Consider the following 57193-nt stretch of genomic DNA (forward strand, 5'->3'; position numbering starts at 1 on the left):
CGCTTTAAGCGTCCTAAAGGGTTGTTCAAGACTAGAACGTTGATAGGCAGGGTGTGTAAGCGCTGTGAGGCGTTGAGCTAACCTGTACTAATTGCCCGTGAGGCTTAACCATACAACACCCAAGGGGTTTTGATGGACTCAAAGATACAAACACTTGAATGAGTTTGAAGAGAATAGAAACAGCTTTCCAGATTTTAAGAATTTGCTTGGCGACCATAGCGTTGTGGACCCACCTGATTCCATGCCGAACTCAGAAGTGAAACGCAATAGCGCCGATGGTAGTGTGGGGCTTCCCCATGTGAGAGTAGGACATCGCCAGGCTTTAATTTTGGAACCACGTCTAAAGACGTGTTTACCACTGCGGAGTGGTAGTTCAGTTGGTTAGAATACCGGCCTGTCACGCCGGGGGTCGCGGGTTCGAGTCCCGTCCACTCCGCCACTTATACTAAGCCCAAGCATAACTGCTTGGGCTTTTTTTACGTTTGAATGATTGTATTCGGCTTTCAGACGAAAGATTCCCGCAAAAGGTTTGCCCGTTGTCCGCAACCAAGGCTATTCCAACATTTGTTAGAAAGCCTAGTCTTGCGACTAGGTTTTTGTCGTTTCTAGGGAGAAGTATTTGGGGATTCGAGTAACAAATCCCAGCCACTTAAGAACCATGTTATGTATTAAGGAGCATCTTTAGATTTAGATATAGCTGTGATTGTTGGCGTCTATACAATCTATACATATGGTAGCTCGCCATTTCTAAGCCTCATATTCCACCTAGCTCTCAGCTAGACTCTCTTTCTACTTAGCGCTTTAACTAATAGTAAAGTTTTCGTCATTCCCTAGACTGACGAAGGAAGGAGTAGGGAATCTAAACCCTGCAGATATACAAAGTAAATTTCAAAGACAGATTAGTCGCGTAAGAAGTAAAACACCCAGCAATGGTTAGGTATTACACCAAGGGTTATTTGCTATTTATCTTTTCGATATAGGCAAAGATATCTTTTATATCCTTCTCATTTAAGACGGAGTTCCAAGCGGGCATACCTTCATTACCATTTAACACGGTGTCGATGAGTTCTGCTTCGCTTTCAAACCAAGAATTTAAACCATCATAAATGTTCGAGGGCTGCTCTGGGAGCGCTTTTCCCGCAATACCATCACCATGACCAAGATCTCCATGGCAGGACACGCAGAGAGTCTTATAGGAGTTCTCACCAGCTTCTATATCTAAGTTAGCTGCGTATGTATTGAAGCCAATAAAGCTAGTAAGTAATAGGGTGGCGAACTTTGACATGATGACTCTCACTCATGGTGTAATTTGGGAATGAAGTAAGAGTACGATAGGTGGTATGAATATTATCTGAATGAAATGTACAAAAAGCCGATGCATCTCTGGCATCGGCTTTGTGGTGTTGTCATTACGTTTGTTATGCCGACTTCACTAAGCCTAAAGCCTTACGTGAAACTTCATGGGCAGCTTTGGTTAGGTTCTGTTTCTCAAGAGCATCAGACAGGTAACCATAATCTGAAACGTTAGAACGAAGCTCTAGCGCCTTTTCAAAGTGCGCTTGCGCTTCTGTCCACTTTTGCTCTCTTAGGTAGAACTGCGCCAGAGCACTGTGGGCTTCTGCGTTGCTATCATCTTTCTTTACTGCTTTTTCTAGCATAACAACCACAGGGTGATGGTCGGTTAGGTTAAGTTCTGGAAGCAATGTATACAGCTCGTTTGATTCGCTCTTAGCAATGTTCTCTTTGATGACTGTAAATGCTTCTGAGTCTGCCTTGCGAGCAATTAACTGTTTAACAAAACAAGAGACAAGGTGTGTACTTTGTTTTTGCTTGCGAGATAGCTTATTCCAGTGACTGATAAGTCCCTCGCTACCCTGTTGCTTAGCGACATCGTGCAGTAGACCACATTGTGCTTTCTGTTCTAATGCGATTTGTTCTTCTGCTGTGATTAGCTTGCTTTTAACCAATTTTGGCGTCAGTTCAATCAGAGGCTGCCATAACTTCAGTTCAACGTAAGTTGTCTTTAATAGACCTAGAACAGCAGTGTTGCTTGGGTAAGTGCCTTTTAGAGTCGACAGAGTATCAAAAGCGGCTTCAAAGTTTCTCTCACTGATCTGTTGCTTAGCTTTAGTTAGTTCAACAGCAAGCTGAGAGTTATCTTGTTGGCTAGCAAGTTCGATGTACTTATCACGCTCATCTTTATTGCCTTGCTCATGTGCAGCTTGTGACGCTACTAGGTAGCAAAGCAATGGCATGTCGTGATGATTAGCCCAGCGCGTCACTTTTTTCTCTGCGCCTTTCCAATCACCTTCAAGCAGTTTAACGATACCTTCATTGGTGTAACGACGTGAACGTTTTTGCTTACGCACACTGAACCAGTTCCACGTAGTAGAACTTGCGTATACCACCTTCTTAAACAGGTACTCAAGGCCAAAGAGTGCGGCCAATAGCGCGATCACAAAGATAACCAAGGTAGTCACACTCATCTCAATTGTTTTATTGGCAATAGAGATTAGAACGTAGCCTTGTTGTCCCGAGAACTGTGTACCGACAAATAGACCGGCGCCAAGGACTAAGAAAAGAAAAATCCAACGAATCATTATTTCTCCTCCTTGCTCGTCATTGTAGTGACTTCACGACGTAGACGGTCACGAATGACATCTGAAAGAGAGCTTTGAGACTCAAGCTTCACTGGATATTTTACCGTGATGTTTTGTTCGCTCAATTGCTTGATGGCTTTCTCAAACTCGATTACTGAGTTGTTGTCTTGGTTCAGGTATGCTGTTGACCACTCGTTTGCTGTTTCCAGTGCAGCGGTATAAATATCGCCTTGCTCTTTATAAACCGCGCGGATTGCTGTCTCAAGCTTACCCTTAATATTTTCTCTTAAATAAAAGTGCTGCTCTGGAGAAAGGAGAGGTACTACATCGCCATCACGGCTACGGAAAGTGATGAAGTTGCCTGAGAAATCTTTTAGTGAAGTCATCAGGTTGGTTTGCCAGTCGTTGATGTCTCCAGAAACCACTTCTTTTTTCTGTTCTTGTGCTTCAGGCAAGATTGCATTTGCCAATGGTAGAGTATCGACTTGTTGTTGCAGGCTGGTTAGGCGTAGCACTAAGCCGTCACGATCGATCAGTGGGATAGTGCGAAGCTTAGTAATATCGTTCGCCATGGATTGGCGCAGTGACACTAGGCTTGGATCGTTCAGTGCAGCAATGCGTTGGTCAGCACTTTCCATTAGCTTAGTTGCACTGACAGCGTCGTGTTCCAAAAATAACTTACGCCCTGCTAGTTTTACTAGGTAGTCTGCCTCTGCAAGTAACCAATCATTTGGTCTGCGACCTTTCACGTCAGCGACAGCAAGCTGTAGGCTTTGAATGCTTTTCTCTTGTTGAGCTTGAACAACCTGTGTTTTTTGAACAGCTTGAGACGCCTCTTGAATGGTCTCTTGCTTCACAGCTTGAAGGTCTTTGTTAACTGCCGATTTGGTATTTTCCAACTGAGATTGAAGGGCTGCAATTTGCGCCGAGTATTCAGCATTTTTTTGCTGCATTTGGAAAGCGATACCGCCGCTGAAGATAATAGAGATCGCGATGGCAATCGCACCAAACTTAACGCCGCGTTTGCCTTGCTTTTCAGCTTTAGCGATTAGCTCATTTTCTTCCGACGTTGTTTGAGGCTTGGTTTGTGGCTCTTCTGGTTTTGGAGCCTCTGCTTTTGTCTCTTCAGAACTTTCAGAGACAACATCATCTTGAACTACCGGCTGAGTTTCTGGACTTTTTTCAGGTTCAATATGCTCGTTATTTTTTTTGCTTGTCATGCTTATTTCCTGTTTCTAGCTAAGGCTGGAGAGCAGCCAGTAATATTGGGTTTGTCGCACTTGTCGTATTCGTAACTGTTGAATACCCAAGCTGTTGGGCTCGTTCTGCAATGCGTTGGCTTGGGACAAATAGATGTCTTGTGAAAAGCCAATTCGAATACTCATCAGGTGTATTAGAGGTAAAGTACTCCAATTGCTCCTGACTGGTGATGACAATTTTTGAAATCTTTTGTTCAACCCATAGAGGGTAAGTATTGTGGTGGTTTATCGGAATATATTCTCTACGGTAGGTCTCACAATAGGAGACTCGTGCTCCCTGATTGACAAGAGATTCGCGTATTAGCTCGCGCCCACCGTTTCCACGCAGTATTAAGATCGCCTTATCTTGCACATTTCTTAGCTCTGGCAGCCTAAGAAGGTGTTCACTATCACTCACTTGTGGGTAGTTTACTTTTTGTTTACAAGCTTTGCTTAAAATGTGCGCGGTTTTTTGACCAACGCCAAGGTATAGAGCGGAACTGGGCCAACTTTGGTTACTTTGTGCAAGAATTCGTTGAGCTGAGGTCACGGCGTGTTGACTGACAGCAATGATAATATCGCTGCTTTGTAACAGGTCAGAAAGCGGTTCGGAGGGAGAGTTGTCAACGATGCGAATCAGTGGATGATGGATCGCAGTGATTCCATCATCCACGAGCTGTTGGCAAAGCGCTTGCCCTTCAAGACCAGGGCGAGTTACCAACACCGTCATGATTAGTCTTGGTCAGCGTAAAGCTTAGTTAGGATTTCACGGGCGCCATCATCAAGAAGTTGATTCGCAAGCTTAACACCTAATGCTTCTGCGTCTTTACGTGGGCCTTTGATCTCACCGCGTACCATTTTTGAGCCGTCGGGTTCGCCAACAAGTGCACGTAACCAGATGTCATCACCGTCGAGTAGTGAGTAACTACCGATTGGCACCTGACAACCGCCTTCTAGAGTTAGGTTCATTGCACGCTCACACAGTACGCGATCAGCCGTATCTTGGTGATTTAACGGCTCTAGCAGTTTGATTAATCGTTCATCATCCAAACGACACTCAATACCAACAGCGCCTTGACCAACAGCCGGAAGAGACTGCTCTGGCTCAATGAAGCTGCGGATACGTTCTTCTAGCTCTAGACGTTTTAGGCCTGCGGCAGCAAGGATGATTGCGTCGTATTGGCCATCATCGAGTTTGCCTAAGCGGGTACCAACGTTGCCGCGTAGTTCTTTGATTACAAGGTCTGGGCGATATTCCATAAGTTGGCACTGACGGCGCAGACTACATGTACCAACAACGGCACCTTGAGGCAGCTCATCAATGTTGTTGTAGGTGTTAGATACGAAAGCGTCGCGTGGGTCTTCACGCTCACAGATCGTCACCAGACCCAAACCTTCAGGGAAGTCGACAGGCACATCTTTCATTGAGTGAACCGCTAGGTCAGCACGGCCTTCTAGCATCGCGACTTCAAGCTCTTTCACGAACAGGCCTTTACCGCCAACTTTTGCCAACGGCGTATCGAGAATGATGTCGCCTTTAGTAACCATGGTCACTAACTCAACTTCTAAACCAGGGTGCGCAGCTTGAAGGGCATCCCTTACAAAGTAGGCTTGCCAAAGAGCAAGTGGGCTTTTTCGAGTGGCGATACGGATTGGAGTTGATTGTGTCATGGTGATTCCGATATGAGTCTGTAATAGCCTAATCCTAACACTCTGGGCTGAAAATTCTTACTGTTAGATCATTGCGAGCTTTGATAGATAAAGGAATTTCATTACTTCACCAAAATAGTGTGATTGGTATCTCATTTGAAACATGGGCTATTATTAGAAATAGTCAATAAAGAGGACACTACCATGCCGTGGATTTAGCGTTTTTCCTAGACGAACAAAGGTGGCAGCATCGCCAGCTTTGCTTTACCATTAAAGGTAAAAGTGTTAAATTGATCACGTTTTGTTGTTGCTTTCGTTCAGTAACTAAACAGAAGTGCATTTAATCTCAACCAAGGACTTACCTTGCAGGCATACACTCAGACTTTGATTCAGCGATTGGATAATCTAAATCAACAGCGCATTGATCGTGCGTTGGCGTTGATGGATTTGCAAAGTCAGCGCGTATTCCATCTTATCCCCGCACTGCTTCACTACAACCACCCAATGATGCCTGGTTTTTATGACCAACAAGTTCCTTTTGGAATTCGTAGCTTCACGCCTAATGAATTCCAAAAGCAATTTGTCGAAGATACTGAGCTGACGTTAGGCGGTAAGCTCGCCGAGACGGATAGCCCTGAGATCCTTGGTCTCTACACCATGGGCAGTACATCTTCTATTGGTCAAAGTACTTCGAGTGACCTTGATATATGGGTCTGCGTATCACCGGATATGGATGGTGGTGCTCGCGATAGTTTGACCAACAAGTGTCTATTGATTACCGATTGGGCTCAGACGCTTGGCGTTGAAGCTAACTTCTTCCTGATGGATGAGCAGCGCTTCCGCTCGAACTATTCAGAAGAGATGACCGGTGATAACTGCGGCTCTTCTCAGCATCTACTACTACTGGATGAGTTCTATCGTTCCGCTGTGCGATTAGCGGGTCAACGCCTACTTTGGCAGATCATCCCTCCAGAAATGGAAGAGTGTTACGACGAATATGTGCAGGATCTTTGTAGCAAGGGTTACATCGATTGCTCTCAGTGGATTGATTTCGGCAAATTAAACCGAATTCCAGCGGAAGAGTACTTCGGCTCTAACCTGTGGCAGCTGTACAAGAGTATCGACTCTCCGTACAAATCGGTTTTAAAAGCGATCTTGTTAGAGGCTTACTCGTGGGAGTACCCACACACTCAACTTTTGAGTATCGATACTAAGCGTCGTTTCTTTGCTGATGAACCAGACCTATATGGGATGGACAGCTACTATTTGATGCTTGAGAAGGTAACTCGTTACCTTGAACGCATTAACGATGACACGCGTCTTGATCTTGTTCGCCGCTGTTTCTATCTCAAAACTCATGAGAAGTTATCGCGTGAGGCAGGAGTAGGGTCAGTCGCTTGGCGCCGTGAAGCGTTAACTGAGATGACTCAATCTTGGAATTGGGATCATGAGACCATCGTTGAGCTGGATAACCGTCGTAACTGGAAGGTTGAGCAAGTTAAAGTTGTACATCACGCCCTGTTAGATGCGTTGATGCTCAGCTACCGTAATCTGATTCAGTTTGCACGTCGCAACGACATCACCTCGGCAATCAGCCCACAAGACATCAGCATTCTTGCTCGTAAGCTGTATGCAGCTTTTGAGGTGCTACCGGGTAAGGTAACACTTCTAAACCCTCAGATTTCTCCGGATCTGCATGAACCCGATCTGAGCTTTATTGAGGTAAGACAGGGCCAAACTAATAAAGCGGGTTGGTATCTGTATAAGCAGCCATTGATTGCACACCGAATTCTTGGCCAACCATCGCTTGAGCACCATGAGTACTTGAGTAAGTTGGTTGCTTGGTCGTTCTTTAATGGATTGATCACCGAGTCAACACGCCTACACTCTGTGGTTCGTGACGCTCACATTGATATCGATAAGTTCTATCAGATGGTGAGCGACCTGCGTAATACCTTCTCACTGCGTAAGCGCCGTCCGAGTATGCAAGCGCTGGCGAGCCCGTGTGAGATCAGCCAGTTGGCGATGTTCATTAACTTTGAGAACGACCCAACCTCAGAATTGAGTGCTCGCTCTTTAAAAGTTGATTTGAAGAGTGCGGATATCTTCAGTTTTGGTGAAGAAGGCCAGAGCCTAGTGGGCAGTGTCGATTTGGTTTATCGTAACTCTTGGCATGAAGTGAGAACGCTTCATTTCCAAGGTGAGACGGCGATGCTTGACGCACTAAAAACGGTACTGGGTAAGATGCACCAAGATGCGTTGCCACCAGAGTCGGTGGATGTGTTCTGTTACAGCAAAAACTTACGCGGCGTGATCCGAAATATGGTTTACCAACTGCTGGCAGAGTGTATTGACCTGCGCTTGAAACCGATCGAGCAAGAGAAGCGTCGTCGATTTAAAGCAATCCGTTTGGCGAACAAGATGTTTGGTCTGTTCTTCGAGCGTCGTGGCGTATCTGTGCAGATGCTGGAAAACTCGGTCGACTTCTATCGCAGCATCTCAACCAATAAGCTGAAAGGCTCTCCGCTGCTCATGCTAGATAAAGAGCAAGAGTACCAACTACCAGAAGTAGTGGATGGCTTTGCCAGTGAGGGTTTGATTCAGTTCTTCTTTGAAGATACCGATCAGGGTTTCAATATCTACGTGTTGGATGAGTCGAATCAGGTTGAGGTTTACCACCAATACAGTGGTCAGAAAGACGAGATGATTGCGAGTGTGAACTCTTTCTACACCTCGGTGAAAGATGATTCTAAGGTGGCTTCGAAGCTGATTAACTTCAATCTTCCTCAGTATTATCAGATTGTTCACCCTGATGATGGGCAATCTTACGTGGTACCTTATCGTAATGATGCCACGCTCTCTTCGCGTAATTCAAAGATCGCTAACGTTTAGCAACAAAAAAGGAGTGACTGAGCCACTCCTTTTTACATTGGTCGCTTTGGGGTATCCATTGGTAGATTAAACCCAGTCGATCTCTTCACCAGCGTGCTTCTCACACTCAGTTTTCACCATTTCAAATAGCTCCATGCCTGTCTTTGAGCATGTCCACTTGTCTTCAATTAATTTGAAGTGAAAGCCGCCTGACTTAGAGGCTAGCCAGATCTCTTTCATCGGCTCTTGGCGGTTGATGATGATTTGACTGCGGTCTTCAAACTCTAGCGTCATCACGTTGCCAGTCACTTCATAATCGATGTCTGCCTCTGATTCATCGATCGCTTCTTCGATGTTTTGCATCTGTATATCGACTAGCTGATGAAATTCAGTATCGTTCATCCTTTCTATCCTATTGCTTTTCTTGAGTGTGGTGCGATTATAGGGGGCATTGAGTTAATAATCACGATATGCAAAATGAAAAAGTTAATTACCGCTCTGTTTATGTTGTCTGTTATTGGTCTTTCGGGCTGTGGTCAAACTGGTCCGCTCTACTTACCTGATGATGCGCAGCAAAATGAACAATCGCAATAAGTGAATCAACAATGTAGTAGCAATCGTAACGGATAAGGGATAAGAATTTTGGATTACTTCAACTATCAGGATGATGGCCAGCTTTGGGCTGAGAACGTCGCACTTTCACAACTGGCAGAGCAATACGGCACGCCACTGTACGTATATTCTCGTGCCACTCTAGAACGTCACTGGAATGCATTCGACTCTTCTGTGGGTGAGCACCCTCACTTGGTTTGCTATGCCGTAAAAGCAAACTCTAACCTAGGTGTACTAAATACACTGGCAAGATTGGGTTCTGGCTTCGATATCGTATCTGGTGGTGAACTGGAACGTGTTATTGCGGCAGGTGGTGATCCATCTAAGGTTGTGTTCTCTGGTGTAGGTAAAACGGCTGCAGAGATGAAGCGAGCGCTTGAGTTGAAGATTAAATGTTTTAACGTTGAGTCAGAGCCTGAGCTAGAGCGCCTGAATAAAGTTGCCGGCGAGCTTGGTGTGAAGGCGCCAATTTCTCTGCGTATAAACCCAGACGTTGATGCAAACACTCACCCTTATATCTCTACTGGTCTACGCGACAACAAATTTGGTATCGCTTTTGACCGTGCACCAGCAGTTTACGCGTTTGCTCAGAAGCTAGAAAACCTAGAGATTCACGGCATTGATTGCCATATTGGTTCACAGCTAACAGACATTGAACCTTTTATCGATGCGACGGACCGTCTGTTGGCTCTGATCGACCAACTGCGTGCTGATGGTATTAATATTAAGCATCTTGATGTTGGTGGCGGCTTAGGTGTTGTCTACCGTGACGAATTACCACCTCAACCATCAGACTACGCGAAGGCGTTGCTGGCTCGACTGGATAATCATGCTGATCTAGAGCTGATTTTCGAACCTGGACGAGCGATTGCGGCTAACGCTGGTGTATTATTAACAAAAGTCGAATTCCTAAAACCGACTGAACATAAGAACTTTGCCATCATCGATGCTGCGATGAACGACTTGATGCGTCCTGCGCTATACCAAGCATGGCAAGACATTGTCCCTGTTGTTCCTCGTGAAGGTGAAGCAGTGACTTATGATTTAGTGGGTCCTATCTGTGAAACTGGTGATTTCCTAGGTAAAGATCGTGCGCTTGTTCTTGAAGAGGGCGATCTCCTAGCGGTGCGTTCTGCAGGTGCTTATGGCTTCGTGATGTCATCGAACTACAACACTCGCTCACGTGCAGCAGAAGTGATGGTTGATGGCGATAAAACTCACCTTGTTCGTCAGCGTGAAGAGCTAACGAGCTTGTGGGAACTTGAAAACATTCTTCCGGAGTAAGTTTAAGCGTTATGCACTTCCACTTTTCAAAAATGCATGGTTTGGGCAATGATTTCATGGTCGTGGACTGCATTACTCAAAACATCTTCTTCTCTCCAGACCTGATCCGCCGTTTGGCGGATCGTCATACCGGTGTTGGTTTCGATCAACTGCTGGTGGTTGAGGCTCCGTACGACCCAGAGACGGACTTCCACTATCGTATTTTTAATGCCGATGGCAGTGAAGTCGAACAGTGTGGTAACGGTGCTCGTTGTTTTGCTCGCTTCGTGCGAATGAAAGGGCTGACCAACAAGTACAGCATTAATGTGAGTACCAAGAAAGGTAAGATGGTTCTCAAGATTGAAGAGAACGATCAGATCACGGTTAACATGGGCGTGCCTGAGTTCGAACCAAGTAAGATCCCTTTCAAAGCCAAACAGCCAGAGAAAACTTATATCCTGCGTACCGATGAGCACACACTTTTCTGTGGAGCGGTCAGCATGGGCAATCCTCACGTGGTGACCGTCGTCGATGATGTCGATACCGCGGATGTCGATACCATTGGCCCACTATTGGAGTCTCATGAGCGCTTCCCTGAGCGTGTAAATGCGGGCTTTATGCAGGTAGTGACGCGTGATGAAGTTCGCCTACGTGTTTACGAGCGTGGTGCGGGTGAGACACAAGCGTGTGGGAGCGGTGCTTGTGGTGCGGTTGCTGTCGGTATCACTCAAGGCCTGCTGTCTAACGACGTTAAAGTGAGTCTGCCTGGTGGCGATCTCCAGATCAGTTGGCAAGGGCCAGGTAAACCACTGTTTATGACTGGACCTGCAACACACGTCTTTGATGGTCAGCTCTCTTGCTGATCACCATGAATAATAAATAAGGATAGGTTTTGTCTTACGTAGAAGCCGATGCGCTAACGGCAGAAGTGGTTGCTGAATATTTGCGTGATAACCCAGACTTCTTCCAAGATAGGAAAGAGCTGGTCGATCGCTTGGCGATTAATAATGTAGAGCAGGGTGCTGTCTCTTTGGTCGAAGTGCAGTTGAAGCGTCAGCGACAGCGCATTGAAGAGCTTGAAGAAGAGATCACCAGCTTAATGTCACTGGCAGCCAATAACGATAAAACCTTTTATGAGTTTATGGCACTGCAAGATCAAGTGCTGAAGTGTCGTGATTTCATGCAGGTGATGAAAGCGGTAGAGCAGAAGGCGACTGAACTTGGTCTGAAAGCGTATGTGCGTATTCTTTCTCAGAGCGGTTTCTATCAGCTTAGTGATGAGGGGTACGCGAAATTCTCGTTGAACCATCTTAATGGGAAAGATGCGTACCTTGGGCGTTTGAGAAAGAGCGATCGCCAAGACCTATTTGGCGAACAACCGGCTCCTGAGCTAGGATCGTATGTAGTGCTACCGTTGGTAAAACAGTCTCCGATTGGGTTGCTGGCCTTCTCTAGTGAAGATGGTGGTCACTTTCAGCCTTACATGGACACCCTTTTCTTGCGTCATTTAGCACTCGTTGTTGCTCATATGGCAGAGACCTTACCTTGGCAGATTGATAATGAGCCTAGAGCCCAACACACCTCTTCCCAATAGCCTTCAAAAACCACTTTCTCGTTTCTATGAATACCTGAGAAGCGAGAAAGGTCTGAGCCTGCACACGCAACGCAATTATAAACAGCAGCTAGAAACTATGGCAGCCCAATTGGTGACTCTAGGTCTTAAAGACTGGCAGCAAGTTGACGCTGCGTGGGTGCGCCAGTTAGCCAGTAAAGGCATGCGTGAAGGGATTAAAGCGAGCAGCTTGGCGACACGCCTCTCCTCATTGCGTAGTTTCTTTGATTTCTTGGTGCTGCGAGGCGAGATCTCGGCAAACCCAGCCAAGGGTGTATCGGCACCGCGTAAGCAGCGCCCGTTACCAAAGAACCTTGATGTCGATGAAGTCGGGCAGCTGCTTGAGGTCGATGAAAGCGACCCTTTGGCGATTCGAGATCGTGCGATGATGGAAGTGATGTACGGTGCCGGTCTGCGTCTTGCAGAATTGGTGGGCATCAACTTGAAGGACATTCAGGCGCGTCAGGGTGAGATTCGAGTTATCGGTAAAGGTGATAAAGAGCGCAAAGCGCCTTTTTCTGGCCAGGCTAAAGAGTGTGTTGAGAAATGGCTCAAGGTGCGTGGTGAATTTGCCGCTCCTGGAGAGCCTGCATTGTTTGTCTCTAAGCTGGGTACGCGTATTTCGCATCGCAGTGTTCAGAAGCGTATGGAAGAGTGGGGTAAGAAGCAGGCGGTGGCCAGTCATATTAGCCCGCATAAGCTTCGTCACTCGTTTGCGACTCATGTACTGGAGTCCAGTCAGAACCTAAGGGCAGTTCAAGAACTCTTAGGGCATGAAAACATCTCAACGACCCAGATCTATACACACTTAGATTTTCAACACTTGGCACAAGCGTACGATCAGGCGCACCCAAGAGCTCGTAAAAGAAGCAAAGAATAAGAGGCACTGATGCAACTCTACCGTGGATTGAACCCGATTAAGGCGATGACGTTTGACCTAGATGACACACTTTATGATAACTGGCCTGTGATCATGAAAGTGGAAAAGGAGATGGCGAAGTGGCTGTTCAGTGAGCATCCTGTATCGTCAACTTTGTCGCTGGATGAGTGGCACCAAGTGAAGGTTCAAGTCGCGCAGGCCAATCCTGAGTTAAAGCATGATGTGACTCTATGGCGTGAAACACAGATCAAACACGGGTTGATGCAGCTTGGTTACACAGAGGCGCAAGCGACGGCGGCGGCGAAATCAGGTATAGAGCATGCATTGTGGCTAAGAAATCAAGTCGATGTCCCACAAGAGACACACCTCGTGATGCAAGCCTTGAGTGAAAAACTGCCTTTAGTCGCAATCACTAACGGCAATGTCGATCCACATAAAATCGGCTTGGGTGATTACTTTCAACTGATATTGAAAGCTGGACCCGATGGGAGAGCTAAGCCCTACCCAGACATGTTTACCCAAGCGCAAGAGCACCTAGGCATTAAAGCCGAACACATCTTGCATGTGGGTGACCACCTAATCAGTGATGTTTACGGAGCTAAGGTCAGTGGTTTTCAGGCGTGCTGGTTTAATGACAAAAATGTAAATATTCAGCAAGCATCGAAAGCTCGTGTGTTGCCTGATATCGAAATTTCACAATTACGAGATCTTATGCGACTAATTTAATCGCTACTCCAAGCTTATGTCGCATTTATCATAGGGTCTTGTTACATTAAGTTCCGTTTAAGAAGCTATTTTGGCTTTTTTAATCGGCAGCTGCTTTCATCGTATTAATATCCACTAAAGCCGTTGTCCTCTCTTAATACGATTACAACAAGGCTTGGCATGCATACCTATACTTTTCTCGTAACCTCTGAGGAATCCTTAGAATCTTATCTACAACAAAAAGAGTGGCATGCCAATAAACAGTACCTTATCCAGTTACACTCGACACTTTCCAGCCAATCTGCGAGTCGCCTAGCCGACATTACACTTACCTATCTCAAAGACGCGACCCTAATTGGTCAGAGCGTTCAGCATATGATTCACAATAATCGTCAGGTGAGTAGTGGAAGTTTACTGATGATCAGTGAGTTTGAGGAGACGACGCTAAGTTCGACGGTTGTGCCATTTAGCGGAAAAACTGGGTTAGATGGATTAGCGCTGGTTAACGCACTGAACCTGACTGAACATAGCCAAACCGTGATCAGTATTTGTGACCAAGTCGAGGGCTGCGATTACCCAATCTATACCGGTTTTGACACACTGCCTTATTCGGTACCAGTCGCTGGTGGTTTGTGTCATGAGAATGCTTATGGCCGTTGGGTGATGTATAACGGTCAGGTCTATCAACACGCTTGTGTTGCGGTGGCACTGCATAACCCTAACTTAAAGGTGTGGTCGGGTGCTTATTCTGAGTGGAACCCGATCGGCATGAAGCTTAGGGTCACTCGTGCTGAAGGGCATCGTTTATACAGCCTCAACGATAAGCCTGCTATTGAGGTATTTAAGCACTACCTCGCCGACGGTAAAGATATTCCCTTTAGCCAGTTAATGAGCTTCCCACTGTATCGTGAATCCGGCAGAAAAAAGGGTATCTCAACTCCGCTGCGAATCAATGATGATGGCAGTATTGAGTTTGATAGTGCTTGGCAAGTTGGTGAAGAGGCTCAGTTTTGTTATAACCATCCGTCACTCACTGCAGAGAAGGTACGTCACGGCGCGGAAGTACTGGCGATGCACCAGCCGGAATCGGTGATGATCTACAACTGTGTTTCACGCTTAGAGTTCATTGATAGTCGTACCGAGCTGAAGCCGTTTGAGGGGGTTGTTGATGCATGTGGTGCCTACTGCATGGGTGAGTTGTATCGAACAGACACTCAACAAGAGATCTTGCATCATAGCCTGACTTATGTCGCGATGCGTGAATCCCATGAGTTGATTGAATATAGCCGAACGGATGCTCATACCGATTCGATGGTGTCGCCTCTGCTTAATTTGGTGAGAAATGCTGTTGCTGATCTCGACCATATGAACAACCAGATGGAGAAAAAGCTTCATCAACAAGCGCGTCGCCTTACTGAAAGCTACCGAGTAGACTCGCGTACCGGTTTACCGAATCGTATTGTACTTAAAGAGCAGCTCAATAGTATCAAGAGTTCCGAGCATCTGCTTACCTTAAAGCTAACTAACTTCCACCAAGTGAATGAAAAGTATGGTTACCAAGTGGGTGACCAGCTGCTAAGGGATCTCTCTAATCATTTTATTGAACGACTCGAGAACAATGTGAAGCAAGACTCTCTTGAGCGAGTCGAACTGTTTAGCATCGGAGTTGGTGAGTGGGCGATCATTTTTGATGCCAAGGTCGAAAGTGAGCGGATTAAATATCGCTTTGCCCAGTTTGCCGATGACATTGAGCACATCAATTTTGAACCCTATGGTTTGGCGGACGTCGATTATCTCTCTGTGTCACTGTGTGGTGGCTTTGCTAGCCGCTGCGACTTTACTGAAGATAGTGGTGAAGAGATCCTACTAAAAGCGATTGAAGCACGGCGTTATGGGGTGCGTAACAATACCCATATTACTAACGCTAAAGACATTCAGGTTAGTGAAGAAGACCGCAAAGACCAGTTGGGTTGGCTCTCTTGTGTGAGTCGTGCCATTTTAAGTCAGAATATCATCACTTACACACAGCCTATCGTTGCTGCTGGCAGTCATCAAGAGGTGAGCCAAGAGTGTTTGGTTCGCATTATGGACGACGGAACCATCGTACCTCCGGGTAAGTTTCTGCCTATCATTGCCGATACTCATCTCTACACGCGCTTAAGTCGCCACATGATTAAGAATACGATTGGTTATATGGCAGACAAACAGGGTGCGTTTTCTATCAACTTGTCACCACAAGATCTTTTAAGTGATAAAACCTTGATGATTCTAGAGACGGCGATTCAAGGTATGAACGACCCAACGAGACTGGGTTTAGAAGTGTTGGAGTCTGAGCAGATCAAAGACTACGGGCGGATGATTGAGGTGTGTGACCACTTCAGAGCTTTAGGTGCTCGAATTATCGTTGATGACTTTGGCTCTGGTTACTCTAACATTGATGAAATCATCAAATTAGAGCCTCAGATCATCAAGTTAGACGGCAGTCTGATTCGTAACATTGATAAAGATCCAAAACAACGAAGTATCGCCGCTCAATTGGTTAAGTTGTGTCAGGTATTTAATGCTAAGACGGTAGCTGAATTTGTTCACAACCAGCAGGTGTGTGAACTCGCGGAAGATATGGGAATCGACTATCTACAAGGCTACTACTTTGGCGAACCTAAACGTTTGTTCTAACAAAAAACGTTTCGATCAAATGCCCCTAACACACAGTGTGATGTGCACACAGATCTCGAGAAATTCGCTGCATATTCTATGATTTATTAAGGAATCATCCTTTACTGAGCTCACAGATCTTACAGGATGATTGTAAGTAATACGTGCAAGGCTTATCGATAATCAGCACAATAACAAATCATTAATGCAGCGATTAATGTGGTTATGCAGTCATTTTCCCTCTTTATACATGATGTAGAGCTGCTCGCAGTTGAGCTAGAGACTGTGAGATTCGCAAACAGCGATGCGCTCTTAGTTCAGGTTTTCTCTTCTTTTGAGCAAGAGAGAGTAGAGACTGCGTGTCAGATTATTCACGCGCGCTTCCCTAATTGCACTTCCATCGGCTGTAGTGCTGAACACTTTATTGATAGGGGCGAGCTAAGACACCAAGGGTTGCTGGTGGTCTTTAGTCGGTTCTCTTCGACAACGATTAGCTCAGCCGTGGTTCCATACAGTGATGACTTGGCTCGCGATAGCGATAATATGTTACGCCAACTCGAATGCCACGATGGTACCCAAACGGCGATCTGTTTTGTTGATCGTCTGACGCTTGATAAAAACGACCTCTTCTATGCCTTTGAGCGCTCTGACCTGAATATTCCAATCTGTGGCGGTGCGTCAACCATTACCCCATCTGGACGTTGGGTGATGAGTAACGGGCGTTGTTATCAAGAAGCCTATGTGATGGCTGCGCTGCATAGTGAAAAGCTCGCTGTGAATCGCGGTTATTTCACTGAGTGGAACCCCATTGGCAAAACCTTCCGTGTTACTGCTGCTCAAGGTACTCATCTGATTCAACTTGATGGCGTGCCAATTCGGGAGCTTTATAACCGCTACCTTGCTGATGGCCTCGAAGTCCCTTTCGAACAACTGCACAACTTCCCGTTGATGGTCGGAGATCCAAAAAAACAGAATATCTATTTACCGATCAGGATTGCTGATAATGAGGAAATGGAATTCAGTGGCGAGTTTCAAGTCGGTGAAGAAGTGCGCTTTTGCTACGATCACCCATCACTAACCCTAGAACAAGTCAGATTGGGGGTTGAGCAGGCAGCGTTACACTCGCCTGAGTGCTTTTTTGTCTATAACTGCACCTCCCGTTTGGACTTCATTGAAGGAAATCAAGAGGTCGAGATCTTCCAGAAGCTGACCGACACTTATGGCGTTTACTGCATGGGTGAACTCTTCTATGAACAAGACCAGCAACGCCTGTTGCATCACAGCTTAACCTATATGGCACTCAGCGAAGGGGACAACGCCAACTGTCGCCAGTTAAGTAGTCAACCTGCCAGCAATATTTCACCCCTGTTTTCACTGATTCGTAATGCCTTAATGGATGTCGATGACATGAACAACAGCATGGTCAATAAGATTCAACAACAGGCGAGCGCTCTAACCGCCAGTTATCGTGTTGATCGTCGTACAGGTTTGCCTAACCGTAGTGTATTGCGTGAAAGATTGGCTCAAATGGGCGGAGCTAGCCACTTGCTGACGCTTAAGATCACGACGTTTAGCCAGATTAATGAGAAGTACGGCTATCGCGTTGGGGACAAGCTTCTTAATGACCTGAGTGATCACTTCCAAAGCTCACTGACTCGCTTTTTTGAACAAGAGTGTCAGCTATATAGCGTGGGCATCGGTGAGTGGGCGGTAGTATTCGATAGCTTGGCCAGCGATGAGTACATACAACAACGCTTCTCTGAGTTCGCTGATGAGACCGAGCATGTGAACTTTGAGCCTATGGGGCTTCCTGATATTGATTACTTGTCAGTATCGATTGGTGCTGGAATTGCCAGTCGCCGTGATTTTCCGACAACGTCCATTGATGATTTGTTGCTGAAGTCCATAGATGCTCGCCGCAGTGCAGTGAGTCAAAATAAGCATCTGGTTAACGCAAAGACCTTGGTTCAGCGAGAGAAGCAGCGTCAAGAGCAGCTTCGTTGGTTATCTTGTGTTAGCCGGGCGGTGATGAATCAGAATGTGGTTGCCTGTTCTCAGCCGATCGTATCGGCGCACACCCACCAAGTCGAGAGCCATGAATGCTTGGTTCGAATTGAGGAAGAGGGCGAGCTGATCACTCCGGGACGCTTCTTACCGATTATTGAGGGAACTCATCTTTATACCCGCTTAAGCCGTCAGATGATTTCGCGCACCTTTGACTTTATGAGTACGAGAACCGACTCATTCAGTATCAACCTTGCACCACAAGACTTTACCAATGAGAAAACTGTGCTGCACCTTGAGCAAGCAATCAAAAGCATCAGTCACCCTCAGCGAATAGGTTTAGAGGTATTAGAAACAGAGCAGATCAAAGACTATGGTCGCTTGATTGAAATCTGTAATCATTTTAGGGAGCTTGGTGTGAACATTATTGTTGATGACTTTGGCTCTGGATATTCCAATATTGATGAGATCCTCAAGCTAGAGCCTCAGGTGATTAAGCTTGATGGGAGTTTGATTCGCAATATTGATCAGGATAGGAAGCAACGTAAAATCGCGCAGCAGTTGGTCAGCTTGTGTCAGATTCTCAATGCTAAAACCGTGGCAGAATTTGTTCACAATCAAGAGGTGTGTCGTATCGCAGAAGATATGGGAGTCGATTACCTACAAGGTTACTTCGTCGGCGAACCCACGCGTTTGTTCTGATATTCGAGCGATTGTTTCACGTGAAACGTAAAGAGCGAGCCAAGGCTCGCTCTTTTATTTTTACTTCAGGGCATGACCGCTTTTGTCGGCTTGGAATACCTTTAGGTAGTGGTGGAAGTACTGGTTTAGCGTTTGAGCTTGCTCGGTTTCACCTAACTGACTTAGTAACAGGCTTCCAACCTCACAGGTACATAAGTGGCCCGAATCTTGATTGCGCCTTAAGGTATAGGCTGAGTCTAGGCTAGGGGTAAGGTGTATCTGTGGAATGCTCTGCAACCACGGGCTTTTGTTCATCATCTTCTTAGCTTCTTGCCATGTCCCGTCAAGCACAATAAACAGTAGCTTTTGATTCTCGACTGGGGATACCTCAATCATCTCACTGACATCAACACTTTGTTTACTTGGAAACAGCAGCAAAGCCTGAACCGTATCATCCTGGATCATCGCCATTAAGTCTGCTGGCGCGCTCTTGCGTTGCCAAACATAGCTTTGGCAGTTGGGTAGTGTCTGCTGCAGTAGCTTTCCAGTGTTGGTATCACGCTTGAGTTCATTCTCATGAGTAAGTAGCGCAATGTTCACAGAGCTTTCAAGCGTGGGTATCTGTGGGCAAATGCATTGATGAGTGAAGCCACATCGTTGGCAAGCCGTTAGCTTCTCCATACTAGAGCTTAACTCCTTTCTGCATTGGGGAGATCTCGTCAGCAAATAGCGTTACTTGGCTCACCTTGTTGCTGGTGGTCGTAGGAGCAACGCTTGGATTGAGTGGATAACTGACCCCTGAGTACTGCAAAACATGTTGTGCTGGTGTCGCACCACCACCACTGACGTTAAACACGAGATCTTGCCATCCGTTGTGTTGCTCTTCTCCCAAGTGAATCTTTCCTTGCACTAAGGTCATTCGGCTGTTGAAGCGCCATTGTTGTTGATGGTTTTCAAAAATAAGTAGGGTGCATCCTCCAGAACCACACCAGTTCAGTTGTGCAAGCAACTCCTCTTGTCCGTCACCATTAAGGTCATAGGTCAGCCAACGATATTGGGTATCGTCAGTCGAAGTGTTGTGGATCTTAAAATAGTCACGGATCGCGCGGTCGACCTTAGGATCAAGTTGATCGCTGCCATTGATTTTTTGTGGTGTAAGATCGGCGGCGGGTTTAGGTGTTGAAGTCAGATCTTGTTGTTTCGCTTTGAACAACACTAAACCTCCATCGGCTATTGGGTACACGACATTACCAACACGCTCTTTTTTCGCCGTCAGTTGACTGCCTTCACGAGTAAAAATACGCTCTGAGATAAGATACTGCTGCTGGTGGCGCGTCATCACTACTTGAACTTGGTCAGCGTTGAGTTGCTGCCAGAATCCTTGCTCAATAATAGGGTCATCGCCGTTGCTGTATGAGTAGGTGGTGACTGCACTGTGGTCAGTATTCAGCTCCAGAGTAACCGAGAAACCGGCATTCTGTGTTGAGCTGGCAAAATAGCGATCAGCCCATTCTAGAGTTGGATCTTGATTCGAGAGCGTCGCACAGCCTTTTTGTGTTTTGTCATTGATGGTGAGTTCTGCACTCCAACCATACAAGCTATCGCTCATAGTGTCGTTGCAGCGGCTCTTGGTTAGGTTCAGCTCGCCATCACCTTGGTTACTGGTTAGTTGATAGTGGCGTTGTTCGTTACTCATGCGGCTAGATTGAATCTCAAAAGCTTGCGGAGTTTCACCCATTTTTGAGTAGGTCACTTGGCTCTTATCGAATTGCGCAGACCAAAAAGGCTCATTGCCAAAAGCACGCGTTGATTTGAGGGGCTGGCTGCAACGGTTAGGGTTCTCTGCCGTGAGAATATTGACTTGGTCGACAACAAAGCGAGCTGTGAAATCGGCGTTGTATCCTGTTTGACTCGGCACAGTCAGGTGGCCAATGAGTTCGCCATACATAGGTTGATAGGGTGTATTGGAGAGTCCTTGAGCTTCTAGTGCTAGTTCTGGCGACAAATCTAGCCAGTATTGTTCTTGGCTGCCGCAAGGGGTAAAGGTGCGGCTCTCATGTCCAACAATCACCTGACCGCGCATGATAAAGGTTTGCGGTTGAATGGTACTGGGCGCATCTAGGCTAGCTGCGGGTGATTTTTCTGGTTCAGAAGTGGACTGTTGGGTTTGGCTACAACCCGTCAGAGCGATGGCTGTGAGCCACACCGCTGGGTTTTTAAGTACCTTCATGTTATATCTTCCTCGGAGCAACCGTTAATTGGATTTATTATGGCATATTGGTTATTTAAAACAGAACCCGACACCTTTTCTATTCATACTCTGCGAGTACAAAACACCTCTTGCTGGGAGGGGGTTCGTAACTACCAAGCCCGTAATATGATGCGAGATCAGGTCAAATTGGGTGACCTAGTGATGATTTACCACTCGTCATGCAAGAAAGTTGGCGTCGCTGGTATCGCTAAAGTGACGCGAGAGGCGTATCCAGATCATTTTCAGTTTGATCCAGAGAGTGACTATTACGATGCCAAATCGTCACCAGATAACCCTCGCTGGGTAATGGTCGATGTCGAGTATGTGCGAACCACCGAACGCTTGATCCCTTTAGCGACGCTAAAAGCGATGCCTGAGCTTGAGAATATGCCTTTGGTAAAGCGTGGTAACCGCTTATCCATCATGCCAGTGACGGAGCAAGAGTGGCAGGCTATTTTAAGCAAAGAGGTGCTGGGTTCTCGCTAGCATTAGAGCTTATGGGAACGTGAAGGTTCAAAAAAGGCAGCGCTTGGCTGCCTTTTTAGTTTTAGAAGAAGAGGGCGTTACAGTAGATGATCTTCAAGATAGTGAGCCACGGCATCATCTGCGTTACTACCAATCACTTCATTGTTCGGTAGTGCTTGCATCACTTTTTCATGCGATGTTCCCATTACCAAGCCCTTGCCTGCCATTGCTAACATTTCAGCATCGTTCATACCATCACCAAAGGCAATGCAGTTCTCTAGAGTAAGGTTTAGCGATTTTGCAACGGCTTCTAACGCATGGCCCTTAGAGACTTCTGCAGCCATCACTTCCAAACACCAAGGGGTAGAGAAGGCGATATTCAGTTTATCGCCGAAGGTTTCTCGTAACTTCTGCTCGAACGTCACTAGGTATTCATGATCGTGTTCTGGGTGAGTGAAGAAGACTTTAGCAATGCCGTCAGTGGGTGCTCGCTCCGCTTCAAAGCGTTTGTAGCTAAAGCCTGACTCACTATGGAACTTAGCAAGCATCTCATCTTCGCGATCCAACAACCAATCTTCGTTTTGGTACATGTGGATGAAAATGTTTGGATCTTGACGAACAATGTCGACCACAGGCTGGACAAGCTCTTGAGGTACGTTCTGGCTGTACATCAGTTGGTCGTCTTGATCATGCACACGCGCGCCGTTAGAGGTGATCATATACGCTGGAATACCGGCTTGCTGACGAATACCTGCAACGTCAACGTGATGTCGACCAGTGGCAAAGATAAAGGTGAAGCCTTGCTGGTGTAACTTCTTCAACGTCTGCTTGGTAAAGTCACTCAACTTATGGTTGGGAGCGAGCAGCGTGCCATCAAGATCAGAGGCAACAATATTGATGGAATCTTTTAGTGCAGGAATCGTCATTTAACCCTCGATACAGCGTACTTGACTAATAGAGACACCAAGCAACGGCTGGTGTCCAATGTTGTAAGACAAATTGTACGTGAAATTAGCCCAACAAAAGAGGGCAAAGCTCTATTACTTGTCTTCCTCTTTACCAAACCTTTTTAGCGAAAAAACGCAACAATTGAATCTAAGGTTTGATTGCGATACTGGTCGATTTCAAACAGTACTTCATGCCTTGAGCCTTGGATGCTGATCATCTCGCTGTTTGTATTCGTTTTGCGCAGTTTATTGATGAAGCTTTGTTGGGCTTGGTTACAAACGATCTGCTCGTTGCCCGCTTGAATCAACAAAAGAGGAATTTTAATTTGGCGCGTCTGTTGAATCGCTTGTTTAGCAGCCATCAACCCCTGCCATACCCAGCGCGTGCTTGGACCACCAACTTGAATCTCTGGATTGTCGTCATACAGTTTTCTGAACCATTGGTAACGAACTTTGCTCTGGCTGAGCAGATTGTTTTCAAAAGGTTTAGCGTAATACGCCTTATGTCCCGGCGCATAGGTTGGTTTGGCGTAAAGCCCTGTTAGCAGCTGTGCAACGAGCATAGCGATGGGTTTGAGATACCAATCAGTATTGACGCCAAACATAGGCGCACATAAGACGACTTTTTCAAAGCGGTGATCTGGTGTTGTTTGCAGATAGCGAGTCGCGATGGTACTGCCCATTGAATGGGCGAGTAAGTAGCGTTGCTCATATTTGTCGAGTGGGAAGTGCTGGAGAATTTCACGCATATCACGGATGTAATCATCAAACTCATGAATATGACCAATGTCAGAGTCTTGCACACTGCGTTGTGAACGACCTTGACCTTGATGATCAAAAGAGTAAATGTCATAACCTTGATGGTAGAGATCGTAGAAAAGCTCTTGGTATTTTTCGCAGCACTCTATGCGCCCATTCGAGATAACAATCGCTTTGCTATGCTGTGGAGAAGTAAAGCTCGACCAGTAGAGTTTTTTCTTGCTCAATGAGGTGACGTAACCTTCATTTCGTTGTTGCCAAAAGGCTGAGATCGGGTGTTTAATCGCTTCCTCAAATTGAGGCTCTTGAGTGAAATAAGAAGGTGCGGCAGCGCTGTTTGCCATGAGAAGTTACCTGAAAGAATACTGATGAGAGCTTTATCGCTATTGATGTTATTAGATTAAAGTACTGCTAAGGAAATGCAATGGATACTCATGTTTGGCTCGCTTATGTCGTGACCGCAATTCTGTTTAGTTTAGCGCCGGGTTCCGGTACCGTGAATTCGATCAGCAATGGCCTCAGCTATGGTACTCGTAAGTCATTAGCTTCTATTGCAGGCCTGCAAATTGGGTTGGCATTTCATATCTTATTGGTCGGTGCAGGGATTGGTGCGCTGGTGGCTAAATCCGCGTTTGCGTTCACATTAATTAAATGGGTAGGTGTGGTTTATCTCATTTGGCTCGGTATTCAAAAGTGGCGCGATACCTCTAGTATGGTTGCGACAGAAGAGGGTACATCGCAGTCAAGTTGGGCACTTTTGCGCAATGCGGTGTTAATTAATCTTACAAACCCGAAATCTATTGTATTTTTGGTTGCATTGTTCCCGCAATTTATAGACCCTTCACAACCCCAAGCTCCACAACTTTTGGTACTCGGTGTGACAACAGTATTCATTGATAGTGTTGTTATGTTGGGCTATACCTCATTGGCGTCACAAATGGGACGTTTTATTCGTTCAGATCGCGTAATGGGTAAGATAAATAAGATTTTTGGTGGTATGTTCATGGGTTGCGGTGCGCTGCTTGCCGCTGCTAAGGCTTAACCAATCATAGAGTTAGAAAATAGATGACCGCTACATACGTCGCTCGACAACCTATCTTTAACCGAAAAAAACATACTCTTGGTTATGAGTTGTTGTTTCGTGATGGGGACAATAATGCCTATCCAGCGCATATTGAGTCGAATAGAGCTACGTATCGTCTGATCGTCGAAAACTTTTTATCAGTGGGTCTCAACCCATCGATCCCTTCATCGCGCTGCTTCATTAATTTCCCGTATCAAAGTCTATTGCGCCGTCTTCCTCAAAGCTTGCCAAAAGACAAAGTAGTTATCGAAATCTTGGAGACCTGTCCACCGACACCTGAGCTGTTAGAGGCGGTGAAAGATCTCTATAAACAGGGTTACATGATTGCTCTGGACGACTTTACCTCGACACCAGAGTGGGAAGCCTTTCTTAAATATACGCACATTGTAAAGCTCGACATCATGCAGATGGGCTTAGATGCCGCGTGTGAATTGGTGCAAAAACATCAAGGCAAGAAATACAGCTTTCTCGCAGAGCGTGTTGAAACAGAAGAAGAGTTTCAGCGAGCCAAGCAGGCGGGTTTTAAGTTTTTTCAGGGCTATTTTTTCAGTAAGCCAGAAATGGTTAAGACCAAATACATCAGCCCTGAACACGTGATTGCGATGGAGTTGTTCCAAGAGGTCTGCAAGCCTAATGTCGACTTTAAGCGCGTAGAGAGCATTGTGGCAAAGGATGTCGCGCTCTCTTACAAGCTACTCCGTTTTGTGAATACCATGTCGCCACGTCTGGAAGTCAGCATCTCCTCATTTCGTCAGGCGCTGGTGTATTTAGGACAAGACAACCTAAAGATGTTTGTGTCATTGGCGGTTGCCTCTTATGTCTCTGACAAGAAACCAAAAGAGTTATACAGCTTATCTCTGCAGCGTGCTCAGTTTTGCCAGCGTATGTCGCGCTATCAACCCTTTGAAGGACATACTGAACAGGCCTTCATGATTGGGCTGTTCTCACTGTTGGATGCGTTACTCGATCTGTCGTTAGAGCACTTAGTTGAACAGTTGCCGTTATGTAAGATCATTAAGCTGGCGCTGCTGCGTCGAGAGGGACCATATGGTCAGCTGCTGGCTCTAGAAGAGAGCTTTGAACACGCTGATTGGCGTCAGATAGAAGAGCACTGTAATACGTTAGGACTCAGTGTTGAGCAGGTTAAAGCTGAGCTTGCTGAGGCGCAACGTTGGAGCCATAGCATTACGAGTCAAACCTAGCTGCTCGAATATTAAACTTTTATGACAGTAGAAACGCACGCCTTGACGTGCGTTTTTTTATAACTAATATATACGCATATCCATATATGAGAATACAAGTATGCTTCCTCACCAGTTTTTTAAATTATTGTCCGATGAAACGCGAGTACGTTGCCTAATGATGATTGTACGCCAAGAGTGTTTATCTGTTGGTGAGCTAACTGAAGCACTGCAAGAGAGTCAGCCAAAGGTATCTCGTCACCTAGCGCAGTTGCGCTCAAACGGGATCCTAACGGACGTTCGTCAAGGGCAGTGGGTGTTCTACCGCCTGTCCAAAGATTTACCGGGTTGGATGCTAAAGTTAATTGATGACCTTATCGCATCCAATTGTTTGAAAACCGAATATCAGCAAGACATTGAGCGTTTAGAAGCGATGACTTCACGCCCTCAATGTTGCGTTTAATCGAATATTTTTAGATTCACCACTAACTGAGAGAAAAGAACATGACAGTTAAAGTAGGTATCAATGGTTTTGGCCGTATCGGCCGTCTAGCACTTCGCGCAGCTTTCGACTGGGAAGAGCTAGAGTTTGTACAGATTAATGATGTAGCAGGCGATACAGCAACGCTTGCACACCTTCTAGAGTTCGATTCAGTTCAAGGTCGCTGGCACCATGAAGTAACCGCTGAAGGCGACGAGATGGTCATCAATGGTCAGCGTATCAAGACAACGCAAGAGCGCGACATCGATGCGATCGATTGGTCTGGCTGTGATGTGGTGATTGAAGCTACGGGTAAACACCGTAAAACTTCTTTCCTAAACAAATACCTAGAGCAAGGCGTAAAACGTGTTGTGGTTTCGGCGCCAGTGAAAGAAGACGGTATCGCAAACATCGTGGTTGGTGTGAACGACAACATCTTTGACCCAGCAGTACACAAAATTGTAACGGCAGCATCTTGTACCACTAACTGTATCGCTCCTGTGGTTAAGGTAATTAACGAGAAGCTAGGTATTGAGAACGCGTCATTCACGACGATTCACGATCTAACTAACACTCAGACTATCCTAGATGCGCCGCACAAAGACTTACGTCGTGCACGTGCATGTGGCATGAGCCTTATCCCAACCACGACAGGCTCTGCTAAGGCGATTGTTGAGATCTTCCCTGAGCTTGAAAACCGCATCAACGGCCACGCAGTTCGTGTACCACTAGCGAACGCGTCTCTGACGGACATCATCTTCGAAGTGAAGCAAGACACGACAGCAGAAGAAGTTAACGCGATGCTGAAAGAAGCATCTGAGAATGAGCTTAAAGGCATTCTTGGCTTTGAAGAGCGTCCATTGGTGTCTATCGACTACAAAGGTGACCAACGTTCTACTATCGTTGATGCACTCTCTACCATGCTGGTTGGTAAGCGTATGGTTAAGATCTACGCTTGGTACGACAACGAAATGGGTTACGCGACACGTACCGCTGAGCTAGTTCGTACTGTTGGTTTAGCATAAACCTGAGCACTTAGGAGATAACACTATGACACATCCAACATGGCAACTAGACCTTGAGCAAGGCGCTCTGATTCTGACTCCATGCCCAGGTACTAAAGAGGCTGATCTTGATGCATCTCTGGCACAACTGAAAGAGCAGGGCGTTAAAGCTATCGTGACTGCGCTAGATGATGCAGAGCTTGCAAGCAAAGACGTGGCAGCACTTGGTGAGAAAACACGTGCGCTAGGCATGCAGTGGTTCCAAATCGAAATCGAAGACGATTGTGCTCCGGGTGCTGAGTTTGCGGCGAAATGGTCTGCAGCAAGCCCTGAGTTGCACAAAATCGTTGATAGCGGTGCGAAAGTCGCTATGCACTGCATGGGCGGTTCAGGCCGTACAGGTTTGTTCGCAGCTCACTTGTTGTTAGAAAAAGGTTGGGATCTCGACAAGATCGTTCAAGAAGTTCAAGCACTGCGTCCAGGTGCTTTCACTAAACCGATCCAAGTTGAATACATTCATGGTGTAGCGAATAGCTAATATTCATCGGTGTTAGACAAGGAGCTTTTGGTATCTGGAGTGTTAAGCTTACCGTGATCCAAAAGCTCTTTTTGTTTTGATTGCAGAGATAGCATTATGTTTTCAAATCTAAGTAAGAGTGTTCGCCAATACATGTTGGTGACTTTCAACTACTGGAACTTCACCATTACTGATGGTGCACTTCGTATGCTGGTGGTCCTGTATTTCTACGACCTTGGTTACAGCTCGTTAGAGATCGCCTCACTGTTCCTCTTCTATGAATTCTTTGGCGTGGTGACTAACTTAATCGGTGGTTGGCTAGGAGCGCGTCTTGGCCTCAATAAGACCATGAACATTGGCCTGGGGATGCAAGTCTTCGCCTTGGGGATGCTCGCCTTGCCATCGGCCATGTTGACTATTCCTTGGGTAATGGCGGCGCAGGCGCTGTCAGGTATCGCCAAAGATCTCAATAAGATGAGTGCCAAAAGCTCTATCAAAACCTTAGTACCGGATGAACAGCAAGGTGCTTTGTATAAATGGATTGCGATTCTGACCGGATCTAAGAATGCTCTGAAAGGCGCAGGCTTTTTTATTGGTGGCTTTCTGCTTTCAACGATAGGCTTCCAATATGCAGTGCTTGTGATGGCCGCTGTGTTGACCTTAGTCTTTATCGGTAGCGTAGTGAGCTTAGAAGCGGACATGGGTAAGGCGAAAACCAAGCCTAAGTTCAAACAAATCTTCTCTAAGTCTGAATCGATCAACATCCTGTCTGCGGCGCGTATGTTCCTGTTTGGTGCTCGTGACGTGTGGTTTGTGATTGCTCTGCCAATCTATCTAGGCAGTGTATTTGGTTGGGATCACTCATGGGTGGGTGGCTTCTTGGCGGCTTGGACTATCGCTTATGGTTTTGTACAGGGCATTGCACCTAAGATTACGGGTAAGGCGCAGGGTAAGGTTCCAGATGGTCATGCAGCCCTATTATGGGTCGGTGCATTGGCGATTGTAACGGCGGGTATTGCTTACGCAGTACAAATCGGTTGGCAGCCAGAGCTTGTGATCATCGGTGGTTTGATGGTGTTTGGCGCTATCTTCGCAGTCAATTCATCACTTCACTCATACCTCATCGTGAGTTATGCGAAAGGCGATGGTGTATCGCTTGATGTGGGTTTCTACTACATGGCGAATGCAATGGGTCGCTTGATTGGTACTATCTTGTCTGGCTTAGTATTTCAAATGGGTGGCTTGTCTGCGTGTTTGTGGGTCTCGTTTGCATTCTTAGCGATAACAACGGTGATCTCTTTGCGTTTACCTAAGGTGCCACAAACATCAGCCGCATAAGTTTCAGTCGGATTCGATAAAATCGCGATATGCTTCTCCTTTAACAATAAGCTGACTTGGTCACCATACCAGTCAGCTTTTTTGTTGCTATAGTAGAATGATTGAATATTAATCAGGCATTTACATGAAGCAGCGAATTCTCTTCTTTGATTTAGCACGATGCGTTGCAGCAGTAGCTGTAATCGCAATTCATGTGCTAGCACCGTATCGTAATGAGCTCAACATGATCCCATTCAACGAGTGGTTAACTGCAATCACGGTGAATGGCTTTAGCCGATGGGCGGTTCCGGTGTTTATTTTGATTACCGGTGCATTGATGCTCAGTGACCAACGTCCGTTTGATGCCAAGTATTACCTCAAACGACGCCTAGGTAAGGTGCTGATTCCATTTCTTGTGTGGTCGCTGTTTTATACCTATTTCTCTGGCTGGTCAGCGTCGGGGTTTGATGCTGCAGTTAGCTGGGAAGTGCTGAGTAACAGCTATCATCACTATACCTATTATCACTTGGGCTTTTTCTATTACTTCATACCGCTCTATTTTGTGATCCCGTTTATGCAGATCGGGCTGCGCAAATATGGTGACCCGTTCATCTATAGCTTTACTGCTGTTTGGTTGTTCACCACATTACTGTTTTTGTTCAAAATTGATGGCCCGTGGAGTCATGAGCTGTGGCTTTATACTGGCTACTTACCACTCGGTTATATCTTGTATAAGAAACTCCCTCTTACCGCACCTGTGGTCACAGGGACTACGATATTGGGTGCCTTGGCACTGTTTACCACGGTTTATATGGTGGTTGATGCGAGTCTCGCGGCAGAGAAGTACACAGTAGGCCGCTGGCTGTCTTACAAAACACTCAATACAGTATTGGCTGCAAGTATGGTGTTTATGTTATGTCGCTACTTTGGAGAAGGATTATCTGATAAGTCGAATAAAGTGGTGGGCTTTATCAGCAAACACAGCTTAGGCATTTATTTGTTGCACCCAATTTTCTTATGGCCGATGAAGGAGTTTGGTTGGTATCAAGGCCATCCTGCTTGGGTTATTCCATTGTGGGTAGTGATCAGTGGGGCAGGAGCGTTATGGATGAGTTGGTTAATGGCAAAATCAGAGAAAACACGCTGGTTACTGCCATAACAATAGAAAATTAAATGCAAAAAAAAAGGATTTAGCGCTTGAGGGCAAAGTGCAAAAACTTATCACCTTGGTAGGTTAATGTACCTTTGTCCCCAGGATTGAGAGCGTGGTAGTAATGAATACCAACTTGGAACTCGCGTTTTGGGCCAACCAGTCCGCGTTGAACGTAGATCCAATACTCTTGGTCTTCTTGACCCGGCTGCGCATCAGGAAGGTCAATGGATTGTTTATCGAGTACCGTAACATCCACCTTTTTCTCTGGCGCGTTCTCTCCTTGCATATGTTTTCTGAAAAAGCTAACAAAAACCCAGCCTGCTAGGGCGACAAGTACAATAATCGCAAGAAAAAGTGAATTAGGCATACAACCTCCATATAGTCCTGAGGGGTATTCTAGTCGGTCGACTGCAAGGGATATGTGTTTAAAGCCGCTATTCGTGAATTGATGTAAGTTGAGCGAGTTGTTTTTCGGCTGATATCACATTTCATTGCCATTTGTGGATAACACGTTGTTATTTATTGTCTCTTTCTCACGTAAATCGTGATCAATTTGTATAAGAATAGGGTAATGCTCGACTAAAATTAAAGTGTGGAGTGGGAGGGTCAATATGACGGACATTGAAAAAGTAGTCACAAGGACTCGTAATATAGAGAAGTTATTGCGGCTTCAGTATCACGCTGAGGGAGAAGGGCTGCATGAGCTGGTCACGAGCTGTGAAGAGAGATTGCCACACGATATGGTGGTAAAACTACGCTACATTGCCACTTGTCGAAACAAGGTAGTGAACGATCATGATGCGAAATTAGAGGATCATCATCAGTTCATCATGATGTGTAATGATTGTGAGAAGGAGCTAACCCCAAGAAGCGGGCGCTTTATTTGGCGTGTTGCCATTCTTTTAATGATGGTAATGACTTTGGCTGCGGCCGGGTTCTATTATGCCAACTGGGATGTATTGACGTTGCATCTATTCTCAAAGTAACAGATTTAGATAAAAGAAAAGGGACGCCACGGCGTCCCTTTTCTCTTTTTGGGTACTTGATTAGTACATCATCGGTAGTGTCATAAGACCAACAACTACCGCGATCATTACAAGTCCTTGTTTTTGCGAAGATGAAATCATAACACTACTCCTAAATCTGGTTAACTATCGCTATGTGATTAAGAATAGCACTACTTTAGGCTTTAGATCAAGAATTAGTTTTGAAGCCCCTAAAATCATAAGAAAACTTCAGTTTCAAAGGGGTTATTTGCGAAGTTTATGCTTGTTTTTGTGTTGGTTTAATTTTGTTCCTTGTGGTTCTTGTTTGCCCTTTTTGTTTTTAAGTTGTTGTTTTTGTGGATTTAATTAATGTAATCATAGTTGTTAAAACTTGTTAAAGTGTATTAATGAGTGCTGGGTGGTTAGGGGGGGTTGCAATGCTTGTTATGAAGGTTATTTTGAGTTTTATACTATGGTGTTGTAGTGAGGCAGCTTACTTATCATGCAAGTGAGCTCCCTATTTTGATGTTGTGTGAGAGTTTTTATTGGAAATGAGAACCTGAAGTTTTCAGGTGTTTAAAGTTAATATTTTTGTTTTTAAGTCGTTGTTTTTAAATGTTTATAAGTTTTTGTTTTAGAGTGTTGCATTGTGGGAATTGAGTGTTTTTGGCGCTTTGGAGGATGGCCGTATTTATAAAAGGAGGGGTTAGTTCTTTCAAACTGGATCTGGGGTGTACTTTTGTAGGTATTGAACGATAAAAGCACCAAATAGGTGGGTTGCTATCATCAGATTGAGTATTTCATTTCATTTTGAGTATCGATCACATTTTTAGTGGAAGCGTAAGCAAGATCCAATTTTGAGGGGCTAGCGCTTTACATCACTATTGAGGTGCCTAGACTGGCGACGATTTGAGGTAATAGGGTAGATGTTATGTGGAGTTGGTTAGCGGTTTCGCTATCTGGTATCGGAGCGATAGCAGGAGCTAAGCATGGGCATGTTACTCAAACCTTAATCTACAAAGTATTCACTTTTGTACTTTTAGCTACGATTGCATTAAGCCAGCCTGAGATTACCACTTATAGTTATTGGATTGTCGGTGGCTTGGTTGTGTCTGCACTGGCGGATATTCTGCACACTCTCTCCAAGAGAAAGCCGCTGCACTTTATCTGTTTCCTAGTCGCGCAACTCTGTTATAGCAAAGCGTTTTGGCTGCAACTTTCTGGTCAAGTGGTCTGGTGGCTGTTCGCCCTTTTGCTTGCGGCTTGCGTAGTGGCCTTTTTCTTATTGTTACCTCGTCTTGATAAGTTGGTATTTCCTGTTGTGATTATGGGAATTGTACTTATCCAATTAGCATGGGCGTCGGGTGAGGTATGGTTGCTTGATCCACACATGTCACATGGTGTTGGCTTCATCGGTTGTTGTGTTTTGTTGCTTTCTGCTTTGGCCTACGCATTGAATTGCTATCGAAGCCCGATCAAAGGGGCTTACATGTGGGTGACAGGTAGTTACTTCCTAGCCCATTCTCTCATCGTGGCGTCACTAACCCTTTAGTTGATAACTGCCCTGAGGCTGCGTTATATCAAAGTGCGCTAACAGCAATTCGTTATGCTTGGCGAGATATGACAGACAGGGGAACCTCTAATGACGACTGAAATCCATGCTCACAATGTACTGAACCTATTGAATGAACAAGCTCTAACGCGTGAAGAGTTAGCGGAAAAACTAGCACAAGAATATGGCTCAGAAGCTCGTTTCCACACTTGCAAGCTAAGTGGCTTAGACCTAGATGCATTGCTGACGTTCTTTTTGAAAATGGAGAAGGTGGTGCTAGAGGGTGATAAGCTGAGAACCAATATGGCACGAGTATGTAGCCACTAATTCGATTGTTTTGGGAAGTGGATTACTGCTTCCCTTTAAATCAAACATTTAACACATAATCCTCCCCACTGGGTTCGAAAAGCCGGATTGAGGCTGCTATACTCCGCGCACCTTCGCTTTTCAGGACTTACTCATGGAAATCCTATCTGCAGCTACCATGCTGTTTCTTATTATGGACCCGTTAGGCAACTTGCCGATCGTGCTCTCCATACTTAAACATATCGATCCAAAGCGACGCCGAATTGTTTTGATTCGTGAGCTTATGTTCGCGTTGATTATCCTTTTATTGTTCTTGTTTGCCGGTCAGAGCATTCTGAACTTTTTGCACGTTCAGCCAGAAACCTTAAGTATTTCAGGCGGTATTATCCTGTTTATCATCGCGATTAAGATGATTTTCCCAAGTGCAGGGAGTATCACTGGATTAGCGGCGGGTGAAGAGCCATTTATTGTACCTATGGCAATACCGATGATTGCGGGGCCATCGGTGATTGCAGCCTTGATTCTGCTATCGACTCAGCACCCAGGTAATATGCTGGAGCTATCTGCGGCAGTCTTACTGGCTTGGGGCGCAACTTTCTTTATCTTGATGTTTAATGGTTTCTTCCTGCGTATCCTCGGAGAGCGAGGCCTTAAAGCGGTAGAGCGATTGATGGGTCTATTGCTTATTATGATATCAACGCAGATGTTCCTCGATGGTATCAAAGCTTACATGCTCTCTTAGAGTCCGTATGCTGACAAACAACATTAAAAAAGCCGCTCAAATGAGCGGCTTTTTTTACATCATGTATTTGCGTCGGATATCGAGCAGAGCAAAGATACCGAAGATTAGAATTGACCACTTCTCCCAGCGCGTCATGGAAATCTTATCGCCAAATGCACCAATGAAGATCAGCATTTGTAGACCGTGCATGAAGAACAAGAATGCCGTCATGATATACAGGGCAATGGCTGCGTTTCCTGGGAATGGATGGAAAATATTTACGATGAGAACAAACCAAACGAAAGCAATAGCCGCTTTGGCTACGGGAATCAGTACATTCATTATTTAAATCCTATTCTGCATTGGTTCTATGGAAAAGGCGGTAACTAGACTGCCCAGTCGTTTTATCACGATAGAGCTCCCAGTTCTCAGGCATGCCTTCCAGCTTAAGTTCTTTTTCAGTTTCGACATACACAACCGCATCTTCAGCCAACCAACCGTTAGATTCGAGTAGGTTGACTGTCTCAGCAAGAAGGCCTTTGCGGAAAGGTGGATCCAAGAAAACCACATCATACGGTGTCCCCGGTTTACTGAGGTAAGAGATAGCGTCGATATTCTCTACCTTAATGTTATCGGCTTTCAGTTCTTTAGCGTTGTCTGAAAGCTGTTTAGCCGCCTTTTGGTTCATCTCTAAAAGCGTCACCATCTTCGCTTGGCGAGACGCTGCTTCAAAACCGAGCCCGCCAGAGCCTGCAAATACATCCAGACACGTCGCATTTGGGATATCTTGAGCCACCCAGTTAAAGAGTGTCTCTTTTACTCGGTCAATAGTTGGGCGTAATCCCTCTAAGTCGTGAACTGGGAGTTTTCGACCTCTCCATGAGCCACTGATGATTCTAACAAAGCCTCCAGATGGCTTTTTTTGTGATGTGTTTTGCTGGCGACGTCTTACCATAGATTTTTTGACCGCTAATAAAGTGATACTATATCGAGCCCAATTTAATTTGGTTCGAGTATTAAATAAATTTTGCAATGACAAAGTGTATCAAGCAAACAGCAAGCATATCACTGCTTTGTCATTTTTCTTTACTATTCGTGTCTACAAGTTTGTATTGTAGAACAATAGCAAAGAGTCGACGTGCATTAAGTCAATACAGTTAATTAGTAGATCTAGGAAACTCCTCTGATGGCGGAAAAAAAGAAGCGCGGATTATTATCGTGGCTTGGCTTTGGTGAAGAAGAACAGAGCCCACAAACGCAGACTGACTCTAAAGTAGATCAGCAAACGGAAGAGCAGCCTCAAGCTGAGGTTGAGCAACCGGTAGAAAAGGAAGAATCTGCACAAGAGGCGGAGTTACAAGAAGAGCTTGAACAGCCAAGTGCTGAGGTTCAACCTGAACAAGCAGAAGCAGAAGCAGAAGCAGAAGCAGAAGCAGAAGCAGAGCCTGAAGTGGTTGCAGAAGAGCCACAAGTTGAAGAAGTTCAAGAGAAACCGACAGAGAGTTTCTTTGCGCGCTTGAAGCGTAGCCTAAGCCGCACTAAAGCCAACATTGGCGCGGGCTTCTTTGGTTTGTTCAAAGGCAAGCAAATTGATGAAGATCTATTCGAAGAGCTTGAAGAACAACTGTTGATTGCTGACGTAGGCATGAACACAACAGTCAAAATCATTGATAACCTAACAGAAAAAGCATCTCGCAATGACCTGAAAGATGGTGAAGCGCTGTATGGTCTATTGAAAGAAGAGATGGCTGATATCTTAAGCCAAGTGGAACAGCCTCTAGAGGTGGATACCACTAAAACGCCTTACGTCATCCTAATGGTAGGTGTTAATGGTGTAGGTAAAACAACGACCATTGGCAAGCTTGCGAAGCAGTTCCAGAATGAAGGCAAGAAAGTGATGCTGGCGGCAGGTGATACCTTCCGTGCTGCAGCGGTTGAGCAGCTACAAGTATGGGGTAAGCGCAACGACGTTCCTGTTATTGCTCAGCACACTGGCGCTGATAGTGCATCGGTTATCTATGATGCGATTGAAGCTGCTAAGGCTCGTGGTGTGGATGTGGTTATCGCGGATACAGCGGGTCGTCTACAGAACAAGAGCAACTTAATGGAAGAGCTGCGTAAAATTGTTCGTGTAATGAAGAAGATTGACGACTCAGCACCGCATGAAATTATGCTAACGTTAGATGCTGGTACTGGTCAGAACGCAATCAGCCAAGCGAAATTGTTCAGTGAAGTAGCGCCAGTTACCGGCATTACACTGACTAAGCTAGATGGTACTGCAAAAGGCGGTGTGATTTTCTCTATCGCTGATCAGTTCCAGATTCCAATTCGCTTTATCGGTGTTGGCGAAGGCATTGACGATCTGCGTCCATTCGAGTCAAAAGACTTTATTGAAGCGTTGTTTAGCCGCGAAGAGTAATTTGGGTAGCAATTTGGTTTGTGTTTAACCTGCTACCTTTTTAAATTTGATAAGAGTGATCGTAAGAGGAATTTTCGGTGATCAAGTTTCAGCAAGTGAGCAAGGCCTACCGAGGTGGACGCCAAGCATTACAAAAAGTGGACTTTCATCTTAAGCGAGGTGAAATGGCTTTTTTGGGTGGTCATTCCGGTGCGGGTAAAAGTACACTGCTGAAATTGATCTGTGCGATTGAGCGCCCGACCGACGGGCGCGTTTGGTTCAACGATCACGACATTACTCGAATTCCGAGTAAAGACATTCCCTTCTTGCGCCGTAACATCGGTATTGTCTTTCAAGACCACCGTTTGTTAATGGACCGCTCTATTTACGACAATGTAGCTCTGCCAATGCGTATCGAGTCGATTTCTGAAAATGAAATCAAACGACGCGTTGGTGCTGCATTAGACAAGACTGGGTTATTGGACAAAGCGCGTTGCTTGCCGAGCCAATTGTCGGGCGGTGAGCAGCAACGTGTTGGCATTGCACGCGCTGTGGTGAATCGACCAACCTTACTATTGGCCGATGAACCGACCGGTAACCTAGACCCAGAATTATCGAACCGAGTTTTAAGACTGTTCGAAGAGTTTAATCGAGCAGGCGTGACCATCCTTTTAGCTACGCATGATGTGGGGTTAGTAAACACTCGCCCACAATATCGTCATTTCGAGTTAAACCAAGGCTTCTTAAGTGAGGTAGAAGACTATGGCCGTTAACAAACGTCTTAAAAAGGCGAAACCAAAGCGCGCCAACAATCGTGCGGCAAGTGATGGCTTTTTAGTGGTTCACTGGAAGCAGGCGAAGTCTTCTCTATCTGAATTGTGGCAGCGCCCACTGGGAAATTTACTGACTTTGGCTGTGATCTCTATGGCATTGGCGATGCCAGCGTGTTTATACCTACTGGGTAAAAACGTGGGTGAGGCTGCACAAGATGTGGCAAGCCCTTCTCAGGTTAGCGCCTATATAGAAGAGGGTATCCCTGAACCTAGAGTGATGGTGATGAAGGATGAGATTGAAAGCTGGCCACAAGTGGATCTAGTGGAGTACATCTCACCACAGCAGGGACTTGCAGACCTTAGCCAGTACTCAGGCTTCAATGATGCACTGACGATTCTTGATGATTACTCACTACCAGGTGTATTGATCATCACACCGAGCGTTGAAACAGACACGGAAATTAAAGCACTGGCTAAGCAAGTCAAAGAACAACCCTCGGTGACTGACGTTCGCCTTGATGAAGATTGGTTAGCAAGACTCGATGCGATTAAGGCACTGGCTACTGTCATCGTAGTGACATTAACCTTCCTTATGCTGGGAGCGGTATTTCTAATTATTGGTAATACCTTGCGCTTTAATGTTCTTGCTCATAAAGAAGAGATCCAAACCATGAAGCTAATTGGGGCGACCGATAGTTTCATCCTACGCCCTTATCTGTATACAGGTATGTGGTTTGGTGTATTGGGATCTATCAGTGCGTGGATCATGACCGCATTGATTACTGTATTACTCAACAGTGCAGTGGACGATTTAGCGCAGTTATACGACAGTCATTTCCGCTTAATTGGCTTAAGCTGGGATGAATCTTTGCTGCTTTTGATTGTTGGAACCTTGCTTGGTAGCGTGGCAGCAAAACTTTCTGCCCAAAGACACCTAAAAGAAATTGAACCTGTTTAGGTGAATTGAGTCATATTTAGACGAGAAATAGACACATGTTAGTCAGTTTTCGCCTTGTATAGACGAATTGATTATGCATAATTACTTCCCCCTTCTTGAATCCTGTTCATTTTAGGTTCAAGATTAGCGGGTTCTAATAGAAAGACTACTCCAGATCAGAGATTGATGAGGAACCGAATGGCAAACCAAGCGTATCAAATGGCTTTAGTCACACAAGATAGCCTAGACAGCTATATCCGCTCAGCAAACAGCTACCCAATGCTAACTGCTGAAGAGGAGCGTGGACTTGCAGAGCGATTACATTACAAAGGTGAGATCGAAGCTGCGAAAGGCTTGATCCTTTCACACCTACGATTCGTGGTTCATGTAGCGAGAGGTTACTCTGGTTACGGCCTGCCTATGGCTGACCTTGTTCAAGAAGGTAACATTGGTCTAATGAAGGCGGTAAAACGCTTTAACCCTGAAGTTGGGGTAAGACTGGTATCTTTCGCTGTTCACTGGATCAAAGCTGAAATCCATGAGTACGTACTTCGTAATTGGCGTATCGTTAAGATTGCAACGACGAAAGCGCAGCGTAAGCTGTTCTTCAACCTGCGTAAATCTAAGAAGCGTTTAGGTTGGTTCAACAACGGTGAAGTTGAAACCGTTGCTCGCGAGTTAGGTGTAGAGCCTTCTGAAGTTCGTGAAATGGAATCTCGTCTTGCGGCGCAAGATGCGACCTTTGAAGCACCTATGGACGACGATGACGGCGGTTCAGCTTACACAGCACCTGTTTACTACCTAGAAGACAAAGCGTCAGACGTAGCTGAAACGGTTGAAGCAGCAAACTGGGAAACCCATACCAATAACCGTCTTGGCCATGCACTAGCAAGCCTAGATGATCGCAGCCAACACATTGTTCGCTCTCGTTGGTTAGATGACGACAAAGCCACGCTGCAAGATCTCGCTGAAACCTATAACATCTCAGCAGAGCGTGTTCGTCAGCTAGAAAAGAATGCAATGAAGAAGCTAAAGCAAGCTGTCGGCGACTTCTAAGCCCACACACAATTTTTTTGAAAAGGCCGAGATCGAGAGATCTCGGCCTTTTTGTTTGGATCGCATTCTAGTGTCTTTGCGATCGAAACTTTTAAGTATGGATTGTGGATAACTCTGTGAGGAGTTTCTTTGTCAGTTGTCAAAAAGCAGGGTGTAGTAAGGCTTACAGGCGGTTTTGTAGATGGGGATAGTTTCAAGTTAACCCACAGATAGATCAGGATCATTACTACATCTTGTGGATCCATTTCTCTTAAAACACTTTATTCACGCAATTCACAGATTTATCCACATATGGTGTAAAAGTGATCGCTGGTGGATAACCTTATTAAGTCGGTGTAAATGTTAGCCTTGGGATAGGTTACAATGGCATCAAAGTAAATCAGTACAAGAGAAAGTCATGGACCAGTTTAAACATATTGATGTGCAAGGTGCTCAAACACTCATTGAGCAGAGCGACGCACGCCTAGTAGATATCCGCGATCCACAGTCATTTGCCGTTGCGCACCCAGAAAGTGCGTATCATTTGACGAATGACACCATGGTGGCGTTTATGGATGAGGTAGAATTTGAACAGCCTATCCTTGTGATGTGTTATCACGGCATTAGTAGCCAAGGTGCGGCGCAGTATCTAGTCAACCAAGGCTTTGAAGACGTATATAGTGTTGATGGAGGCTTTGAAGCTTGGCATCGTGCCCAGCTTCCTGTCGTGACAGGCTAGTTTGCTTCCTTAGACAAATTTAAGCAGGAAACTCCAATGGTAAGATTGATGGTATTGAATAATGCGCGTGTTGCGCAGGCCTTCATTGATTATATGGCGTCGCGTCATATTTCGATTCAGATGTCTCCAGAAGGGGAAGGGCGTGTCGCGCTGTGGCTGATTGATGCTCAACATCAAGTGGAGACAGAAGCGGAGCTCAACCGTTTTCTGTCTGAACCCAACCACAAGCGTTATCAAGCCGCTTCTTGGGATGTTGCTGAAACGCGTAAAAGTCAGTTTCATTACCATACTCCGAGCTTTCTAAGCATGATTAAGGCTAAAGCCGGCCCCGTTACACTCAGCATTATGCTGTTGTGTGTGGTGATTTTTGCTCTGCAGCAACTTGGCTTCAATAAGCAGATCTTTCAAATGCTGCATTTTCCAGCTTTGGATGGGCAGCAGTGGCAGTTGTGGCGCTGGCTTAGCCATGCGGTTCTTCATTTCTCCGTTATGCACATAGCCTTTAATATTCTGTGGTGGTGGCAGCTTGGCGGTGATATTGAGAAGAAGCTAGGTGGTCTGAAGCTACTGCAGATTTTCGCTATATCATCGGCGCTGTCCGGCGCAGGGCAGTACTGGGTTGAGGGTGCTAACTTTGGCGGGTTATCTGGAGTTGTGTACGCGCTAGTTGGTTATCTGTGGGTTGTGGGCACTAAGGCTCCTCAATTAGGACTAACCATACCGAGACAGATCGTCGGCTTCATGCTGATCTGGTTAGTGCTTGGTTACATGCAACCGTTTATGGCGATTGCTAACACCGCACACCTAGCTGGTTTGATTGCCGGTGTCGGTATCGGCTGGATTGATTCAATGAAATCAAAGTCTATCGCTTAGCGATATTGGTGGTGAGTTTTCTGTGAAAACGAAAAAGCGGCTCGATGAAGCCGCTTTTTTTATCTCGATTTGGTCATCGCCTTATTGGTACAGGTACTTAGTAAATAAGAGGTCGGCAATGATGGTTTTGCCTGTTTCTGGCAATAGGATCTCATTAAGTCGATCAACTAAGGTTTTACGCAAGTCTTCGCGACCAGAAAGCGACTTAATGGTCTCTTCATTCTGTTTACCAAGGAGCTCAATCACGGCATCGCGAATAAGGGGCTGGTGAAGCTCAATGGCTGGGAGGTCAGTTGAGTTGGCAACCATAATGTCGATGCGCACTTGAATGTAACCCAGCTTCTTACCTTTGGTATAAAAGTTAGTAGTGAGATCCGGTTCTAGCGTGAAGTACGCCAGCTTGGGTGTAGATTCCTCCTCCGCCAATGAAGGCAAAGAAAAAAGTAGGGTGATTGCTAGAAATATTTGGGCTACATAACGTTTGTGCATATTTGTGACTTTTCTTTAGTTTAATCGCGATATTCGAAACGCGTTTGTCTTGTTACAATGAGCGGTCTAAATCTAAATACGTTTATAACACAGCTTGCGGTTAAAACAGCTCGGAAGTTGATGCTTTATTGTACGTGTAAAGTCACCTATTGAATACCAGTATGAATCAGCCAATATCGCTGTATCTTAATTCGTTAATGAATGTAGATTGGCAAAATACAGAAAAATTTGATTTTCCGAATCAAACCATCAAAGGGTGGTTAATGGAGCAAGGCTCGTTATCTCGTCGTTTGGGTGAGTGCTGTGAGCACTTATCGGTCGAGTTACTTCATAATCAAGTCGTGGAACGCTCAACACTACAACACGACGAAGAGACTTTGCTTTCATCATCAGATTGCTTACTTCGTAAGGTTATTCTGAAGGGAGACGGTGAGCCTTGGGTACTTGGCCGCACGTTAATTCCACGCCTTACCTTGGATGACCAACACTCAGATCTATCTCAACAGGGCAATGTACCACTCGGGTTGACGGTGTTTAGCGCAGAAAACGTTAAGCGTGATGCACTGCAAGTCGGTTGGGTTATGGTAGGCGAAGAGCGCCTGCTTGCTCGCCGCTCACGTTTATGGATGAACCATAAGCCAATGTTAGTGGCGGAACTTTTTTTACCAACTTCACCCATTTACTCTAAGGAGAGTGTGTAAATGCTGGCCACAAAAGCGAAAGCGTATTGGCAGTTAACGCGAATGGATCGCCCGATTGGAACCTTATTACTGTTGTGGCCAACCTTGTGGGCGCTAGTGATTGCAGCCAATGGCCTACCAGACTTATCGGTACTAGTGGTATTTGTGTTGGGTGTGGTGTTAATGCGCTCAGCGGGATGTGTAATTAACGATTTTGCCGATCGCAAAGTTGATGGCCACGTAAAACGCACTAAGCAACGACCTTTACCTTCGGGTGCAGTATCCAGTAAAGAAGCGGTAGCTCTGTTTTTGGTGCTAGCCATTGTCTCTTTTCTGCTGGTGTTAACCATGAACACGCTGACCATTCAGTTGTCGTTTATTGGTGTGGGCTTAGCGTTTATCTATCCTTTCATGAAACGCTTTACTCATCTGCCACAACTATTTCTGGGTTTGGCCTTCAGCTGGGCGATTCCGATGGCGTGGGCTGCACAAACCAATGAACTACCGGGTGTCGTGTGGTTCGTATTTGCCATCAACGCACTATGGACCATCGCTTATGATACTCAGTATGCGATGGTTGACCGAGACGATGACCTTAAGATTGGCATCAAGTCGACCGCGATTCTGTTTGGCCGCCAAGATAAGCTAGTAATCGGTGTGCTGCAGTTAATTACTTTGGCGATGTTGATTGCGCTTGGTATGCACTATCAACTGGGCGGGAGCTTCTACTGGAGCCTGCTGGTTGTCGGTGGATTGTTTGTATATCAGCAGCACCTAATTCGCCACCGAGATCGAGACCTCTGCTTCCAAGCCTTTTTAAACAACAACTATGTTGGAATGGCAGTGACCGCAGGCTTACTTATCGCATTCTGGTAAAAAACATCACATATAAAAAAGGCACCCAATGGGTGCCTTTTCTGTTTTTAAGCGAGTTATTCTGCTTGGTGAATACTCTCTTCGATCGTCAAGCGAACTTCAGGGTAAAGCATCGAGTAAAGCAGCTTAGCGAAAACCGCGGTCTTGTCTAAATCGCAGTTACCGTCGCTATCTAAGTACGCTTGCTGTTTTAGCGTTGCGAACATTGAAGCAAATACGCCCTTGTCGAAAAACTCTGGCGCATTAATGCCGTGTAGGCGACCTAGACGCTGCGCGATATCTTGGCTCTTCTGCTCAAGCTCTGACTTATCGAGGTCTGGATTCTCTGCCAGAAGGTTCAATGCGATAGAGTAACGCTGCAGTGTTTCAGAGATAGTACGACCCAACAGCATCAGCGGTTGGCTGTTCGATTGGTTAATCGTGACTTCGTTGTCTTTCACCATGATCATACCCTGGCGTTCCAGCTCAGAGATAATGTTGGCGACAACTTCCTCTAACTTATCCTCTGGGTAGCTAAGGAATAGCTCCTTCTTAAGGAACGGGTAGATGATCGCCACATTCTTCTGGATATCTGTAATCGACAGCTCTCGTTGACGAATCAGCATCTGCGCGACCAATGATGGCAGTGCAAATAGATGGATGATGTTGTTACGGTAGTAAGTCATCAGGATTGATTGGTGACGGTCGAGCGAAATGATGTCGCCCATAGTGTCTGACTCGATCAAGAACTTATTCAGAGCTTCAGCGTGTTTCACTAAATCTTCAGCACTGTCTTTCGGTACTGTGAATGTCTCAGAGTAAGGCACATTCTTCAGTAGCGATAGGTAGCAATCAATCTGTGATACCAGTGAGTCACGGGATAGTGCACGTTGACGCGAAGCAAGCAGAGCAGTTGCACACAGAGTTAGTGCGTTGGTTGCTGCCGCATCATTAATGTTTGTCATCATCTTGGTCGCAAGATCGTTCACAACTGGTGTCATCCATTGCGGCTTGCTAGTGCCAATCGGATCGATGTCTTTAGTCCATTCTGGAGAATGCTCATTCAGGTATTGGTTTAGCTGAATTGGCTCACCGAAGTTAACGTAGCCCTTACCAAAGTTGCGTAGCTTGCGAATAGTACGAAGCACCAAGCCAGCGTTCTCTTTCTCTTTACGTTTACCACGCAGCTCTTTAGCGTAAGTGGCTACTTCCATGACGTGCTCGTAGCCGATGTAAACAGGGACTAGGGTCACTGGACGGTTCATGCCGCGCAGCATTGCCTGAATTGTCATCGCTAGCATGCCGGTTTTTGCTTGTAGCAAACGACCTGTACGAGAGCGACCACCCTCACTGAAGTACTCTACCGAATAACCTTTTGCGAATAGCTCGGCTAGATACTCACGGAAAATGGTTGAGTACAGCTTGTTGCCTTTAAAGCTGCGACGAATGAAGAAAGCACCGCCGTGACGGAAGATCGGTCCAGCAGGGAAGAAGTTGAGGTTAATACCCGCTGCAATATGCGGAGGAACCATACCTTCGTGGTACAGCACATAAGAGAGCAGTAGGTAGTCCATGTGGCTACGGTGACAAGGTACATAAACAATCTCATGACCGTCTTGTGCCAATTTGCGAACCGTAGATGCATTATTGATGTGCAGACCTTGGTAAAGTTTGTTCCACAACCAACCCAGGATTTTCTCACCGCGTTTGATCAGAGAGTAAGAGAAGTTAGCTGCAATCTCATCCATGATGTCTTGCGCTTCTTTGCTCGCTTTCTCGATCGAGATGTTTTTCGACTTCGCTTCGTCTTCTATCGCTTTTTTGATCGCTTCTGATTTCAGTAGGCGGTCGAACAGCGCTTGGCGGCTTGGAAGATTCGGGCCAGACGCGGCTAGCTTTTGGCGCGAGAAGTGGATACGTGCTACGCGTGCCAGCTTGTGAGCAATGGTGCTGTCAGTGCCGTGAGAGTTCGCCATGTAGCGCAGTGATACCACTGGGCTGAAACGAACTAAACAATCACGACCGGCTAGAAGAACTGCTCTTGATTTCTCTAGACCATTCATCGCTTGTAGATAAGGTTTTTGGGTATTTTCTTTACCCGGTTTACGTCCCCACAACACGGTTGCTGGGATAACCTGAACGTCTAGCTCTGAATCAGACTCATGAAGCTGAAGTAGCTCGGTGAATACGGCGATCGATGAACTTGGTACGTGGTCATCATCTTGAACTAGGGTTTTGCGTGACGCGATAAACACGTAGCGTTGCAGTGATTTACCATTAATCTCAAGTGGGCTCAGTGGATCAGGAAGCCCAAGCTCTAATGCATGTTTTTGTAGAGTTAGGAGATCGACACTCGAGCGGAAAGGTAACGCATATACAATTGGTTTGCCTAAATCAATGTTCAAATCTTCAATAGGGTTTGAAGGAATGGATGTGCCTTTTACCAATACGGATAAAGGAAGCTTCATCATTGAACGTGAAAAAGATTGTCCAGAAGACATATAGGTTCACTGCCTCAGTAGTTTTTTGTCATGCTCAAGCGTATCTCTATTTTTATTTAGTGATTTAAAATAGGGATAGGCCTAGGCGTAAATTTAATCGATGCAAGAATACCAGAAACTGGTCTAACCTTTTAATGGAATTAGTCATAATGGCGTTAAGTTTGTGGAAAATCATTCATCGACTGATTGAGTATAGGTTTAATCGTCACCAATTTTTAAAGCCTTTGATTAAAACAACGACTTAGCTGACTGTTTATAAAGTTATAAAAAGTAGCCCGTTGTTTAAAAATGAACTAAAAACAACCAATTGCTTTGCTTTTGTTCAGTTACTGGATATACTCACAGTCAACTGTATAAAAAGACAGGTGACTCATGAAGCCGTTAACGCCCCGCCAACAACAAGTCTTCGACCTGATTAAAAACAAGATCGAAGAGTCCGGTATGCCACCGACACGTGCTGAAATCGCGCGTGAACTAGGCTTTCGCTCTGCTAATGCTGCAGAGGAACATTTAAAAGCTCTAGCTCGAAAAGAAGCTATTGAGATCATTCCGGGTGCGTCTCGTGGTATTCGCATCTTGCTTGATGACGCTGCCAACGACGAAGAAGGTCTACCTTTGATTGGTCAAGTGGCAGCGGGTGAGCCTATCCTTGCTCAAGAGCATGTAGAAACGCATTACCAAGTGGACCCTGGTATGTTTAAGCCACAAGCAGATTTCTTACTGCGTGTTAATGGCGAAAGTATGAAAGACATCGGTATTATGGATGGTGATCTACTGGCTGTGCACAAAACGCAAGATGTACGCGACGGTCAGGTTGTGGTAGCACGTGTCGACGATGATGTAACGGTTAAGCGTCTAGAGCGTAAAGGCTCAACAGTACTACTGCATGCTGAAAACGAAGAATTTTCTCCAATCCAAGTGGATCTAGAGACCCAGCACTTAGCCATTGAAGGTTTAGCGGTTGGTATCATTCGCAACACAGATTGGATGTAATATCACACAATGAGTTATTGATATTTATTCTCAATAACTTGTCATTGTAATTGATATTCATTATCATCTTCCTTGTCGAGCTACAAGGAAGATGAACATGTCGAATCAAAACAAACCTCAGTCAACACTGCTTTCCTCAAAGCGCAGCGCTGCCCGTAAGCCGATGGCGCAGCAAGACATGGCTCATTCTGAATTTCATGTTCCTAGCAACCTTATCCAACCTCTTTGGTTTCGCAGTCGAGAAAGCCTTGCTGACGATGGCCTCGTTTACGATCCAATTGCAGCGCAAGCGTGTACCCGCTGTCGTCTTGCACCGGAGTGTTTAACGGGAGAGCTCGACCAGCAACAGCTTCTGTACGCGACACTGACTCAGCTTTGTGACAACCAGATCCAACAGTATCTATCTCATAACCCTGAGGCGTGGATCATTAACGTTGGGGCAGGGCTTGATACACGTTTCTACCGTTTAGATAACGGCCGTTGTCATTGGGTTGAATTGGATGTCACTGAAAACTTGGTGTGGCGTCAGCGTTTATTCCATAAAAATGAACGTTATCGCTTAGAGTGTGGTTCAGTGAATGATCTTACTTGGCTTGATGAGCTGAATATCCCAGAGCAGGCGCCAGTGCTGATTGTTTGTGAACATGCACTGCTCGATTGCGATGAACAAACCACTGCGCACTTTATTCAAGCGCTAAGCCGTCAATTTACTCATGCACATGCCTGTTTAGTTCTTGCAGGGGATAAGACCTCAAGCAAGCTTGGTCAAAAGTTGGGTTCTGGCGAATACGCGCACGGCTTGGCTTCCCCTGTTGATAGCGTATTGAATTGGCTACCATGGACTCAATGGGTCAAAGCCTTCTCACCTCTGGATCAACAATGTAACCGCTGGAAGCTATGGCAAAGAATGTTGAGTAAGTTGACTCAATACAAAAAGCGGCTGGCTCCACAACTTATCGTGATGAAGTGGTAGAGGTATTCTTCTTCCTACTCTCTATCAAGCTCTAGTCATAAAATAGTGAATCTTTACCCCCTAGGTTAAACTATCACCTCAAATCAAAGAGGTGATCGTGAAGTTATTTCTCCCCCAATCTATTGTTCAAACTCTAACTAATTTATCGGTGCACCAGCGAGTACTAATGCTCGCCATACCTATGGTGCTCTCCAATATAACCGTCCCATTGCTTGGTTTGGTTGATGCGGCTGTTATCGGTCACCTAGAGCATGCTTGGTATCTGGGCGGTGTCGCACTCGGCGGCACCATGATCAGTGTGACCTTTTGGCTGCTTGGTTTTCTAAGAATGTCGACGACAGGTTTGGCGGCGCAATCTTATGGAGCCAGCGATAATCAGCAATTGGGGTTGGTGTTCGTGCAAGGCATTACTATGAGTTTGGGTTTTGCTGCCTTGTTTTTACTGCTGTATGGCATGATCGCTGAAGTGGTGTTTTCTTTAAGTAGCGCCAGCGATCAGGTGAAGTTTTATGGTGAGCAGTACTTTTCGATTCGTGCTTGGAGTGCTCCTGCAGCCCTGAGTAATTTTGTGATTCTTGGTTGGCTGCTTGGAACACAAAATGCCAAAGCGCCGATGTGGATGGTGATCATCACTAATGTCACCAATATTGTTTTTGATGTGGTGTTTGTAATTGGATTTGGTTGGCAAGTTGAAGGGGCCGCGTATGCTTCGGTACTTGCTGATTATATGGGACTGTTGTTTGGCTTGATATGTGTGGCACGTGTTTGGTCGAAGAGGCAGTTACCAGCAATCTTGTCCTTGGTGAAACAGACCACTCAAGGGCTTTCTCGTTTCGTAAAACTTAATCGCGATATCTTTTTACGTTCTCTGTGCTTGCAAGCCACTTTTACTTTTATGACTTTCCAAGGCGCAAGTTTTGGCGATGATGTGGTTGCTGCCAACGCGGTACTGATGAGTTTCTTGATGATCATTTCTTATGGGATGGATGGTTTTGCCTATGCGATGGAGGCGATGGTAGGAAAGGCCATTGGTGCTAAAGATAAGCAAGAGTTGAATCAGTCTCTCGTAGGTACTTTTTTCTGGAGCTTAATCATTTGTCTTGGCCTGACTGCGGTGTTCATGATGCTAGGTAGCAACATGGTCAATATGATCACAACCATACCTGAGGTAAAAGCGCAGGCGATGATTTACTTACCTTGGCTCGTCGCAATGCCTTTGGTGTCGATGTGGTGTTTCTTATTAGACGGTATTTTTATCGGCGCGACCAAGGGACAAGAAATGCGCAATAGCATGTTTGTTGCGACCTGCACTTTCTTCCTTATCTTCTTTTCAGCCTCATCGTTTGAGAACCATGCACTATGGTTTGCGATGATTTGTTTCATGGGAATGCGTGGAATTGGGCTAGCGGTATTGTTTATTAGACAGTGGAAAAGGAATGAGTTCTTGGCTTAGTGTACAGATAGATAAGCATTTAGGACACTATGATCTAATTACTATCTGAGTGTTGTTAAGTTTTTGATTTAAAATGAAACAGCAAGCGTGTGTGCTTGCTGTTTTAGTATTTGGCCTATAGGTGGTCAAATGCTCATAAGGCTGTACAGCCTACTTAGAATAAACGATTCAAACCGTTAAGCGCTGCAACACGATAAGCTTCTGCCATGGTCGGATAGTTGAAGGTCGTATTCACGAAATACTCGATGGTATTCGCTTCGCCTTTCTGCTCCATAATCGCTTGGCCGATGTGAATGATTTCTGCAGCACGCTCACCAAACACATGGATGCCTAAAATTTCCTTGGTTTCACGATGGAATAGAATCTTTAAGCTACCGATGTCTTTACCTGCAATTTGTGCACGGGCTAGGTGTTTGAATGAAGAGCGTCCCACTTCGTAAGGTACTTTGGCTGCAGTAAGCTCTTGCTCGGTTTTACCAACAGAGCTGATCTCTGGAATGGTGTAGATGCCGGTTGGGATATCTTCAATCAGGTGGCTTTCTGCTTCGCCTTTGACAATTGCTTGCGCTACAAATCGACCCTGGTCGTATGCGGCACTCGCTAGGCTAGGGTAGCCAATCACATCACCCACCGCATATACGTGGCTGACACTGGTTTGGTAGTTGGCGTTGACCGAAACTTGCCCACGTGAGTCCGCTTCCAAGCCAACCGCTCCTAGGTTGAGTTTGTCGGTATTACCGGTTCGGCCATTTGCATAAAGCAGACAGTCAGCACGCATCTTCTTGCCTGATTCTAAGTGGATGATGACCCCATCGTCTGTACCCTCAATTCGCTCAAACGTTTCATCGTTGCGAATCACGACACCGCTATTCCAGAAGTGATAAGAGAGCGCATCAGACGTTTCATTGTCTAGGAATGACAATAGTCGGTCTCGAGTATTGATAAGGTCTGTCTTTACCCCCAATCCGCGGAAGATAGATGCGTACTCACAACCGATAACACCAGCACCGTAAATGATGATGTGTTGCGGGTCGTGTTTCAGTGACAGGATGGAATCGCTGTCGTAGATACGCTCATGTAGGAAGTCGACGTTTTCAGGCTGGTAAGGTCTTGAGCCTGTCGCAATAACAAACTTATCTGCGGAGTAGAGCTCTTCTGTACCGTCGCTTTGCATCACAGAAACCGTGTTGCTATCAATGAAGCGCGCAGTACCAAAGACTAATGTGCATTGATTGCGATCGTAGAAACCTTGGCGAAGTCGCGTTTGCTTGTCGATTACAGATTTAGCGTGACCAAGAATGTCGGAGAAGGTGGCGTGGAGGCTTTTATTGTTTTGGCAAAAGAGTGGGTTGTTATTGAATTCGATAATACGACTAACCGCGTGTCGTAGTGCCTTCGATGGGATGGTACCCCAGTGAGTACATCCGCCGCCTACGCTACTTTCTTTTTCAATGATGGCTACATTCAACCCGGCTTTGGTTAATCCCATCGCTGCCCCTTCACCGCCGGGGCCACTACCAATCACGATCACATCAAAGTGGTTCGAATGCGACATAGAAATCTTCCTTGTTATATTTGTTTAACATTGCTTTAGCGAGATTTTAACTGATTCCGTTATTTGGTACATGAAAAGGGCATCAGAGAGTCGAGCTGATCACGCAGTGTTAAAGAAAAAGTCATATTTGGTATGTTGTATGTCTCCAAATTACAGCTCCGCGATTGAAATTTTGTTCTCGAACGTATTTACTTCGGTACGTGAACAAAGAGGGGTGTCTGATGTCATATAAAGCGAGAATTCCTTATAAAATAGAGTGATTCGCGTTATATTTACCTGAGTATTAGGCATGCCTGTTTAGGCTGTAAAAGAAGAAATTGATAAAGTATGAAACCAATGGGAATTCGCGCACAGCAAAAAGAAAAAACTCGTCGAAGCTTAATCGATGCTGCGTTCAGTCAGTTGAGTGCTGACCGTAGTTTTTCAAACCTGAGCTTAAGAGAGGTTGCTCGCGAAGCCGGCATTGCCCCAACTTCTTTCTATCGTCACTTCAAAGACATGGATGAACTCGGTTTGACCATGGTTGATGAAGGTGGCTTGTTACTGCGTCAGTTGATGCGTCAGGCAAGGCAACGAATCGTAAAAGAAGGCAGTGTTATCCGCACCTCGGTTGAAACCTTTATGGAGTTCATCGAAAGCAGTCCAAACGTATTTAGACTGTTATTGCGCGAACGTTCAGGAACCTCATTTGAGTTTCGAACAGCCGTCGCAAGAGAAATGCAGCACTTTGTTGCGGAAATGACGGAATATCTAATAGGTACGGGGATGACTCGTGAAGAGGCTTTTACCCAAGCAGAAGCATCAGTCACCTTGGTATTTAGTTCCGGCGCAGAAGCTTTGGATTTAAATAGCCGTGAGCGAGATGAACTTGCTGAGCGGTTGATTATGCAATTGCGAATGATAGCCAAAGGGGCTTATTGGTATCGCAAAGAACGTGAACGTAACCGACTAAAAGGCGGGATTGAATAATGTCGAATGAAAAGAATACTGTGAACCGCGGTTCAGAAAGAAAAACATTGGTACTGGCTCTTGTTGCGGGTGTCTGTGGTGACGCATTGTTATCTTGGGTAACGATGAGCGAAGTTGGTTTCTCTATTTTCCCTCTTATTGCGCTAGTACTGGCTGTTCAAGCTCTATACCAAGAGTACCTAGCAAACCCAGTATCTGAAGATATCCCACTAGTTGGCCTAGCGTGTTTCTTCGTTGGTGCATTTGGCCACTCGGCATTTGTGAAAGCACAACACCCAGAAGCTGGCTCTAACTTCTTTGCTATCATCGTGGCAATGCTGCTACTCGCATGGGTAGGTAAGAAACTAGGATTTATGTCTAAGTCAGCGTAACTTCAGCTGAATAGACAATAAAAAACGAGCCGCGTGGCTCGTTTTTTTTGATTTGAAGAACCGATCGTTAAGGTCGGTTCTTTTGTATCTATTGTTTCTATTTAGCTTTGCGCTCTAAGAACACACCAGCTTCCATGTGGTGAGTGTATGGGAATTGATCGAACAGAGCAAAACGCGTGATGTTGTGAGTTTCGCTTAGAATGTCCAAGTTCTCTTTTAATGTGTCTGGGTTACAAGAGATGTACATGATGCGTTCATAGCCTTGTACCATTTTACACGTATCAACATCCATACCTGATCGCGGTGGATCAACAAAGATCGTGTTGCAGTTGTAGCTCTTTAGGTCGACATTAGCTTGTTTTAGACGACGGAACTCACGCTTACCTTCCATTGCTTCAGTAAAATCTTCAGCCGACATGCGAATGATCTGAACGTTGTCGATGTTGTTTGCGGCAATATTGTATTGCGCAGAGTCTACCGATGGCTTAGCCAGCTCAGTTGCCAGTACTCGCTCGAAGTTTTGTGCCAGGGCTAAAGAGAAGTTTCCGTTACCACAGTACAGCTCAAGCAGGTCGCCTTTGCTTTCTTGAGTGCAGTCTACCGCCCACTCCAGCATTTTCTCCGCAATCTTACCGTTAGGCTGTGTGAAGCTATTCTCTACTTGTTGGTAAATGTAGCTGTCGCCATTCACGTTAAGCTTTTCAATTACGTAGTCTTGGTCTAGCACTATCTTCATCTTACGTGCACGGCCAATTAGGTTTAGGTTGAAACCTTCGTCATTAAGTTGCTGCTTAAGTGCTTTTGCGTTTTCAATCCACTCTTCATCAAGTTGACGGTGGTATAGAAGCGATACAAGTACTTCACCACTTAGGGTTGAAAGGAAGTCGACTTGGAACAGTTTGTGACGCAGGGACGGGTTACCCTTCATTGCTTCCATTAGTAGTGGCATTAGGTCATTGATAAGACGGCTTGCTGCTGGAAACTGATCAACGCGGTATTTCTCTTTGGTTTCTTGATTGAACATCACGTAGTACATGTCATCACCTTCATGCCACACGCGGAATTCTGCACGCATGCGGTAGTGCTGTTCTGGTGACTCATACACTTCTAAATCAGGCACATTGTATTGTGAGAACATCTCAGTCAGACGCTCGGTCTTTTCTGCCAGTTGTTCTTGGTAGCGTTGCGGGTTTACATCTAAAGTCGCCATTGTTATGCCTTTTGCTGTGGTGCGTTCAAATCAAGAGCGCAGATTTTATTCAATCACAGCCTCTTGTCCAGTGTTGAGAGCCATTACCTGTAAATTGGCCATGAAAACTATAGCTTATAACTATCTTAGACTAGACAAATTACCCTTAGGACAATAGTATCCTTCACAAGCTGGTGCCATTTAGATGTATAGATGGCTGAAAAGGGAATCTGGTGTAAATCCAGAACTGACGCGCAGCGGTAAAAGAGAACGAGTATTCACCAAGACACTGCATATAGGATTATGTGGGAAGTCGAATATTAGGTAACCACTAGGTTGAGCTCTTGAGTCCGAATACCTGCCAGCAGCTAAGTCACAATATTTGGCTTGGTAGGAATTTACGCGATTTAGGATCACAATATGAACAAGTCCCTTTTAGCGATAGCTGTAGCGTCGCTGCTTTCACCTATCTCCAATTTACACGCCCAAGAAGCCTCTGCCGATGAAACCATGGTGGTGACGGCGAACCGTTTTGAGCAGTCTGCAGCTTCAACGCTAGCCGATGTCGAAGTGGTAACTCGTCAAGATTTTCAGAGAACACAAGCTAAAACAATTCCTGATGTACTACGTCGACTGACTGGGATTCAAATAACGCAAAATGGCGGTAGAGGTCAGCTAGCTTCTATATTTGTTCGTGGTACAAGCTCTGATCAGGTACTGGTTTTAGTCGATGGGGTTCGATTTGCCAGAGCAGCAAAAGGGGCGGTTGACTTCAACCAAATTCCTTTAAGTTACGTTCAACGTATCGAGTATGTTCGAGGTGCTCGAGCGTCTCTATATGGTTCGGAAGCAATCGGTGGTGTAATTAACATCATTACTATTGCACGTGCTACGGAAGAATCAACAACGTTGAGTGCGGGCTTGGGTAGCTTAGATTACCAAGAGTTGAGTTTAGCATCAGGTGTTGCAACATCTGAAAATGGCCAGCTAAATCTAGCAATTAGCCATGAAAGTGATGAAGGATACAACGTTAAACCTGTTCCTGGTGTTAATGATGGTGACCGACATGGTTTTGAAACATTAAATGGCTTGATCGGTTATACCCACGACTTAAATGAGCAGTTCAGCGTTTTTGGAAATTTTCGCGCTTACGAAAACATCTATCAGTATGACAACACATTCAGTGGAACACGTAGTTACATGGAGTCTGAAAAGGACGACTTATCAGTATCTATTGGTGGTGCTTACCAAGGAACTAAGCTGCGTTCAGAAGTGCAAGCTACTGTTCAAAGCCAAGACTCATGGAATTACGAGTATGGAAAAAGCAAAACGTCAGGCACCCAAGATGAACTTGAACAAACTAATGTTCAATGGATTAACAGTTATCAACTAAACAAAAATGTGGTTCTTGCTGGTGGCGCAGATTGGCGTGATGAATCTTACGTTGATAAGAATGCGAACAAAACTTTCGACCGTTCTAACTTAGCTTTATTTGGCTTGTCTTCAGTAACTTTAGAGTCTGCAACTCTAGAAGCTAGTGCTAGGGTTGATGATAATGAAGAGTTTGGAACTGAGACTACCTACAACCTAGGTGCTGGTTATCAGTTTATTCCTGAGTTTGGTATTAAAACATCTTATGGTACCGCGTTTAAAGCGCCGAACCTTTACCAACAGTATGACCCTTCATACGGAACTCAAGATCTTAAGCCTGAAGAATCTGATGCGATTGAGCTAGGTTTCTATGGGGTAGTGAAGGACGTATATTGGACATTGACGGGATATGACTACAAGATAACGAACCTAATTGACTATCATCCAACAACTTACAAGTATATTAACGTTGATGGCGAGACTCACATTCAAGGTATCGAACTTACTGCTGAGTTTGACACAGGTATAATTCAACACCAATTGAGTGCGGATTATAAAGATGCCGAGGGTGATGATGGTAAACAATTACAACGTAGAGCAAAAGAGTTATACAAGTGGAATGCGCTTGTAGCCTTCGATGTTGTTGATTGGTCGATAAGCTATCAATATGTTGGAAAACGACCTGATGTTAATTATGGAACATGGCCTTACAGTGATGTAACTCTACCGTCTTACTCATTGGTTGATACAGCCGTTAGCTATTATGCAAATGAGAATACAACAATCAGTGCTCGTGTAGATAACTTATTCGATGAAGAGTATGAAACTGCTCTAGGTTACCCAGCAGCTGAAAGAGCGTATTACCTTAACTTGGCATACCAATTCTAATTACTTAAACCGCCTTCGGGCGGTTTTTTCTTATCGATAGATATCTAATATGAAAAAGAAAGTCATCATCAGCTGGTCTTCTGGCAAAGACTCTACGTTAACCCTTGAACGCCTACTAGAAAGTCCTGACTATGAAGTGGTTGGCCTATACACAACTTATGTCGGCGACGAGGTCCCTTTTCAAGCAACCCCAAGAGAAGTCGTCGCAATGCAGGCGGAACTACTCGGTTTGCCTCTCATCATGATTGAGCTGCCGGAAATGTTTCCATCAAACGAGATTTATCAGAGCACTATTGTTAATGCACTGAAGCAATCGAGTTTAACCATTGATGCGGTCGCATTTGGCGACATGTTTTGTAATGGCATTGCTGACTATCGTCGAAGCTATATTGAACCGGCTGGCTGGGAGTGTGTATTCCCACTGCTTGGAGAGGAGAGCAGTAAACTGGCCGATGAGATAATAGAGAGAGGCATCGAAACCTTCTTAGTGACTGTCGATACCAATGCTTTGTCCGCAGAGTATTGTGGGCAAGTTTATACAAAATCGTTGGTAGAGAACCTGCCCAACGGTGTTGACCCTTGCGGAGAGGATGGAGAGTTCCACACATTAGTAACTAAAGCACCGTCATTTGATGGGGCAATAAAGGTTTCGTTGCTTAAAGTCGATAGAGGAGAACGTTTCGTTCATCAACGTTACTTGGCTAACATAAGCCGTGACTAAGTTGGCGAATAATAAGTGAAGGGGTATGATTGCTGCGAACTTTCTTATAGGTAGATGCAGTGTTGGGCGAGCAACAAAAAAACATACTGGTATTTGATTCGGGAGTCGGAGGCTTATCTGTCTATAAAGAGATAAACAAACTACTACCGAACCATAACTATATCTATGCTTTCGATAATGAAGCCTATCCCTATGGTGAATTGGAACAGCAGGTACTGATAGATCGAGTTGAGCAGATTGTCGCTAGTTTTATTCGAAGCCACTCTATCGATATCGTAGTGATTGCATGTAATACCGCAAGCACCATCGTTCTTCCAACCTTGCGCGCTATTAATACGATTCCAATTGTTGGTGTCGTTCCGGCGATCAAGCCTGCATCTCTTATGGCAAACAAAGCGGTTGGTCTGATTGCCACGCCTGCAACGATTACTCGTCAATATACCCATGATCTGATTAAAAGCTTTTCTAGTGACAAACACGTTGAACTATTGGGTTCGACAAAGCTGGTGGACATGGCAGAAGAGAAATTACGTGGGGAGCTCGTTAATCTCGAGGAGTTGGCTCAGATTCTCAGTCCGATGATGAATCTTGTGGATGTCGCTGTATTAGGATGTACTCATTTCCCATTAATAAAAGAAGAGATCCAAAGCGTAATGGGAGAGGATGTCATGCTAGTGGACTCGGGCAGTGCGATCGCCAAACGTGTGCAAAGCCTATTAGAAGTCGAAAGTGGAGACAAAGTGGTGGGAATAAGAGAGGTATATTGTAGTGCACCTCTAAGAAAAGAAGGTGCACTCAATAGAACATTAAAAGAAATGGGTTTTATGCCTGTTCAGATCCGTCCGCTTCAGGATGCTTAGGGTCATTTGCGATACGTACCTTCAATGTACGCTGCATATAGTCTTTATCATTTAAGCTAGCAATGGCGTTATTGACATCGTTGCTAGCCATCACCACGAAACCAAATCCTCTTCTTTTACCAGTACGCTTATCTTTCATTAGTCTTACGGCAAATACTTCACCGTGTTCAGAGAAAAGTTCACGCACATGTGATTCGTTGGCTTTATATGGAAGGTTACCCACATATAGGGTTTGAGTTGAAGCTTTAGGTTCTGAATCTGATTTTGTGTCTGAGCCTGAAAGGTTAAGAATAAAAGCTGAAGCCAAGACACCGAGAACGAAAGTAATTGCAGGCGATATATCAACCTGTGAAAACACAATGCCGCCTAATACAGCCAGTGCGACAATTAACAACATCGATTTTTTTGAATTCATATCGGATTACTACATATTAATAAACGAAATAGACGCATCTACTATTAACAAAATAGACACATGAATCTTACGTTCATGGTTTGTATTTTTCCAATGTATTGCTGTGATGCGTCTCAAATGTTTAGTTTTTATTCAAAATAAGCGCTTTTGATGGCTTTTTAGTCGAACGAAATTTTTATTTAAAAAAGCCCTTGCGCTCCATTCGAATCTCTCTATAATGCCGCCTCACCGACACGGAGTGAGACGAAAGTCACACACTGAAATCGGTAGAGAAAAAAGAGTTTGAAAATAACCCTTGACTCTCAAAACGGTGCGAGTATAGTACGCACCCCTAGCGATTGAGATATAAATCACAAAACGCTAGAAGCTCTTTAAAAATTAGAACCTATCAATCTGTGTGGGCACTCGTTGATGAATATCAAAAATGAAACTTCGGTTTCAACTTGATTTCAATGAACTGAGTGACCAATTCGAATCGTAAGATTCGGCACAGTCAATTCAACATTACTATGTAATGTAATCAGTATTCATTGAGTCACAAAATCTTAAATTGAAGAGTTTGATCATGGCTCAGATTGAACGCTGGCGGCAGGCCTAACACATGCAAGTCGAGCGGAAACGAGTTATCTGAACCTTCGGGGAACGATAACGGCGTCGAGC

The 57193-nt window shown here is 45.3% G+C and carries 55 protein-coding genes, 1 tRNA gene, 3 rRNA genes and 1 riboswitch (1 of these 60 cut by a window edge); of the genes, 41 read left to right on the forward strand and 18 right to left on the reverse strand.

Annotated features, from left to right (window positions below):
* The 3 genes from AC6R05_RS17350 to AC6R05_RS17360 all read left to right on the forward strand — a co-directional run.
* Positions 1–112: ribosomal RNA gene (locus tag AC6R05_RS17350) — 23S ribosomal RNA — on the forward strand; the annotation flags it as partial.
* A 93-nt stretch (positions 113–205) separates the two neighbouring features.
* Positions 206–321, forward strand: a 5S ribosomal RNA gene (gene rrf, locus AC6R05_RS17355).
* 41 nt (positions 322–362) lie between these two features.
* A tRNA-Asp gene (locus tag AC6R05_RS17360) sits at positions 363–439 on the forward strand.
* Positions 440–952: 513 nt separating this feature from the next.
* On the opposite strand, the gene AC6R05_RS17365 is transcribed toward AC6R05_RS17360, so the two are convergent.
* The 5 genes from AC6R05_RS17365 to hemC all read right to left on the reverse strand — a co-directional run bounded on the left by AC6R05_RS17365 (position 953) and on the right by hemC (position 5509).
* Positions 953–1285 (reverse strand): c-type cytochrome, encoded by a 333-nt coding sequence (locus AC6R05_RS17365; protein WP_500648132.1) that lies wholly within the window; start codon positions 1283–1285, stop codon positions 953–955.
* 133 nt (positions 1286–1418) lie between these two features.
* Positions 1419–2600 carry a heme biosynthesis protein HemY gene (locus tag AC6R05_RS17370; protein ID WP_408692514.1) on the reverse strand — a complete coding sequence of 394 codons (1182 nt, stop codon included), beginning with the start codon at positions 2598–2600 and terminating at the stop codon, positions 1419–1421.
* On the reverse strand, positions 2600–3820 hold the full coding sequence (locus tag AC6R05_RS17375) for a uroporphyrinogen-III C-methyltransferase (RefSeq protein WP_500648133.1): 1221 nt from the start codon (positions 3818–3820) through the stop codon (positions 2600–2602). The genes AC6R05_RS17370 and AC6R05_RS17375 overlap by 1 nt, the downstream gene beginning before the upstream one ends.
* Positions 3821–3839: 19 nt before the next feature.
* On the reverse strand, positions 3840–4568 hold the full coding sequence (locus tag AC6R05_RS17380; RefSeq protein ID WP_500648134.1) for a uroporphyrinogen-III synthase: 729 nt from the start codon (positions 4566–4568) through the stop codon (positions 3840–3842).
* A gap of 2 nt (positions 4569–4570) precedes the next feature.
* Positions 4571–5509 carry a hydroxymethylbilane synthase gene (hemC, locus tag AC6R05_RS17385; RefSeq protein ID WP_032553343.1) on the reverse strand — a complete coding sequence of 313 codons (939 nt, stop codon included), beginning with the start codon at positions 5507–5509 and terminating at the stop codon, positions 4571–4573.
* Between the two features lie 342 nt (positions 5510–5851).
* On the opposite strand from hemC, the gene AC6R05_RS17390 reads away from it, so the two are divergent.
* The gene (locus AC6R05_RS17390; RefSeq protein WP_150897455.1) at positions 5852–8380 is read left to right on the forward strand and encodes a class I adenylate cyclase; all 2529 of its coding nucleotides are present in this window, start codon (positions 5852–5854) and stop codon (positions 8378–8380) included.
* 66 nt (positions 8381–8446) lie between these two features.
* Here the strand turns inward: AC6R05_RS17390 and cyaY are convergent, their stop codons facing one another.
* Positions 8447–8761, reverse strand: a complete 315-nt coding sequence (cyaY, locus tag AC6R05_RS17395) for an iron donor protein CyaY (RefSeq protein WP_032553345.1) — start codon at positions 8759–8761, stop codon at positions 8447–8449.
* Between the two features lie 75 nt (positions 8762–8836).
* Here cyaY and lptM point away from each other — a divergent pair, with 75 nt between their 5' ends.
* The 8 genes from lptM to AC6R05_RS17435 all read left to right on the forward strand — a co-directional run bounded on the left by lptM (position 8837) and on the right by AC6R05_RS17435 (position 18792).
* Positions 8837–8953: an LPS translocon maturation chaperone LptM gene (gene lptM, locus AC6R05_RS17400; RefSeq protein WP_032553346.1), complete on the forward strand. Its 117-nt coding sequence runs from the start codon at positions 8837–8839 to the stop codon at positions 8951–8953.
* Positions 8954–9001: 48 nt separating this feature from the next.
* Positions 9002–10255 (forward strand): diaminopimelate decarboxylase, encoded by a 1254-nt coding sequence (gene lysA, locus AC6R05_RS17405; protein WP_032553347.1) that lies wholly within the window; start codon positions 9002–9004, stop codon positions 10253–10255.
* A gap of 11 nt (positions 10256–10266) precedes the next feature.
* Positions 10267–11097, forward strand: coding sequence for a diaminopimelate epimerase (gene dapF, locus AC6R05_RS17410; protein ID WP_032553348.1), 831 nt, complete (start codon positions 10267–10269; stop codon positions 11095–11097).
* Between the two features lie 29 nt (positions 11098–11126).
* Complete coding sequence (locus AC6R05_RS17415; RefSeq protein ID WP_500648135.1) at positions 11127–11828, forward strand: DUF484 family protein; 702 nt, start codon at positions 11127–11129, stop codon at positions 11826–11828.
* Entirely contained in the window at positions 11794–12726 is a 933-nt protein-coding gene (gene xerC, locus AC6R05_RS17420) for a tyrosine recombinase XerC (protein ID WP_150897451.1), read from the forward strand. The genes AC6R05_RS17415 and xerC overlap by 35 nt, the downstream gene beginning before the upstream one ends.
* Before the next feature lie 9 nt (positions 12727–12735).
* Complete coding sequence (yigB, locus tag AC6R05_RS17425; protein ID WP_500648136.1) at positions 12736–13452, forward strand: 5-amino-6-(5-phospho-D-ribitylamino)uracil phosphatase YigB; 717 nt, start codon at positions 12736–12738, stop codon at positions 13450–13452.
* Between the two features lie 159 nt (positions 13453–13611).
* The gene (locus AC6R05_RS17430) at positions 13612–16107 is read left to right on the forward strand and encodes a bifunctional diguanylate cyclase/phosphodiesterase (RefSeq protein WP_500648137.1); all 2496 of its coding nucleotides are present in this window, start codon (positions 13612–13614) and stop codon (positions 16105–16107) included.
* A gap of 204 nt (positions 16108–16311) precedes the next feature.
* Complete coding sequence (locus tag AC6R05_RS17435) at positions 16312–18792, forward strand: bifunctional diguanylate cyclase/phosphodiesterase (protein ID WP_500648138.1); 2481 nt, start codon at positions 16312–16314, stop codon at positions 18790–18792.
* A gap of 60 nt (positions 18793–18852) precedes the next feature.
* Here AC6R05_RS17435 and AC6R05_RS17440 read toward each other — a convergent pair whose 3' ends face one another.
* Positions 18853–19452 carry a tRNA-uridine aminocarboxypropyltransferase gene (locus AC6R05_RS17440; protein WP_500648139.1) on the reverse strand — a complete coding sequence of 200 codons (600 nt, stop codon included), beginning with the start codon at positions 19450–19452 and terminating at the stop codon, positions 18853–18855.
* Position 19453: 1 nt separating this feature from the next.
* Complete coding sequence (locus tag AC6R05_RS17445; RefSeq protein WP_500648140.1) at positions 19454–21001, reverse strand: COG3650 family protein; 1548 nt, start codon at positions 20999–21001, stop codon at positions 19454–19456.
* Between the two features lie 39 nt (positions 21002–21040).
* Between AC6R05_RS17445 and AC6R05_RS17450 the strand changes: the two genes are divergently transcribed.
* Complete coding sequence (locus tag AC6R05_RS17450) at positions 21041–21508, forward strand: EVE domain-containing protein (protein WP_032553358.1); 468 nt, start codon at positions 21041–21043, stop codon at positions 21506–21508.
* 77 nt (positions 21509–21585) lie between these two features.
* On the opposite strand, the gene AC6R05_RS17455 is transcribed toward AC6R05_RS17450, so the two are convergent.
* Positions 21586–22413 (reverse strand): Cof-type HAD-IIB family hydrolase, encoded by an 828-nt coding sequence (locus AC6R05_RS17455; protein WP_500648141.1) that lies wholly within the window; start codon positions 22411–22413, stop codon positions 21586–21588.
* 143 nt (positions 22414–22556) lie between these two features.
* Positions 22557–23537 carry an alpha/beta fold hydrolase gene (locus AC6R05_RS17460; RefSeq protein WP_500648142.1) on the reverse strand — a complete coding sequence of 327 codons (981 nt, stop codon included), beginning with the start codon at positions 23535–23537 and terminating at the stop codon, positions 22557–22559.
* Between the two features lie 80 nt (positions 23538–23617).
* Between AC6R05_RS17460 and rhtB the strand changes: the two genes are divergently transcribed.
* The 7 genes from rhtB (at position 23618) to AC6R05_RS17495 (ending at position 29936) form a co-directional block, all read left to right on the forward strand.
* Entirely contained in the window at positions 23618–24235 is a 618-nt protein-coding gene (gene rhtB, locus AC6R05_RS17465; RefSeq protein ID WP_285466817.1) for a homoserine/homoserine lactone efflux protein, read from the forward strand.
* 23 nt (positions 24236–24258) lie between these two features.
* On the forward strand, positions 24259–25479 hold the full coding sequence (locus AC6R05_RS17470) for an EAL and HDOD domain-containing protein (RefSeq protein ID WP_150873378.1): 1221 nt from the start codon (positions 24259–24261) through the stop codon (positions 25477–25479).
* A 100-nt stretch (positions 25480–25579) separates the two neighbouring features.
* Complete coding sequence (locus tag AC6R05_RS17475; RefSeq protein ID WP_150897441.1) at positions 25580–25921, forward strand: ArsR/SmtB family transcription factor; 342 nt, start codon at positions 25580–25582, stop codon at positions 25919–25921.
* Positions 25922–25962: 41 nt separating this feature from the next.
* Positions 25963–26964, forward strand: a complete 1002-nt coding sequence (locus AC6R05_RS17480) for an ArsJ-associated glyceraldehyde-3-phosphate dehydrogenase (protein ID WP_500648143.1) — start codon at positions 25963–25965, stop codon at positions 26962–26964.
* Positions 26965–26989: 25 nt separating this feature from the next.
* Positions 26990–27481 carry a cyclin-dependent kinase inhibitor 3 family protein gene (locus tag AC6R05_RS17485; protein ID WP_500648144.1) on the forward strand — a complete coding sequence of 164 codons (492 nt, stop codon included), beginning with the start codon at positions 26990–26992 and terminating at the stop codon, positions 27479–27481.
* A 96-nt stretch (positions 27482–27577) separates the two neighbouring features.
* A complete protein-coding gene (gene arsJ / locus AC6R05_RS17490) occupies positions 27578–28798 on the forward strand; it encodes an organoarsenical effux MFS transporter ArsJ (RefSeq protein WP_500648145.1) in 1221 nt (406 codons plus the stop codon).
* 124 nt (positions 28799–28922) lie between these two features.
* Complete coding sequence (locus AC6R05_RS17495) at positions 28923–29936, forward strand: acyltransferase (protein ID WP_500648146.1); 1014 nt, start codon at positions 28923–28925, stop codon at positions 29934–29936.
* Between the two features lie 31 nt (positions 29937–29967).
* Here AC6R05_RS17495 and AC6R05_RS17500 read toward each other — a convergent pair whose 3' ends face one another.
* A complete protein-coding gene (locus AC6R05_RS17500) occupies positions 29968–30297 on the reverse strand; it encodes a DUF2500 domain-containing protein (RefSeq protein ID WP_500648147.1) in 330 nt (109 codons plus the stop codon).
* Between the two features lie 244 nt (positions 30298–30541).
* Between AC6R05_RS17500 and AC6R05_RS17505 the strand changes: the two genes are divergently transcribed.
* The 4 genes from AC6R05_RS17505 (at position 30542) to AC6R05_RS17520 (ending at position 33516) form a co-directional block, all read left to right on the forward strand.
* Positions 30542–30916, forward strand: coding sequence for a hypothetical protein (locus AC6R05_RS17505; RefSeq protein ID WP_032553372.1), 375 nt, complete (start codon positions 30542–30544; stop codon positions 30914–30916).
* Positions 30917–31847: 931 nt separating this feature from the next.
* Positions 31848–32468, forward strand: coding sequence for a lysoplasmalogenase (locus AC6R05_RS17510; RefSeq protein ID WP_032553374.1), 621 nt, complete (start codon positions 31848–31850; stop codon positions 32466–32468).
* A 90-nt stretch (positions 32469–32558) separates the two neighbouring features.
* A complete protein-coding gene (locus AC6R05_RS17515; RefSeq protein ID WP_500648148.1) occupies positions 32559–32795 on the forward strand; it encodes a YecH family metal-binding protein in 237 nt (78 codons plus the stop codon).
* Between the two features lie 133 nt (positions 32796–32928).
* The gene (locus AC6R05_RS17520; RefSeq protein ID WP_032553376.1) at positions 32929–33516 is read left to right on the forward strand and encodes a YhgN family NAAT transporter; all 588 of its coding nucleotides are present in this window, start codon (positions 32929–32931) and stop codon (positions 33514–33516) included.
* Positions 33517–33570: 54 nt separating this feature from the next.
* Here the strand turns inward: AC6R05_RS17520 and AC6R05_RS17525 are convergent, their stop codons facing one another.
* Together AC6R05_RS17525 and rsmD are read right to left on the reverse strand one after the other, a co-directional pair.
* Complete coding sequence (locus tag AC6R05_RS17525; protein WP_032553377.1) at positions 33571–33837, reverse strand: DUF1145 domain-containing protein; 267 nt, start codon at positions 33835–33837, stop codon at positions 33571–33573.
* Positions 33838–33847: 10 nt separating this feature from the next.
* Positions 33848–34450: a 16S rRNA (guanine(966)-N(2))-methyltransferase RsmD gene (gene rsmD, locus AC6R05_RS17530; protein WP_150873371.1), complete on the reverse strand. Its 603-nt coding sequence runs from the start codon at positions 34448–34450 to the stop codon at positions 33848–33850.
* A gap of 231 nt (positions 34451–34681) precedes the next feature.
* Between rsmD and ftsY the strand changes: the two genes are divergently transcribed.
* The 6 genes from ftsY to glpG all read left to right on the forward strand — a co-directional run bounded on the left by ftsY (position 34682) and on the right by glpG (position 40250).
* The gene (ftsY, locus tag AC6R05_RS17535; protein WP_500648149.1) at positions 34682–35914 is read left to right on the forward strand and encodes a signal recognition particle-docking protein FtsY; all 1233 of its coding nucleotides are present in this window, start codon (positions 34682–34684) and stop codon (positions 35912–35914) included.
* A 77-nt stretch (positions 35915–35991) separates the two neighbouring features.
* Positions 35992–36666 (forward strand): cell division ATP-binding protein FtsE, encoded by a 675-nt coding sequence (gene ftsE / locus AC6R05_RS17540; RefSeq protein ID WP_032553381.1) that lies wholly within the window; start codon positions 35992–35994, stop codon positions 36664–36666.
* Positions 36656–37624 (forward strand): permease-like cell division protein FtsX, encoded by a 969-nt coding sequence (ftsX, locus tag AC6R05_RS17545; protein ID WP_152469432.1) that lies wholly within the window; start codon positions 36656–36658, stop codon positions 37622–37624. Before ftsE ends, ftsX begins: the two co-directional genes overlap by 11 nt.
* A gap of 177 nt (positions 37625–37801) precedes the next feature.
* Positions 37802–38659: an RNA polymerase sigma factor RpoH gene (rpoH, locus tag AC6R05_RS17550; protein WP_032553383.1), complete on the forward strand. Its 858-nt coding sequence runs from the start codon at positions 37802–37804 to the stop codon at positions 38657–38659.
* 397 nt (positions 38660–39056) lie between these two features.
* A complete protein-coding gene (glpE, locus tag AC6R05_RS17555; protein WP_032553384.1) occupies positions 39057–39377 on the forward strand; it encodes a thiosulfate sulfurtransferase GlpE in 321 nt (106 codons plus the stop codon).
* Between the two features lie 36 nt (positions 39378–39413).
* Positions 39414–40250 carry a rhomboid family intramembrane serine protease GlpG gene (gene glpG, locus AC6R05_RS17560; RefSeq protein ID WP_500648150.1) on the forward strand — a complete coding sequence of 279 codons (837 nt, stop codon included), beginning with the start codon at positions 39414–39416 and terminating at the stop codon, positions 40248–40250.
* Positions 40251–40331: 81 nt separating this feature from the next.
* On the opposite strand, the gene AC6R05_RS17565 is transcribed toward glpG, so the two are convergent.
* Complete coding sequence (locus tag AC6R05_RS17565; RefSeq protein ID WP_500648151.1) at positions 40332–40739, reverse strand: flagellar basal body-associated protein FliL; 408 nt, start codon at positions 40737–40739, stop codon at positions 40332–40334.
* Positions 40740–40900: 161 nt separating this feature from the next.
* On the opposite strand from AC6R05_RS17565, the gene AC6R05_RS17570 reads away from it, so the two are divergent.
* Both AC6R05_RS17570 and ubiA read left to right on the forward strand, forming a co-directional pair.
* Positions 40901–41440, forward strand: coding sequence for a chorismate lyase (locus AC6R05_RS17570; RefSeq protein WP_191907646.1), 540 nt, complete (start codon positions 40901–40903; stop codon positions 41438–41440).
* Positions 41441–42295: a 4-hydroxybenzoate octaprenyltransferase gene (ubiA, locus tag AC6R05_RS17575; protein ID WP_032553388.1), complete on the forward strand. Its 855-nt coding sequence runs from the start codon at positions 41441–41443 to the stop codon at positions 42293–42295.
* Between the two features lie 56 nt (positions 42296–42351).
* On the opposite strand, the gene plsB is transcribed toward ubiA, so the two are convergent.
* Entirely contained in the window at positions 42352–44775 is a 2424-nt protein-coding gene (gene plsB / locus AC6R05_RS17580; RefSeq protein ID WP_500648152.1) for a glycerol-3-phosphate 1-O-acyltransferase PlsB, read from the reverse strand.
* Positions 44776–45147: 372 nt separating this feature from the next.
* Between plsB and lexA the strand changes: the two genes are divergently transcribed.
* The 3 genes from lexA to dinF all read left to right on the forward strand — a co-directional run bounded on the left by lexA (position 45148) and on the right by dinF (position 48194).
* A complete protein-coding gene (gene lexA / locus AC6R05_RS17585) occupies positions 45148–45768 on the forward strand; it encodes a transcriptional repressor LexA (RefSeq protein ID WP_032553391.1) in 621 nt (206 codons plus the stop codon).
* A 97-nt stretch (positions 45769–45865) separates the two neighbouring features.
* Complete coding sequence (locus tag AC6R05_RS17590; protein WP_150873363.1) at positions 45866–46741, forward strand: class I SAM-dependent methyltransferase; 876 nt, start codon at positions 45866–45868, stop codon at positions 46739–46741.
* Between the two features lie 97 nt (positions 46742–46838).
* Positions 46839–48194, forward strand: coding sequence for an MATE family efflux transporter DinF (gene dinF, locus AC6R05_RS17595; protein WP_500648153.1), 1356 nt, complete (start codon positions 46839–46841; stop codon positions 48192–48194).
* Positions 48195–48348: 154 nt separating this feature from the next.
* Here dinF and sthA read toward each other — a convergent pair whose 3' ends face one another.
* On the reverse strand, positions 48349–49749 hold the full coding sequence (gene sthA / locus AC6R05_RS17600; protein ID WP_032553396.1) for a Si-specific NAD(P)(+) transhydrogenase: 1401 nt from the start codon (positions 49747–49749) through the stop codon (positions 48349–48351).
* Between the two features lie 327 nt (positions 49750–50076).
* On the opposite strand from sthA, the gene fabR reads away from it, so the two are divergent.
* Together fabR and AC6R05_RS17610 are read left to right on the forward strand one after the other, a co-directional pair.
* Entirely contained in the window at positions 50077–50718 is a 642-nt protein-coding gene (fabR, locus tag AC6R05_RS17605) for an HTH-type transcriptional repressor FabR (RefSeq protein WP_032553397.1), read from the forward strand.
* Entirely contained in the window at positions 50718–51089 is a 372-nt protein-coding gene (locus AC6R05_RS17610) for a YijD family membrane protein (protein WP_032553398.1), read from the forward strand. Before fabR ends, AC6R05_RS17610 begins: the two co-directional genes overlap by 1 nt.
* A gap of 97 nt (positions 51090–51186) precedes the next feature.
* Here AC6R05_RS17610 and trmA read toward each other — a convergent pair whose 3' ends face one another.
* On the reverse strand, positions 51187–52299 hold the full coding sequence (trmA, locus tag AC6R05_RS17615; protein WP_285466834.1) for a tRNA (uridine(54)-C5)-methyltransferase TrmA: 1113 nt from the start codon (positions 52297–52299) through the stop codon (positions 51187–51189).
* A 154-nt stretch (positions 52300–52453) separates the two neighbouring features.
* Positions 52454–52658, forward strand: a riboswitch (cobalamin riboswitch).
* 40 nt (positions 52659–52698) lie between these two features.
* Here trmA and btuB point away from each other — a divergent pair.
* Genes btuB through murI form a run of 3 tightly spaced genes read left to right on the forward strand, consistent with a single transcriptional unit; the run spans position 52699 to position 56118 of the window.
* Positions 52699–54537: a TonB-dependent vitamin B12 receptor gene (gene btuB, locus AC6R05_RS17620; RefSeq protein WP_500648154.1), complete on the forward strand. Its 1839-nt coding sequence runs from the start codon at positions 52699–52701 to the stop codon at positions 54535–54537.
* Positions 54538–54586: 49 nt separating this feature from the next.
* Positions 54587–55258: a Dph6-related ATP pyrophosphatase gene (locus AC6R05_RS17625; RefSeq protein WP_500648155.1), complete on the forward strand. Its 672-nt coding sequence runs from the start codon at positions 54587–54589 to the stop codon at positions 55256–55258.
* A gap of 59 nt (positions 55259–55317) precedes the next feature.
* Positions 55318–56118, forward strand: coding sequence for a glutamate racemase (murI, locus tag AC6R05_RS17630; RefSeq protein ID WP_500648156.1), 801 nt, complete (start codon positions 55318–55320; stop codon positions 56116–56118).
* On the opposite strand, the gene AC6R05_RS17635 is transcribed toward murI, so the two are convergent.
* Positions 56081–56533, reverse strand: a complete 453-nt coding sequence (locus tag AC6R05_RS17635; protein ID WP_032553404.1) for an RNA recognition motif domain-containing protein — start codon at positions 56531–56533, stop codon at positions 56081–56083. The genes murI and AC6R05_RS17635 overlap by 38 nt on opposite strands.
* 547 nt (positions 56534–57080) lie before the next feature.
* On the opposite strand from AC6R05_RS17635, the gene AC6R05_RS17640 reads away from it, so the two are divergent.
* A 16S ribosomal RNA gene (locus AC6R05_RS17640) occupies positions 57081–57193 on the forward strand (it continues 1440 nt past the right edge of the window).

This window comes from Vibrio sp. R11-SG3-ISO9 (assembly GCF_059834255.1).

Excerpts from the sequence above, each read along its gene's own strand:
- dapF (WP_032553348.1), top strand. The coding sequence starts at position 10,267 with ATGCACTTCCACTTTTCAAAAATGCATGGTTTGGGCAATGATTTCATG.
- btuB (WP_500648154.1), top strand. The coding sequence starts at position 52,699 with ATGAACAAGTCCCTTTTAGCGATAGCTGTAGCGTCGCTGCTTTCACCT.
- AC6R05_RS17635 (WP_032553404.1), bottom strand. The coding sequence starts at position 56,533 with ATGAATTCAAAAAAATCGATGTTGTTAATTGTCGCACTGGCTGTATTA.
- AC6R05_RS17430 (WP_500648137.1), top strand. The coding sequence starts at position 13,612 with ATGCATACCTATACTTTTCTCGTAACCTCTGAGGAATCCTTAGAATCT.
- lexA (WP_032553391.1), top strand. The coding sequence starts at position 45,148 with ATGAAGCCGTTAACGCCCCGCCAACAACAAGTCTTCGACCTGATTAAA.
- AC6R05_RS17455 (WP_500648141.1), bottom strand. The coding sequence starts at position 22,413 with ATGACGATTCCTGCACTAAAAGATTCCATCAATATTGTTGCCTCTGAT.
- ubiA (WP_032553388.1), top strand. The coding sequence starts at position 41,441 with ATGCTGGCCACAAAAGCGAAAGCGTATTGGCAGTTAACGCGAATGGAT.
- cyaY (WP_032553345.1), bottom strand. The coding sequence starts at position 8,761 with ATGAACGATACTGAATTTCATCAGCTAGTCGATATACAGATGCAAAAC.
- AC6R05_RS17625 (WP_500648155.1), top strand. The coding sequence starts at position 54,587 with ATGAAAAAGAAAGTCATCATCAGCTGGTCTTCTGGCAAAGACTCTACG.
- yigB (WP_500648136.1), top strand. The coding sequence starts at position 12,736 with ATGCAACTCTACCGTGGATTGAACCCGATTAAGGCGATGACGTTTGAC.
- AC6R05_RS17500 (WP_500648147.1), bottom strand. The coding sequence starts at position 30,297 with ATGCCTAATTCACTTTTTCTTGCGATTATTGTACTTGTCGCCCTAGCA.
- AC6R05_RS17485 (WP_500648144.1), top strand. The coding sequence starts at position 26,990 with ATGACACATCCAACATGGCAACTAGACCTTGAGCAAGGCGCTCTGATT.
- AC6R05_RS17570 (WP_191907646.1), top strand. The coding sequence starts at position 40,901 with ATGAATCAGCCAATATCGCTGTATCTTAATTCGTTAATGAATGTAGAT.
- AC6R05_RS17370 (WP_408692514.1), bottom strand. The coding sequence starts at position 2,600 with ATGATTCGTTGGATTTTTCTTTTCTTAGTCCTTGGCGCCGGTCTATTT.
- rsmD (WP_150873371.1), bottom strand. The coding sequence starts at position 34,450 with ATGGTAAGACGTCGCCAGCAAAACACATCACAAAAAAAGCCATCTGGA.
- glpG (WP_500648150.1), top strand. The coding sequence starts at position 39,414 with ATGGTAAGATTGATGGTATTGAATAATGCGCGTGTTGCGCAGGCCTTC.
- AC6R05_RS17375 (WP_500648133.1), bottom strand. The coding sequence starts at position 3,820 with ATGACAAGCAAAAAAAATAACGAGCATATTGAACCTGAAAAAAGTCCA.
- AC6R05_RS17510 (WP_032553374.1), top strand. The coding sequence starts at position 31,848 with ATGTGGAGTTGGTTAGCGGTTTCGCTATCTGGTATCGGAGCGATAGCA.
- ftsY (WP_500648149.1), top strand. The coding sequence starts at position 34,682 with ATGGCGGAAAAAAAGAAGCGCGGATTATTATCGTGGCTTGGCTTTGGT.
- AC6R05_RS17515 (WP_500648148.1), top strand. The coding sequence starts at position 32,559 with ATGACGACTGAAATCCATGCTCACAATGTACTGAACCTATTGAATGAA.
- AC6R05_RS17525 (WP_032553377.1), bottom strand. The coding sequence starts at position 33,837 with ATGAATGTACTGATTCCCGTAGCCAAAGCGGCTATTGCTTTCGTTTGG.
- AC6R05_RS17460 (WP_500648142.1), bottom strand. The coding sequence starts at position 23,537 with ATGGCAAACAGCGCTGCCGCACCTTCTTATTTCACTCAAGAGCCTCAA.
- lptM (WP_032553346.1), top strand. The coding sequence starts at position 8,837 with ATGAAAAAGTTAATTACCGCTCTGTTTATGTTGTCTGTTATTGGTCTT.
- AC6R05_RS17475 (WP_150897441.1), top strand. The coding sequence starts at position 25,580 with ATGCTTCCTCACCAGTTTTTTAAATTATTGTCCGATGAAACGCGAGTA.
- AC6R05_RS17440 (WP_500648139.1), bottom strand. The coding sequence starts at position 19,452 with ATGGAGAAGCTAACGGCTTGCCAACGATGTGGCTTCACTCATCAATGC.
- ftsX (WP_152469432.1), top strand. The coding sequence starts at position 36,656 with ATGGCCGTTAACAAACGTCTTAAAAAGGCGAAACCAAAGCGCGCCAAC.
- AC6R05_RS17505 (WP_032553372.1), top strand. The coding sequence starts at position 30,542 with ATGACGGACATTGAAAAAGTAGTCACAAGGACTCGTAATATAGAGAAG.
- AC6R05_RS17470 (WP_150873378.1), top strand. The coding sequence starts at position 24,259 with ATGACCGCTACATACGTCGCTCGACAACCTATCTTTAACCGAAAAAAA.
- AC6R05_RS17495 (WP_500648146.1), top strand. The coding sequence starts at position 28,923 with ATGAAGCAGCGAATTCTCTTCTTTGATTTAGCACGATGCGTTGCAGCA.
- rpoH (WP_032553383.1), top strand. The coding sequence starts at position 37,802 with ATGGCAAACCAAGCGTATCAAATGGCTTTAGTCACACAAGATAGCCTA.
- AC6R05_RS17450 (WP_032553358.1), top strand. The coding sequence starts at position 21,041 with ATGGCATATTGGTTATTTAAAACAGAACCCGACACCTTTTCTATTCAT.
- glpE (WP_032553384.1), top strand. The coding sequence starts at position 39,057 with ATGGACCAGTTTAAACATATTGATGTGCAAGGTGCTCAAACACTCATT.
- hemC (WP_032553343.1), bottom strand. The coding sequence starts at position 5,509 with ATGACACAATCAACTCCAATCCGTATCGCCACTCGAAAAAGCCCACTT.
- fabR (WP_032553397.1), top strand. The coding sequence starts at position 50,077 with ATGAAACCAATGGGAATTCGCGCACAGCAAAAAGAAAAAACTCGTCGA.
- trmA (WP_285466834.1), bottom strand. The coding sequence starts at position 52,299 with ATGGCGACTTTAGATGTAAACCCGCAACGCTACCAAGAACAACTGGCA.
- plsB (WP_500648152.1), bottom strand. The coding sequence starts at position 44,775 with ATGTCTTCTGGACAATCTTTTTCACGTTCAATGATGAAGCTTCCTTTA.
- arsJ (WP_500648145.1), top strand. The coding sequence starts at position 27,578 with ATGTTTTCAAATCTAAGTAAGAGTGTTCGCCAATACATGTTGGTGACT.
- AC6R05_RS17610 (WP_032553398.1), top strand. The coding sequence starts at position 50,718 with ATGTCGAATGAAAAGAATACTGTGAACCGCGGTTCAGAAAGAAAAACA.
- rhtB (WP_285466817.1), top strand. The coding sequence starts at position 23,618 with ATGGATACTCATGTTTGGCTCGCTTATGTCGTGACCGCAATTCTGTTT.
- AC6R05_RS17445 (WP_500648140.1), bottom strand. The coding sequence starts at position 21,001 with ATGAAGGTACTTAAAAACCCAGCGGTGTGGCTCACAGCCATCGCTCTG.
- AC6R05_RS17590 (WP_150873363.1), top strand. The coding sequence starts at position 45,866 with ATGTCGAATCAAAACAAACCTCAGTCAACACTGCTTTCCTCAAAGCGC.
- AC6R05_RS17380 (WP_500648134.1), bottom strand. The coding sequence starts at position 4,568 with ATGACGGTGTTGGTAACTCGCCCTGGTCTTGAAGGGCAAGCGCTTTGC.
- sthA (WP_032553396.1), bottom strand. The coding sequence starts at position 49,749 with ATGTCGCATTCGAACCACTTTGATGTGATCGTGATTGGTAGTGGCCCC.
- AC6R05_RS17565 (WP_500648151.1), bottom strand. The coding sequence starts at position 40,739 with ATGCACAAACGTTATGTAGCCCAAATATTTCTAGCAATCACCCTACTT.
- AC6R05_RS17480 (WP_500648143.1), top strand. The coding sequence starts at position 25,963 with ATGACAGTTAAAGTAGGTATCAATGGTTTTGGCCGTATCGGCCGTCTA.
- AC6R05_RS17365 (WP_500648132.1), bottom strand. The coding sequence starts at position 1,285 with ATGTCAAAGTTCGCCACCCTATTACTTACTAGCTTTATTGGCTTCAAT.
- AC6R05_RS17520 (WP_032553376.1), top strand. The coding sequence starts at position 32,929 with ATGGAAATCCTATCTGCAGCTACCATGCTGTTTCTTATTATGGACCCG.
- xerC (WP_150897451.1), top strand. The coding sequence starts at position 11,794 with ATGAGCCTAGAGCCCAACACACCTCTTCCCAATAGCCTTCAAAAACCA.
- AC6R05_RS17435 (WP_500648138.1), top strand. The coding sequence starts at position 16,312 with ATGCAGTCATTTTCCCTCTTTATACATGATGTAGAGCTGCTCGCAGTT.